The 56,444-nt window shown below is 67.3% G+C and carries 50 protein-coding genes and 1 riboswitch (1 of these 51 running past the window's edge); of the genes, 23 read left to right on the plus strand and 27 right to left on the minus strand.

Features of this window, described 5'->3' with window-relative positions; translation table 11 throughout:
* Positions 1-189: 189 nt before the first annotated feature.
* The 7 genes from ACVOMM_RS08035 to rlmD form a co-directional block, all read right to left on the minus strand.
* On the minus strand, positions 190-396 hold the full coding sequence (locus ACVOMM_RS08035; protein WP_005410590.1) for a cold-shock protein: 207 nt from the start codon (positions 394-396) through the stop codon (positions 190-192).
* Positions 397-484: 88 nt separating this feature from the next.
* Complete coding sequence (locus tag ACVOMM_RS08040; protein ID WP_053520226.1) at positions 485-1,231, minus strand: S-methyl-5'-thioinosine phosphorylase; 747 nt, start codon at positions 1,229-1,231, stop codon at positions 485-487.
* Positions 1,232-1,313: 82 nt separating this feature from the next.
* The gene (locus tag ACVOMM_RS08045; RefSeq protein ID WP_053520227.1) at positions 1,314-1,868 is read right to left on the minus strand and encodes a hypoxanthine-guanine phosphoribosyltransferase; all 555 of its coding nucleotides are present in this window, start codon (positions 1,866-1,868) and stop codon (positions 1,314-1,316) included.
* Complete coding sequence (gene nagZ / locus ACVOMM_RS08050) at positions 1,868-2,875, minus strand: beta-N-acetylhexosaminidase (RefSeq protein ID WP_111186713.1); 1,008 nt, start codon at positions 2,873-2,875, stop codon at positions 1,868-1,870. The genes ACVOMM_RS08045 and nagZ overlap by 1 nt, the downstream gene beginning before the upstream one ends.
* 103 nt (positions 2,876-2,978) lie before the next feature.
* Complete coding sequence (locus ACVOMM_RS08055) at positions 2,979-3,671, minus strand: DsbA family oxidoreductase (protein WP_253118649.1); 693 nt, start codon at positions 3,669-3,671, stop codon at positions 2,979-2,981.
* A gap of 49 nt (positions 3,672-3,720) precedes the next feature.
* Entirely contained in the window at positions 3,721-4,206 is a 486-nt protein-coding gene (locus ACVOMM_RS08060; RefSeq protein WP_197571814.1) for a CYTH domain-containing protein, read from the minus strand.
* 33 nt (positions 4,207-4,239) lie between these two features.
* Positions 4,240-5,574, minus strand: coding sequence for a 23S rRNA (uracil(1939)-C(5))-methyltransferase RlmD (gene rlmD, locus ACVOMM_RS08065; protein ID WP_481526107.1), 1,335 nt, complete (start codon positions 5,572-5,574; stop codon positions 4,240-4,242).
* Positions 5,575-5,703: 129 nt separating this feature from the next.
* Between rlmD and ACVOMM_RS08070 the strand changes: the two genes are divergently transcribed.
* Complete coding sequence (locus ACVOMM_RS08070) at positions 5,704-6,432, plus strand: response regulator (protein ID WP_053520232.1); 729 nt, start codon at positions 5,704-5,706, stop codon at positions 6,430-6,432.
* A gap of 99 nt (positions 6,433-6,531) precedes the next feature.
* Here the strand turns inward: ACVOMM_RS08070 and recO are convergent, their stop codons facing one another.
* From recO to rpoE, 9 genes are all read right to left on the minus strand, one after another.
* Positions 6,532-7,251 carry a DNA repair protein RecO gene (gene recO, locus ACVOMM_RS08075; RefSeq protein WP_053520233.1) on the minus strand — a complete coding sequence of 240 codons (720 nt, stop codon included), beginning with the start codon at positions 7,249-7,251 and terminating at the stop codon, positions 6,532-6,534.
* An 18-nt stretch (positions 7,252-7,269) separates the two neighbouring features.
* Positions 7,270-8,166 (minus strand): GTPase Era, encoded by an 897-nt coding sequence (era, locus tag ACVOMM_RS08080; RefSeq protein WP_053520234.1) that lies wholly within the window; start codon positions 8,164-8,166, stop codon positions 7,270-7,272.
* Positions 8,163-8,843 (minus strand): ribonuclease III, encoded by a 681-nt coding sequence (rnc, locus tag ACVOMM_RS08085; RefSeq protein WP_481526108.1) that lies wholly within the window; start codon positions 8,841-8,843, stop codon positions 8,163-8,165. The genes era and rnc overlap by 4 nt, the downstream gene beginning before the upstream one ends.
* A complete protein-coding gene (locus ACVOMM_RS08090; RefSeq protein WP_053520236.1) occupies positions 8,833-9,216 on the minus strand; it encodes a DUF4845 domain-containing protein in 384 nt (127 codons plus the stop codon). The genes rnc and ACVOMM_RS08090 overlap by 11 nt, the downstream gene beginning before the upstream one ends.
* A 37-nt stretch (positions 9,217-9,253) precedes the next feature.
* Positions 9,254-10,048, minus strand: coding sequence for a signal peptidase I (gene lepB, locus ACVOMM_RS08095; protein WP_053520237.1), 795 nt, complete (start codon positions 10,046-10,048; stop codon positions 9,254-9,256).
* 54 nt (positions 10,049-10,102) lie between these two features.
* Positions 10,103-11,896 (minus strand): translation elongation factor 4, encoded by a 1,794-nt coding sequence (gene lepA / locus ACVOMM_RS08100; protein ID WP_065174904.1) that lies wholly within the window; start codon positions 11,894-11,896, stop codon positions 10,103-10,105.
* A gap of 174 nt (positions 11,897-12,070) precedes the next feature.
* A complete protein-coding gene (locus ACVOMM_RS08105) occupies positions 12,071-13,603 on the minus strand; it encodes a DegQ family serine endoprotease (RefSeq protein ID WP_065174839.1) in 1,533 nt (510 codons plus the stop codon).
* A 74-nt stretch (positions 13,604-13,677) separates the two neighbouring features.
* Positions 13,678-14,565, minus strand: a complete 888-nt coding sequence (locus ACVOMM_RS08110; RefSeq protein ID WP_262100847.1) for a sigma-E factor negative regulatory protein — start codon at positions 14,563-14,565, stop codon at positions 13,678-13,680.
* Positions 14,562-15,182: an RNA polymerase sigma factor RpoE gene (rpoE, locus tag ACVOMM_RS08115; RefSeq protein WP_065174837.1), complete on the minus strand. Its 621-nt coding sequence runs from the start codon at positions 15,180-15,182 to the stop codon at positions 14,562-14,564. Before rpoE ends, ACVOMM_RS08110 begins: the two co-directional genes overlap by 4 nt.
* Before the next feature lie 235 nt (positions 15,183-15,417).
* Between rpoE and ACVOMM_RS08120 the strand changes: the two genes are divergently transcribed.
* The 4 genes from ACVOMM_RS08120 to ACVOMM_RS08135 all read left to right on the plus strand — a co-directional run bounded on the left by ACVOMM_RS08120 (position 15,418) and on the right by ACVOMM_RS08135 (position 20,198).
* Positions 15,418-17,481, plus strand: a complete 2,064-nt coding sequence (locus ACVOMM_RS08120; RefSeq protein WP_481526109.1) for a 3-hydroxyacyl-CoA dehydrogenase NAD-binding domain-containing protein — start codon at positions 15,418-15,420, stop codon at positions 17,479-17,481.
* Positions 17,482-17,837: 356 nt separating this feature from the next.
* Positions 17,838-18,701, plus strand: a complete 864-nt coding sequence (locus ACVOMM_RS08125) for a pirin family protein (protein ID WP_053518997.1) — start codon at positions 17,838-17,840, stop codon at positions 18,699-18,701.
* 121 nt (positions 18,702-18,822) lie between these two features.
* Positions 18,823-19,542 (plus strand): aquaporin Z, encoded by a 720-nt coding sequence (aqpZ, locus tag ACVOMM_RS08130; protein WP_080375317.1) that lies wholly within the window; start codon positions 18,823-18,825, stop codon positions 19,540-19,542.
* A gap of 197 nt (positions 19,543-19,739) precedes the next feature.
* Positions 19,740-20,198 (plus strand): hypothetical protein, encoded by a 459-nt coding sequence (locus ACVOMM_RS08135; protein ID WP_053518999.1) that lies wholly within the window; start codon positions 19,740-19,742, stop codon positions 20,196-20,198.
* Between the two features lie 161 nt (positions 20,199-20,359).
* On the opposite strand, the gene ACVOMM_RS08140 is transcribed toward ACVOMM_RS08135, so the two are convergent.
* Positions 20,360-21,211: a pirin family protein gene (locus ACVOMM_RS08140; protein ID WP_065182659.1), complete on the minus strand. Its 852-nt coding sequence runs from the start codon at positions 21,209-21,211 to the stop codon at positions 20,360-20,362.
* A gap of 269 nt (positions 21,212-21,480) precedes the next feature.
* Between ACVOMM_RS08140 and ACVOMM_RS08145 the strand changes: the two genes are divergently transcribed.
* On the plus strand, positions 21,481-23,562 hold the full coding sequence (locus ACVOMM_RS08145; protein ID WP_053519002.1) for a carbon starvation CstA family protein: 2,082 nt from the start codon (positions 21,481-21,483) through the stop codon (positions 23,560-23,562).
* Positions 23,562-23,786 carry a YbdD/YjiX family protein gene (locus tag ACVOMM_RS08150; protein WP_053519004.1) on the plus strand — a complete coding sequence of 75 codons (225 nt, stop codon included), beginning with the start codon at positions 23,562-23,564 and terminating at the stop codon, positions 23,784-23,786. The genes ACVOMM_RS08145 and ACVOMM_RS08150 overlap by 1 nt, the downstream gene beginning before the upstream one ends.
* Before the next feature lie 70 nt (positions 23,787-23,856).
* Here ACVOMM_RS08150 and ACVOMM_RS08155 read toward each other — a convergent pair whose 3' ends face one another.
* A complete protein-coding gene (locus tag ACVOMM_RS08155) occupies positions 23,857-25,107 on the minus strand; it encodes a DUF819 family protein (RefSeq protein WP_481526110.1) in 1,251 nt (416 codons plus the stop codon).
* A 131-nt stretch (positions 25,108-25,238) separates the two neighbouring features.
* On the opposite strand from ACVOMM_RS08155, the gene ACVOMM_RS08160 reads away from it, so the two are divergent.
* Positions 25,239-25,625 (plus strand): VOC family protein, encoded by a 387-nt coding sequence (locus tag ACVOMM_RS08160; protein ID WP_065182657.1) that lies wholly within the window; start codon positions 25,239-25,241, stop codon positions 25,623-25,625.
* A gap of 14 nt (positions 25,626-25,639) precedes the next feature.
* On the opposite strand, the gene ACVOMM_RS08165 is transcribed toward ACVOMM_RS08160, so the two are convergent.
* Positions 25,640-26,926, minus strand: coding sequence for a sensor histidine kinase (locus ACVOMM_RS08165; protein WP_065174832.1), 1,287 nt, complete (start codon positions 26,924-26,926; stop codon positions 25,640-25,642).
* Positions 26,913-27,626, minus strand: coding sequence for a response regulator transcription factor (locus ACVOMM_RS08170; protein WP_065174831.1), 714 nt, complete (start codon positions 27,624-27,626; stop codon positions 26,913-26,915). The genes ACVOMM_RS08165 and ACVOMM_RS08170 overlap by 14 nt, the downstream gene beginning before the upstream one ends.
* 131 nt (positions 27,627-27,757) lie before the next feature.
* Between ACVOMM_RS08170 and ACVOMM_RS08175 the strand changes: the two genes are divergently transcribed.
* The 4 genes from ACVOMM_RS08175 (at position 27,758) to ACVOMM_RS08190 (ending at position 34,400) form a co-directional block, all read left to right on the plus strand.
* Entirely contained in the window at positions 27,758-29,461 is a 1,704-nt protein-coding gene (locus tag ACVOMM_RS08175; RefSeq protein ID WP_065182656.1) for an ArnT family glycosyltransferase, read from the plus strand.
* A 111-nt stretch (positions 29,462-29,572) separates the two neighbouring features.
* On the plus strand, positions 29,573-30,325 hold the full coding sequence (locus tag ACVOMM_RS08180; RefSeq protein WP_193396925.1) for a phosphatase PAP2 family protein: 753 nt from the start codon (positions 29,573-29,575) through the stop codon (positions 30,323-30,325).
* A complete protein-coding gene (locus ACVOMM_RS08185) occupies positions 30,322-31,971 on the plus strand; it encodes a phosphoethanolamine transferase (RefSeq protein ID WP_065182654.1) in 1,650 nt (549 codons plus the stop codon). The genes ACVOMM_RS08180 and ACVOMM_RS08185 overlap by 4 nt, the downstream gene beginning before the upstream one ends.
* 461 nt (positions 31,972-32,432) lie before the next feature.
* Complete coding sequence (locus ACVOMM_RS08190; RefSeq protein WP_460255920.1) at positions 32,433-34,400, plus strand: M2 family metallopeptidase; 1,968 nt, start codon at positions 32,433-32,435, stop codon at positions 34,398-34,400.
* Positions 34,401-34,584: 184 nt separating this feature from the next.
* On the opposite strand, the gene ACVOMM_RS08195 is transcribed toward ACVOMM_RS08190, so the two are convergent.
* Entirely contained in the window at positions 34,585-34,974 is a 390-nt protein-coding gene (locus tag ACVOMM_RS08195; protein WP_128988008.1) for a hypothetical protein, read from the minus strand.
* A gap of 112 nt (positions 34,975-35,086) precedes the next feature.
* Positions 35,087-36,313: a multidrug effflux MFS transporter gene (locus ACVOMM_RS08200; protein WP_481526111.1), complete on the minus strand. Its 1,227-nt coding sequence runs from the start codon at positions 36,311-36,313 to the stop codon at positions 35,087-35,089.
* Between the two features lie 301 nt (positions 36,314-36,614).
* Positions 36,615-36,717, plus strand: a riboswitch (glycine riboswitch).
* A gap of 62 nt (positions 36,718-36,779) precedes the next feature.
* Here ACVOMM_RS08200 and gcvP point away from each other — a divergent pair.
* Positions 36,780-39,647: an aminomethyl-transferring glycine dehydrogenase gene (gene gcvP / locus ACVOMM_RS08205; RefSeq protein WP_065174824.1), complete on the plus strand. Its 2,868-nt coding sequence runs from the start codon at positions 36,780-36,782 to the stop codon at positions 39,645-39,647.
* Between the two features lie 83 nt (positions 39,648-39,730).
* Here the strand turns inward: gcvP and ACVOMM_RS08210 are convergent, their stop codons facing one another.
* The 3 genes from ACVOMM_RS08210 to ACVOMM_RS08220 form a co-directional block, all read right to left on the minus strand.
* Entirely contained in the window at positions 39,731-40,141 is a 411-nt protein-coding gene (locus ACVOMM_RS08210) for a VOC family protein (protein ID WP_053519027.1), read from the minus strand.
* Positions 40,142-40,241: 100 nt separating this feature from the next.
* Positions 40,242-41,612, minus strand: a complete 1,371-nt coding sequence (locus ACVOMM_RS08215; RefSeq protein ID WP_065174823.1) for an amino acid permease — start codon at positions 41,610-41,612, stop codon at positions 40,242-40,244.
* An 82-nt stretch (positions 41,613-41,694) separates the two neighbouring features.
* Entirely contained in the window at positions 41,695-42,405 is a 711-nt protein-coding gene (locus ACVOMM_RS08220) for an AraC family transcriptional regulator (protein WP_053519032.1), read from the minus strand.
* A 113-nt stretch (positions 42,406-42,518) separates the two neighbouring features.
* On the opposite strand from ACVOMM_RS08220, the gene ACVOMM_RS08225 reads away from it, so the two are divergent.
* The 3 genes from ACVOMM_RS08225 (at position 42,519) to ACVOMM_RS08235 (ending at position 46,223) form a co-directional block, all read left to right on the plus strand.
* Positions 42,519-44,609: a catalase gene (locus ACVOMM_RS08225; protein WP_193396772.1), complete on the plus strand. Its 2,091-nt coding sequence runs from the start codon at positions 42,519-42,521 to the stop codon at positions 44,607-44,609.
* Between the two features lie 35 nt (positions 44,610-44,644).
* The gene (locus tag ACVOMM_RS08230; RefSeq protein ID WP_481526112.1) at positions 44,645-45,025 is read left to right on the plus strand and encodes a hypothetical protein; all 381 of its coding nucleotides are present in this window, start codon (positions 44,645-44,647) and stop codon (positions 45,023-45,025) included.
* A gap of 301 nt (positions 45,026-45,326) precedes the next feature.
* Positions 45,327-46,223 carry a LysR family transcriptional regulator gene (locus ACVOMM_RS08235; protein WP_193395513.1) on the plus strand — a complete coding sequence of 299 codons (897 nt, stop codon included), beginning with the start codon at positions 45,327-45,329 and terminating at the stop codon, positions 46,221-46,223.
* 18 nt (positions 46,224-46,241) lie between these two features.
* On the opposite strand, the gene ACVOMM_RS08240 is transcribed toward ACVOMM_RS08235, so the two are convergent.
* Positions 46,242-47,273, minus strand: coding sequence for a LysR family transcriptional regulator (locus ACVOMM_RS08240; protein WP_065174970.1), 1,032 nt, complete (start codon positions 47,271-47,273; stop codon positions 46,242-46,244).
* Positions 47,274-47,420: 147 nt separating this feature from the next.
* On the opposite strand from ACVOMM_RS08240, the gene ACVOMM_RS08245 reads away from it, so the two are divergent.
* The 7 genes from ACVOMM_RS08245 (at position 47,421) to ACVOMM_RS08275 (ending at position 55,727) form a co-directional block, all read left to right on the plus strand.
* Entirely contained in the window at positions 47,421-47,648 is a 228-nt protein-coding gene (locus tag ACVOMM_RS08245) for a hypothetical protein (protein WP_053517540.1), read from the plus strand.
* Positions 47,645-48,415 carry an SDR family NAD(P)-dependent oxidoreductase gene (locus tag ACVOMM_RS08250; RefSeq protein WP_481526113.1) on the plus strand — a complete coding sequence of 257 codons (771 nt, stop codon included), beginning with the start codon at positions 47,645-47,647 and terminating at the stop codon, positions 48,413-48,415. The genes ACVOMM_RS08245 and ACVOMM_RS08250 overlap by 4 nt, the downstream gene beginning before the upstream one ends.
* A gap of 89 nt (positions 48,416-48,504) precedes the next feature.
* Positions 48,505-49,728, plus strand: coding sequence for an efflux RND transporter periplasmic adaptor subunit (locus tag ACVOMM_RS08255; protein WP_481526114.1), 1,224 nt, complete (start codon positions 48,505-48,507; stop codon positions 49,726-49,728).
* A gap of 127 nt (positions 49,729-49,855) precedes the next feature.
* A complete protein-coding gene (locus ACVOMM_RS08260) occupies positions 49,856-53,026 on the plus strand; it encodes an efflux RND transporter permease subunit (RefSeq protein ID WP_053517457.1) in 3,171 nt (1,056 codons plus the stop codon).
* 64 nt (positions 53,027-53,090) lie between these two features.
* The gene (locus ACVOMM_RS08265) at positions 53,091-53,828 is read left to right on the plus strand and encodes an SDR family oxidoreductase (RefSeq protein WP_481526115.1); all 738 of its coding nucleotides are present in this window, start codon (positions 53,091-53,093) and stop codon (positions 53,826-53,828) included.
* Positions 53,822-55,243, plus strand: coding sequence for an efflux transporter outer membrane subunit (locus ACVOMM_RS08270; protein ID WP_065174973.1), 1,422 nt, complete (start codon positions 53,822-53,824; stop codon positions 55,241-55,243). The genes ACVOMM_RS08265 and ACVOMM_RS08270 overlap by 7 nt, the downstream gene beginning before the upstream one ends.
* A 220-nt stretch (positions 55,244-55,463) precedes the next feature.
* A complete protein-coding gene (locus tag ACVOMM_RS08275) occupies positions 55,464-55,727 on the plus strand; it encodes a hypothetical protein (protein WP_053517461.1) in 264 nt (87 codons plus the stop codon).
* An 18-nt stretch (positions 55,728-55,745) separates the two neighbouring features.
* Here ACVOMM_RS08275 and ACVOMM_RS08280 read toward each other — a convergent pair whose 3' ends face one another.
* A protein-coding gene (locus tag ACVOMM_RS08280) for an endonuclease/exonuclease/phosphatase family protein (protein WP_065181299.1) crosses the window boundary here: on the minus strand, positions 55,746-56,444 show its 3' portion. It continues 156 nt past the right edge of the window; only the last 699 of its 855 coding nucleotides appear in the window; its start codon lies beyond the right edge, outside the window; the stop codon is at positions 55,746-55,748.

Consider the following 56,444-nt stretch of genomic DNA (forward strand, 5'->3'; position numbering starts at 1 on the left):
CCCCCCCCCCCCCCCCCCCCCCCCCCCCCCCCCCCCCCCCCCCCCCCCCCCCCCCCCCCCCCCCCCCCCCCCCCCCCCCCCCCCCCCCCCCCCCCCCCCCCCCCCCCCCGCGGCTTGGGTTCGGTCCCATGCGATGGGCGCAAAAAAAAACCCCGCCGGAGCGGGGTTCTCAACGCACTGTCGAGTGGATCACTCGGCCGGCGTGATGTTCGAAGCCTGGGCACCCTTCGGGCCCTGGGTCACGTCATAGGTGACACGCTGGCCTTCCTGCAGGCTGCGGAAGCCCTTGGAGTTGATGGCGGAGAAGTGCGCGAACACGTCGGCGCTGCCATCCTCCGGCGAGATGAAGCCAAATCCCTTGGCGTCGTTGAACCACTTGACGGTACCGTTCGGCATGGTGATGCGAGACCTTATGCAATGAATGGGTGGTGTACGCTGAACCCGCGTACCGGCTGAGTATGCAAAGCTTGCTCGGCGAAGACAATCACCCCCGTGCCAATTCGCCGATCAGTTCCGGAAGTCCATTGCTCGCCGCCTGCACATTGGCCAGCACTTCGGCCATCGTGATCTCCTCGCCATCACCACAGCCCGCGGCCCAGTTCGCCACGATCGCCAGGCACGCGTAATCCAGTCCCAACTCCCGCGCCAGCGCGGCTTCGGGCATTCCGGTCATGCCCACCAGATCGCAGCCATCGCGCCGCATGCGGGCGATTTCCGCGATGGTTTCCAGCCTCGGCCCCTGCGTCGCACCGTAGCAGCCACCGTCATGGACCGTGACACCCGTCACTTTGGCCGCGGCCAGAATCTTGCTCCGCAGCATCGGCGTGTACGGGTGGCCGAAGTCCACATGCAGCACTTCGGTACCCTCTTCTTCACAGATCGTGCTGATCCGGCCCCAGGTGTAGTCGATGATCTGGTCCGGGCAGGCCAGCACGCGCGGCCCGACCTGCTCGGTGATGCCCCCGACGGTGTTCAGCGCCAGCACGCGCTGGGCGCCGATCTGCTGCAGCGCAGCCAGATTGGCGCGGTAGTTGATCTTGTGCGGCGGCAGCGAGTGGCCCTCGCCATGGCGCGCAAGGAACGCCACGCGGTTGCCCAGCAGCGTGCCCACGCGCACCGGGCCGGAGGGACGGCCGAAGCGGGTCTCGACCTCGTGGGTCTGCACATCGTCGAGCTTGGCCAGGTTGTAGACACCGGTACCGCCGATCACGGCCAGGGCGATCTGTTGCATCGAAAGCACTCCAGAGAAAGACGAACGCCGGCACCCGAGGATGCCGGCGGCGGCAAAGGACGGCCGCGGACGGCCGTGCCTGTTATTCCTTCATCGCGTAGATGGCCGGCACGCAGCGCAGGGTCTCGTTGACGTCCATGCCGAAACCGAACACGTAGCGGTCGGGCAGTTCGATACCGGCGTAGTCAGCCGTCACATCCGGCAGCCCGCGATCGTGCTTCTTCACCGTCATCGCCGCGATGCGCACGTCGGTCGCGCCCTGTTCCAGGCACCAGGTGCGCACGCCCTGCAGGGTGTAGCCCTCATCGAGGATGTCATCGACCAGCAGCACACGGCGGCCGAACAGCGCGGTGGCCGGCTTGTGCTTCCACACCAGGTCGCCGCCGGTGGTTTCACCGCGATAGCGGGTGGCGTGCAGGTAATCGAACTGCACGTCCTGGCCGCGCGCACCCAGCTCCAGCGCCAGCTGGCCGGCGAACGGCAGCGCACCGTGCATGATCGACAGGAACAGTGGCACCTCGCCCTTGTAATCGCGCGCGATGGCGTCGGCGATACCGGCGATGGCCTTGTCGATGGTGGGGCGGTCAACCAGCAGGTCGGCCTGGGCCAGGGCCTGGGAAATGGTGAGGTTCGGCATCAGACGGTTCTTCCAAGGGTTTCAAGCAGACGGGATTGAGTGTCGCCATGGCGGGCATCGGCCAGCAGGCCATCCCAGCCAAGCGCGCCGCGGCCGAGCAGGCCAAGCAGCGCAGCGGTATTGAGGGAGCGTCCCTGCACCGCGTGCAGGGCTTCATCGACCAGCTCCGGATGGCAGACCAGCACGACGTCGCAGCCCGCATCCAGGTGCGCGTGCACGCGTGCCGCAACGCCACCGGCATGGTGCGAAGCGGCCATGCCGATGTCGTCGGAGAACACCACGCCGCGGAAGCCCAGCTCGCCACGCAGCACCTCCTGGATCCAGCGCGGCGAATAGCCGGCCGGTTCCGGCGCCACCTGCGGGTAGATCACGTGCGCCATCATCACGGCGTCGGCACCGGCGGCAACACCGGCCCGGAACGGCACCAGGTCCTGCGCGCGCAGTTCGTCCAGCGTCCGCGGATCGACCGCGGTATCGACATGGGTGTCTTCCAGCACGGTGCCATGGCCGGGAAAATGCTTGAGGGTGGCCGCCATGCCGGCCGCGTGCATGCCGCGTACGTAGGCCTCGGTGAACGCAGCCACGACCTGCGGGTCTTCACTGAAAGCGCGGTTGCCGATCGCAAGGTTGCCACGGCCCAGGTCGACCACCGGGGCAAAGCTCAGGTCCACGCCACTGGCGCGCACTTCGCTGGCCATCAGCCAGGCGTGCTGCTCGGCCAGCGCCAACGCGGCGCCGGGATCCTTCGCATAGCCGGCACCGATCTCCTGCAGCGGCGGCAGATCGCTGTAGCCCTTGCGGAAACGCTGCACGCGACCGCCTTCCTGGTCGACGCAGATCAGCTGCGGGCGCGGCGCGGCCTCGCGGATCGCGGCGCTGAGCTCGCTCACCTGCTGGCGGGAGGCGAAGTTGCGCGTGAACAGCACCACCCCGGCAACGGCATCGTGCTGCAGCCAGTCGCGTTCCTGGGGGGTCAGTTCAGTGCCGGCAACGCCGATCAGCAGCATGGTCGTTCTCCACAACGGGCGCCCGCATGGCGCAGTGCCGCATTGTCGCAGAACCGGCCGTTGGACGCAGGTGGGGGCGTCCATCGCGCGCCCCCTCGAAGGATCAGACCCTGCAGCCGTCCGCGCCACAGGCGTCGTCGCCACTGCGCCCGGTTGCCGTGCCCTGCTCCGCCGCGATCTGCCGCAGCGCCTGGGCGAAGGCTTCCGGAGGCTGGGCGCCGGAGATCGCCCAGCGGCCGTCGATGACGAAGGTCGGCACCGAGGAAACACCCAGCGCACGGGCCTGGTCCAGTCCCGCTTCGACCTCGGCCAGGCCGCGTGAGGAGGCCAGCATCTGGGCGATCTCTGCCGCATCCAGTCCGCCTGCCACACCGGCCCGGGTCAGCACCTCTGTGTCCGCCAGATTCTGGCCGTGCTCGAAATGGGCGCGGAACAGCGCCTCTCCGACCGCGTCCTGCACACCGTGCTGGCCGGCCAGCCACAGCAGCCGGTGCGCTGGCAGGGTGGTCACCCGCACCTGGCCCTGGCTGAAGTCCATGGGCAGGCCTTCGCCACGGGCGGTGGCCTGGGTCTGGCCGAGAATCTGCTCTGTGCGCTCGACACCGCCAAACTTGCGCGCATACGCCTCGCGCAGCGGCACCGGCGTGGTGCCCGCATCCGGGTCCAGCTGGAACGGCTGCCAGTGGATGTCGAGTGCTGGGGCATCGGCCCCCAGCAACTGCACCCCCTGCTGGAAACGGTGCTTGCCGATCCAGCACCAGGGACAGACCACGTCGGAGTAGATGTCGATTCTCATCCCACCGACATGGGGTCCGGGCGCCCCGAAAAAAGGGGGAACGCCCCTTTCACCAGCGTGAATAGGGATGACTGGCCAGTGCGACGTTGTAGTAGCGCGGGTCGTCGGTGACCTCCGCGCCGGCCCAGTCCGGCAGGGCGATGGCCTGCCCGGCGCTTTCCAGCTCGACTTCGGCCACCACCAGGCCGGCGTTGTCGCCCAGGAACTCATCCACTTCCCAGGTCAGGCCGGCATGCTCGACCAGGTGGCGACGCTTGTCGATCAGGCCCCCCACGCACAGCGCCAGCAGCGCGCGCGCATCCTCCACCGGAATCGGGTAATCAAACTCCTGGCGGGTATGGCCGATCGTGCGCGACTTCAGGTTCAGCGCGGCGTGCTCACCTTCGATGCGCACCCGCACGGACGCGTTCTGGCGGCCGCTGTCGAGCGCGCCCAGATCGTTGATGTAGCCCTGCGCCATCGGAATCACCCGGTGTGCGGCCGCACGCCAGCCGTCGCTGCTGACGAGGAATTTGCGTTCGATCTCGATGCCCATCGCGCCATTATGCGCGATGGGCATGACAGCGGGTCAGCGCTTTTCGAACACCGCGATGCTTTCCACGTGCGCGGTGTGCGGGAACATGTCCATGGCGCCGGCACTGACCAGGCTGAAGCCCTGCTCGTTCACCAGATAACCCGCGTCCCGGGCCAGCGATCCCGGATGGCAGCTGACGTACACGATGCGCTTGAACTGCTTCAACGGCAGCTGCTGCAGCACCTCGATCGCGCCCGAGCGCGGCGGGTCCAGCAACAGCTTGTCGAAGCCCTGGCGCATCCACGGCGTGGCGCGCTGGTCCTGGGTCAGGTCGGCGCTGTAGAACTGGGCGTTGCCCAGCCCGTTGCGCTCGGCGTTCTCACGTGCGCGGGCAACGAGGCCCGCGTCGCCTTCCACGCCCACCACCTCGCGCACGCGGCGCGCCAGCGGCAGGGTGAAGTTGCCCAGCCCGCAGAACAGGTCCAGCACGCGCTCGTCCTCACCCGGCTCCAGCAGATCCAGGGTGTGAGCGATCATCTTCTCGTTGAGCTTGGCATTGACCTGGATGAAATCCAGTGGCCGGAATGCCAGGTCGACATCCCACGGCGCCAGCCGGAACGACAGCGGCACGCCCTGCCCGTCCAGCGGATGGACGGTGTCCACGCCACCGGGTTGCAGGTAGATGGCGAATCCGTGCTGCTGGCCGAAGCTGGCCCATGCGGCGCGGTCGGCATCACTGAGCGGCTGCAGATGACGCACGGTCAGCGCGATGGCCTGGTCACCGCCGATGAACTCGATCTGCGGGATGTCGCGCTTGCCGTCGAGCGACTCGATGAAGGTCGACAGCGCCTGCACCTTGGTGCCCACTTCGGGGATCACGGTCAGGCACTGGCTGAGATCGGCGACGAAGCGCGGGTCCTGTTCACGGAAGCCGACCAGGGTCTTGTCCTTCTTCTCGACGCGGCGCACCGAGAAGCGCCCCTTGCGGCGGTAACCCCAGCTGTCGCCGACCAGCGGTGGCAGCACGCGGCCCGGCTTCACGTGACCGATGCGTTCCAGGTTGTCCATCAGCACGCGCTGCTTGGCAACGATCTGCTGGTCTTCATCCAGGTGCTGCAGCACGCAGCCGGCGCAGGTGCCGAAATGCGGGCACTTCGGCGTCACCCGCTGTGGCGAGGCCTGCAGCACTTCCACGGTGCGTGCTTCGTCGAAATGGCGGCTGCGGGCGGTCTGTTCAGCCATGACCACCTCGCCCGGCAGAGCGCCGCTGATGAAGGTGACCTTGCCACCTTCGCCTTCACGGCGGGCGACGCCGCGACCATCATGGCTGAGGTCGAGGATCTCGGTCTGGAACGGGGTACGGTCGATGCGGGAGCGGGATCGGGCCACGTGGCAACAGGCTGCGGGCGAAAATGGGCGCGTATTGTCGCAGATCCTGACCGGCGGGGCCTGCCGCCGCTTGCGCCAGCCGCCGCCGTGCTTGATGATGTCAGCCAGCTGACATGGAGGCAGCCCCTGATGCAGATGACCCCGCGGGCCGGTCGGCCCCGCTTCCTGCTTGTCGAGGACGACATCATCAGCCGCGGGTTTTTCAAGGCGGCGTTGGAAACCCTGCCGGCGGACGTCGATACCGCGGACTCCCTTGCCAGTGCCCTGGCAAGCGCCGAGCCCGGGGCCCACGACCTGTGGCTGATCGACGTCAACCTGCCTGACGGCAATGGCGCGCAGCTGCTGCGCGAACTGCGCCGTTCGCATCCGGACACGCCTGCGCTGGCGCATACCGCCGACGGCGACACGTCCATCCATGCGCGCCTGCGTGAGGCCGGTTTCAGCGACACCCTGGTCAAGCCGCTCGGCCGCGACCAGTTGCTGAAGGCGGTCCGCCGCGCCCTGGTCAACTCGCCGGCCGGCATCGCCGTCGCTCCGGCCCCCGCTGCGATCGAGCTGAACGGGCAGGACTGGGACGAGACCGCCGCTCTGGCCGCTCTCAATGGCCAGCGCAACCACCTGATCGCCCTGCGCGAGCTGTTCCTCGCGGAACTGCCGGGCGTCCGCGATGCGGTGGAGCAGGCCGTGGACCAGCATGACGAACGCCAGCTGCGCAGCCAGCTGCACCGGCTGCAGGCAAGCTGCGGCTTCGTCGGTGCCGCACGGCTGGGCCGCGCGGTGCGCCAGCTGCACCACATGCCGGAGTCGGACCTGGCACAAGCGGGCTTCCGCGCCGCGGTAGCGGCACTGCTGCACTGAGGGTTGCCCGGCACGGATGCGCCCTGCCCCGTCGGATATCGAAATCAATCCGGGGTCAGATCCCTTTCCCTGCGGAAGACGGATCTGCCCCCCGCCCGCCTACCGCCGGGGGGCCAACTGCTCCAGCAGCTCCCAGGACTTCAGCCCCCGTGGCCCCAGGTGGTGCGCCAGCACCCGCCGCATGGGCAGCCGCAGGCTCGCCAGATCAGCAGGCCCCGGCTCCTCGTCGGCCGCCAGCGCCAACAGCGCCGAACCGGTGGCCGCCGCACTGCGCTCTCCACCGCGCTCGCTGAGCAGCCGTTGCGGCCCTTCCTGCGGATCCAGCGCATAACGCGCTGCCGGATCGATCGGCTGACCATCGCTGGCGCTTTCCAGATCGAAACCGAGCCCCAGTGCGGCAAGCAGCTCGCGCTCGAAGCGGCGCAGCGTCCAGGCCAGTCCGGCGCCCACTGCCAGCCGCGCGCGTGCCTCGCCGTACGCCAGGTACACCTCCGGCAACGGATCCTGGCGTGGCGCCAGCCGCAGCGTCAGTTCACTCAGGTAGAAGCCGGCCAGCATGGCCTGGCCGACCAGCCGCGGCGCCGCGTCCAGCGCTTCGGCGGCACGCAGCTGCGCCAGTTCGCCGCGCTGCTGTGCGCTGAAGCGGATCCACTGCAGCGGCTGCAGGGCCGCGCGCAACACCTGGCCCTTGGCCGTGGACACGCCGCGCGCAAGCAGGCCGATCCGGCCATGTTCCGCGCTCAGCACCTCCACCAGCAGGCTGGTTTCGCGATAGGCCCGTGCATGCAGCACGAACCCCGTGTCGTCCTCGATGATCACCGAAGCGATCGCCGTGGCTTACTCGTAACCGAAGGCCTTCAGCGCGGCCTCGTCGTCGGACCAGCCTTCACGTACGCGCACCCAGGTTTCCAGGAACACCTTGGCACCGAACAGACGCTCCATCTGCAGGCGCGACTTGGCCCCGATCTCCTTCAGGCGCGCGCCCCCCTTGCCGATCACGATGGCCTTCTGGCCTTCCCGCTCGACCCAGATCACCGCGCCGATGCGCAGAAGATTGCCATCCTCGGTGAAGCGCTCGATCTCCACGGTGGTGGCATAGGGCAGCTCCTCGCCAAGCTGGCGCATCAGCTGCTCACGTACCAGTTCACCGGCAAGGAAACGTTGGCTGCGGTCGGTGATCTCGTCCTCGCCGAACATCGGCGGGGCTTCCGGCAGCAGCTCCAGCACGTCACGCACCAGGGCGTCCAGGCCGTTGCGCTTCTGCGCCGAGATCGGATGCACGGCGGCGAAATCACGGCCGGCGGTCACCTCCTGCAGGAACGGCAGCAGCGCGCCCTTGTCCTTCAGGCGATCGATCTTGTTGACCACCAGCACCACCGGGATGCCGGCATCGCGCAGCACGTTGAAGGCCAGGCTGTCTTCGTCATCCCAGCGCCCGGCCTCGATCACCAGCAGGCCTGCATCCACGCCTTCCAGCGAGCCGCGCGCGGCGCGGTTCATCACCCGGTTCATCGCCCGCTTCTGCACCTTGTGCAGGCCCGGGGTATCGACCAGCACCAGCTGGCCTTCCGGATAGGTGGCGATGCCGAGCAGGCGGTGGCGGGTGGTCTGCGGCCGGTTGGAGACGATGCTGACCTTGGCCCCGACCAGGGCATTGGTCAGGGTCGACTTGCCGACGTTCGGGCGGCCGATGACGGCCACGCTGCCGCAATGATGGGAAGTTTGTTCGCTCACTTGGAATCCAGTTGTTCTAGGACGGCTGCAGCCGCCTGTTGTTCGGCAAGCCGCCGCGAGGCGCCTTCGCCCTCGGTGCTGGCGGCCGGGTCGACCACGTTGCAGCGTACCCGGAAATGTTTGGCGTGGTCGTCACCGGATTCTGACACCAGTTCGTACTGGGGCAACGCCTTCTGCCGGGCCTGCAGCCATTCCTGCAGGCGGGTCTTGGGGTCCTTCTCGGGGCGGCCGGTGGCCGGCAGCGCCTCCATCGAGGCCGTGAACCAGGGCAGCACCGTCTCCCGGCACGCGTCAAAACCGGCGTCCAGGTAGATCGCGGCCACCACCGCCTCCAGTGCATCGGCCAGGATCGAGTCGCGGCGGTGCCCGCCCGACTTCATCTCGCCCGCGCCCAGGATCAGCCGTTCGCCCAGCTGCAGGGTACGGGCGATCACTGCCAGCGCCCCTTCACGCACCAGCTCGGCGCGGGCGCGGGTCAGTGCGCCCTCGTCGGCCTTGGGCCAGCGCTGGTACAGCGCCTCGGCGACCATCATGTTGACGATGCTGTCGCCGAGGAATTCCAGGCGCTCGTTATGCGGCACGCCGGCACTGCGATGGGTCAGCGCCTGCTTGAGCAGCGCCGGGTCGCGGAAGGCATGGCCGATCAGGTCGCCACGTTGGATGAATTTACTGGGCACCGCTTCGGGTCAGGTCCTGGGAAGAATCGAATTTGCCAACCACATCGAGGTTGCCGATCAACGGGCGACGCACTTCGTAGTTGACCTTGAGGGTCCAGCCATTGTCGCGGCGATCGAACTTGACGTTGCCCGGCTTCACGTTGTCCGAGTAGTTGATGTACAGCCGCTTGAAGAACAGATCCTGGATCCGCGCTGGCTCCATGCTGGCCACGCCCGGCTGGCTGGCCAGGCTCTTCATCGCCGAGCGTACCGCGTAATACTCCTGGTACATCGGGAACAGCTTCATGCCGATGTAGATGAAGAAGCCAACCACGACCAGGACCACCAGAAACGAGGTCAGGGTGATGCCGCGCTGCGTGTTCATCGTCTTCATTGCGTTCTCCCCAGATACGCGTTGGATGTGAAAATACTCAGTTGATGCCCGAGCCGATCCGCGACGGCTCGAAACCGTCCTTGCAGAACCAGCCCTGGCAGTTCAGCCAGATCAGGAATGCCTTGCCCCGCAGGTTCTCTTCCGGCAGCAGCCCCCAGAAGCGTCCATCATCGCTGTTGTCACGGTTGTCGCCCATCACCAGGTACTTGCCGGCCGGCACCGTCCACTGGCCCTGGCCACGCGGATAGTCGGTCTCCAGCACGGTATGGGTGCGGCCCGGGAGATGCTCGACCAGCAGGTTGGCGCCCTCGCCCTGGCCCTTGTGGCCGGCGTAGATGCCCTTGTTGTCGTACTTCACCGGCTCGCCGTTCAGCACCAGGCTGTCGCCCTCGAACACCACGGTGTCACCCGGCACGCCGATCACGCGCTTGATGAAGTTCTCGCCCTTGGCCGGGTCGTTGTCGCCGTGGCCCGGGAAGTGGAACACCACCACATCGCCGCGCGCGGGATCACCCACCGGCACGAAGCGGGTATTGGTGATCGGCAGGCGCAGGCCATAGGCAAACTTGTTGACCAGGATGAAATCACCGATCAGCAGGTTCGGCATCATCGAGCTGGACGGGATCTTGTACGGCTCGGCGATGAAGCTGCGCACGACCAGCACGATCGCCAGCACCGGGAAGAATGCACGCGAGTAATCCACCAGCACCGGCTCGGTGTCGAGCAGGCCTGCACGCTGGGCGCGGCGCCTGGCGAAGTACAGCTTGTCCGCAAGCAGGATCAGGCCCGAGGCCAGGGTCAGCACGACCAGGAGGATCTCAAACAGTTTCATTCAGGGTCCTTTGCAACGTCACCGGACGACCGGCCCCGGAGGGCCGGTGCGCGCTTACTTGTTGTCCATCTGCAGCACGGCCAGGAACGCTTCCTGCGGGATTTCCACGCGGCCGACCTGCTTCATGCGCTTCTTGCCTTCCTTCTGCTTTTCCAGAAGCTTCTTCTTGCGCGAAACGTCGCCACCATAGCACTTGGCCAGCACGTTCTTGCGCATGGCCTTGACCGTGGTACGGGCGATGATCTGCGAGCCGACAGCCGCCTGGATCGCCACGTCGAACATCTGCCGCGGGATCAGGTCCTTCATCTTCTCGCACAGCTCGCGGCCGCGGCGGTCGGCATGGCTGCGGTGGACGATCAGCGACAGCGCATCGACCTTGTCGCCATTGATCAGCACGTCCACGCGCACGAACGGGCCGGCATCGAAGCGCACGAAGTGATAGTCCAGCGACGCGTAGCCGCGGCTGACCGACTTCAGCTTGTCGAAGAAGTCCAGCACCACTTCGGCCATCGGCAGCTCGTAGCTGATCTGCACCTGGCTGCCCAGGTAGTTGATGCCGATCTGGCTGCCGCGCTTTTCCTCGCACAGCTTGATGATGTTGCCGATGTACTCCTCGGGGGTGAGTACGTTGGCACGGATGATCGGCTCGCGGATCTCCTGGACCTGGTTCACCGCCGGCAGCTTGGCCGGGTTGTCCATGTTGATGATCGAGCCATCGGTCTTCAGGACCTCGTACACCACCGTCGGCGCGGTGCTGATCAGGTCCAGGTTGTATTCGCGCTCCAGCCGTTCCTGCACGATCTCCATGTGCAGCATGCCGAGGAAGCCGCAGCGGAAACCGAAGCCCATCGCCTCCGAGCTTTCCGGCTCGAAGCGCAGCGCGGCATCGTTCAGGCGCAGCTTGTCCAGCGCCTCGCGCAGGTCCGGATAGTCCTCGGCGTCGACCGGGAACAGGCCGGCGAACACGCGCGGCTGCATTTCCTGGAAGCCCGGCAGCGGCTTCGGTGCCGGATCACCGGCCAGGGTCAGGGTGTCGCCCACCGGCGCACCATGCACGTCCTTGATGCTGGCCGTGACCCAACCCACCTCACCCGCGCGCAGCGCCGGCAACACCTTGCGCTTGGGGGTGAACACGCCGACGTTGTCGACCTGGTGGTTGCGGCCGGTGGACATCACCTGCAGCTTGTCGCCGGCCTTGATCTCGCCCTGCATGACGCGCACCAGCGAGACCACGCCGAGGTAGTTGTCGAACCAGGAATCGATGATCAGCGCCTGCAGCTTGTCGGTATCGCGTGGCTGCGGCGGCGGAATGCGATGGACGATGGCCTCCAGCACGTCCTGCACGTTCAGGCCGGTCTTGGCGCTGACCGGCACGGCGTCGCTGGCGTCGATGCCGATCACGGCCTCGATCTCGGCCTTGGCGCGCTCGATGTCGGCCGTAGGCAGGTCGATCTTGTTGATCACCGGCACCACTTCCAGACCCTGCTCCACCGCGGTGTAGCAGTTCGCCACCGACTGCGCTTCCACGCCCTGGGCAGCATCGACCACCAGCAGCGCACCTTCACAGGCGGCCAGCGAGCGGCTGACTTCATACGAGAAATCGACGTGGCCCGGGGTGTCGATGAAGTTCAGATGATAGGTCTGCCCGTCCTTGGCCAGGTACGGCAGCGATACCGACTGCGCCTTGATGGTGATGCCACGCTCGCGCTCGATCGGGTTGGAGTCGAGTACCTGCGCTTCCATCTCGCGGGCCTGCAGGCCACCACAAAGCTGGATGATGCGGTCGGCCAGCGTGGACTTGCCGTGGTCGACGTGGGCGATGATGGAGAAGTTGCGGATGTTCCGCATCGAATCAGATGACATAGGTGGCGGCGGCGCGCGGCGTCGTCAGGGTAACGGTGGATTATCGCACGCCCGGGGCCCGGCCGCGAAAGGCGCCTCGCCGGGCCAGGGCCGGAACGACCGCAGCCCCCCCAGAGCGGGGCTTCGGGGGGGCAGCGGCTGCCGGAGCAGCCCCGGTCCTTACTCGCCGGCCTTGACCGCCACGAAGGCGCTGTTGCCGTTGCCGGTGCGGACCAGCAGCATCACCACATCGCCCTTCTTGTAGCTGGACAGCGCGCGGTTCAGCGACTCCACGCCGCTCACCTGGGTGCTGGCTACCTGCAGGATCACCATGCCCGGGGACAGGCCTGCATCCCGGGCGCCCTGCCCCTTGACGCCGGTGATGCGCACGCCCTCGCCCGATTCCAGGCCCAGCTGCTTGCGCTGCGGCGCGGTCAGATCGCTGACGTCCAGGCCCAGCAGGGCATTGGCACCACTCTGCGGAGCAGCATCGGCCCTGGCGGTGGCGGGGCTGCGGGCGCTGGCCTGGTCATCCTCGGCCAGCGCGGTCAGGGTGGCGCTCAGGTCGCGCGCCTTGCCGTCACGGATCACGCCCAGGGTGACCCGGCTGCCCGGGGCCATGGCGCCGATCAGCGGCGGCAGATCGGACCAGCTGTTGACCGGTGCGCCGTTCACGGTGCGGATCACATCCCCCACCTTCACACCGGCGCGGGCGGCCGCCGAATCCGGCACGATCTGGTTGACCAGCGCACCCCGGCTGTCCGGCAGGCCCATGGCCTGCGCCTTCAGGCCGTCGATCTCCTGCACCACCGCGCCCAGCTGGCCGCGGGTGACCCGGCCGGTCTTCTTGATCTGTTCGACCGCGCTCATCGCCAGGTCGATCGGAATCGCGAAGCTGATGCCCATGTAGCCACCGGATGCAGAGAAGATCTGCGAGTTGATGCCGACCACTTCGCCCCGGGTGTTCAGCAGCGGACCGCCGGAGTTGCCCTGGTTGATCGCCACGTCGGTCTGGATGAACGGCACGTAGCGCTGGTCCGGGCCGCCGGTGCTGCGGCCGAGGGCGCTGACCACGCCGGCGGTGACCGAGTGGTCAAGGCCGAACGGCGAGCCGATCGCGACAACCCACTGGCCCGGCTTCAGGCTGTTGGAATCGCCGACACGGACGGTCGGCAGGTTCCTGCCTTCGATCTTCAGCAGGGCGACGTCGTACTGCTGGTCGCTGCCCACCACCTTGGCGGTGAACTCACGGCGATCGCCCAGCTTGACCTTCACCTCGCTGGCGTCGGCAACCACGTGGTAGTTGGTCAGCACGTAGCCGTCGGGCGAAATGATGAAGCCCGACCCCATGCCGCGGCCCTTGATGCTGGGACCGCCGTCGGGGCCGCCCGGCCCCTGCCCCGGCATCGGGAAGTCCGGGCCGAAGAAGCGACGGAAGAACTCCGGCATGTCGTCGTCCCCCATGGGCCCACGCGCCTGGCGGTTGCTGCGGACGATGGTGGTGTCGACGTTGACCACGCCCGGGCCGACCTGCTCGACGAGGTTGGTGAAATCGGGCAGGCCGGTGACCAGCGGCTGCGCAGGAGCGCGCGGCGCGGCAGCGGCCGCGGCCGGCGCGGTCTGGGCAGCCGGGGACGGCGCCTGGGCACAGGCCACCAGCGGCAGGGTCAGGGCCAGCAGGCCGATGGCCTGCGTGCGGAATCGGGGAGTCATCGGACGGCAACCTCCGGATCGGATGGAAGGGAGAAGAAGGGCCCCGCGATCGGCGGGGCGTGGCGGCACCCGGCTCAGTCGCGCGGGCGGGGCGGCGGCGGCAGGTCGTCCTGCAGGCGCGGCTCGAAGGGGTAGAACGTGGCGCTGTCGGCATGCGCCGGGAAGCTGGCGTTGAGCGCGCCCCCCGCGGCCGGAGCCAGGCTGGAGCGCGGCCACGGCCGGGCCTGCAGGCCGGCCACCTCGCCGAACGGCAGGTTGCGGCTGGCACCGGCCGGCACGGTCGGCACCAAGGGCGCCTGGGCGGCGGCCACGGCCCGCTGCGTCCCGTCGTCACGCTGGGCCACCCGCGCAGCCTGCTGGCCGCGGGTAGCACTGGCGCTGGCGCGGCGTGCGTCCTGGCGACGGCTGGCGGCCAATGCGGCCGCCGGAACACTGGCCACCGCCACCACCGCCGGATCGACCGAGGCTTCGGTCACCGTCGCGGGCGATACCGGTGCCGGCGGCAGCTCGGCCTGGCTGGCCACCACCTGCGGTGCCAGCGGCTCTCCGGGAGGGGTCTCCTTCAGCTTCTCGCCGCCGATCAACAGGGCCACCGCAGCGACCGAGGCAGCCAATGCGGCACCGCCTCCCCAGGTACGCCAGCCGCTGCGGCGCACCTGCCGGTCCTGAGGCCCGGACCGGGGCGTGGGTTCGGCGGCGATGGCAGAGGCAACCGCGGCGCTGAAGCCGGCGGGCGCAAGCACCGACGCCTGCCCGCGCATCACGTCGCCCAGCAGCTGCCAGCGCTCCTGGCAGCCGGCCAATTCCGGGTCATGCTCCATGCGGCGCAGCAGGAAGCGGGCCTCGTCGGCCCCCAGCTCGCCATCGACCAGGGCCGACAGCTGTTCCCGATGGCGCTGATCAAGCCGCAGCCCGGCCGGCGATTGATGATTCTGCGATTCGTTGAATGGATGACTGGTCATACGCGGCTCTTCTCGCGGGTGGCGCTGCCGATGTCCAGCAGCGGCCGGAGTTCGGTGTCGATCGCCTCGCGCGCCCGGAAGATCCGTGAACGCACGGTGCCGATCGGGCACCCCATCTTCTGCGCGATTTCCTCGTAGCTCAGGCCTTCCACCTCGCGCAGGGTGATCGCCGACCGGAGTTCTTCCGGCAGCGCGTTGACGGCCTTCATCACTGTCTGTTCCAGCTCCTGGCGCATCAACTCGCGTTCGGGCGTGTCGGTGTCGCGCAGGCGCGTGCCGCTGTCGAACTGTTCGGCATCGCCGATGTCGATGTCATCGGTCGGCGGGCGTCGATTGTGTGAAGCCAGGTAGTTTTTGGCAGTGTTCACGGCGATCCGATGCAACCAGGTTGAGAACTGGGCATCGCCACGGAAGCTTCCGATCGCGCGGTAGGCGCGTATGAAAGTGTCCTGGGCGACGTCCTGACATTCACTCCAGTCGGCGATGTAGCGACCGACCAGGGCCACGACCCGATGCTGATACTTGCGCACCAGTACATCGAAAGCCGCGCTCTCGCCGCGCTGCACGCGCCGGACCAGTTCCAGATCCAGCTCCTGTGGTGTTTCAACCTCGGCCATGGGGGGCCGCACTCCTGTCAGCCCAACCGACGTCGGGCAATGAGACTGCCAATCCCGGGAAAAGTTCAGTCGCCGATCACCCGGCGCCGCACCAGCTTTTAACCACTGTTCCGTTAGCGTTCTGTTCCACGGCCATGGATCCGGAACCGCCACTCCCCTGCTATAGGGATTTGACGCGGGGGAAACAACCTCTGGATCATAGCCGCTTCTCCATACACAACCGGATGGAACGTCCATGCTCTCAGGCTTCGATGGTCTCCGCTTCAGCCACTGGCACCCCGAGATCCGCGACGACGGCGTGGTGGTCCTGTCCCTGGATCGTCAGGACAGCAGTGTCAACGCGATGTCGCAGGACGTGCTGCTGGAGCTGGGCGATCTGCTTGAACGCATCGCGCTGGATCCGCCGAAGGGCGTGGTGATCCAGTCCCTGAAGAAGGCCGGCTTCATCGCCGGCGCCGATCTGAAGGAATTCCAGGAGTTCGACCGGCGCGGCACCGTCAACGATGCCATCCGTCGCGGCCAATCCACCTACCAGAAGCTGGCGGAGCTGCCCTGCCCGACCGTTGCAGCCATCCATGGCCACTGCCTGGGTGGCGGCACCGAGCTGGCCCTGGCCTGCCGTTACCGCGTGGCCTCCAACGACAGCAGCACCCGCCTCGGGCTGCCGGAAACCCAGTTGGGCATCTTCCCCGGTTGGGGTGGCAGCGCGCGCCTGCCGCAGCTGGTCGGCGCCCCGGCGGCGATGGACATGATGCTGACCGGCCGCACCCTCTCGGCCTCGGCCGCGCGTGGGATCGGCCTGGTCGACAAGGTGGTGGCACCGGCGGTGGTGCTCGACACCGCCGTCGCACTGGCGCTGGCCGGTACCACGCGGCCGTTCAAGCAGCGTGCGCTGGCATGGGCCAGCAACACCTGGCTGGCGCGCAAGGTGCTGGCACCGCAGATGATCAAGCAGGTCGCGCGCAAGGCGAAGAAGGACCAGTACCCGGCGCCCTATGCACTGATCAGCACCTGGCAGCGCAGCGCCGGCAAGCCGGTGCAGGCCCGCCTGGATGCCGAACGCCGCGCGGTGGTCAAACTGGCCAGCACGCCGACCGCGCGCAATCTGATCCGCATCTTCTTCCTGACCGAGCGCCTGAAGGGTCTGGGCGGCGGCGATTCCGGCATCCGCCACGTGCACGTGGTCGGCGCCGGCGTGATGGGCGGTGACATCGCCGCGTGGGCGGCCTACAAGGGCTTCGAGGTCACCCTGCAGGATCGCGAGCAGCGCTTCATCGATCCGGCGATGGAACGCGCGCAGGCACTGTTCGCCAGGAAGGTGAAGGACGAGAGCAAGCGTCCGGCGGTGGCGGCGCGGCTGCGGGCGGATCTGGAGGGCAAAGGCGTGGCCGCCGCTGATCTGGTGATCGAGGCGATCATCGAGAACCCGGAGGCCAAGCGCGCGCTGTACCAGACGCTGGAGCCGGGCATGAAGGCCGATGCGCTGCTGACCACCAATACCTCGTCGATTCCGCTGGTGGAACTGCGCGACCACATCCAGCGCCCGGCGCAGTTCGCCGGCCTGCACTACTTCAATCCGGTGGCACAGATGCCGCTGGTGGAAATCATCCATCACGACGGCATGGCGCCGGAGACCGAGCGCCGTCTGGCAGCGTTCTGCAAGGCGCTGGGCAAGTTCCCGGTACCGGTGGCGGGCAGCCCGGGCTTCCTGGTCAACCGCGTGCTGTTCCCGTACATGCTGGAGGCGGCCACCGCCTATGCCGAAGGTATCCCGGGCCCGGTGATCGACAAGGCAGCGGTGAAGTTCGGCATGCCGATGGGCCCCATCGAGTTGATCGACACGGTCGGCCTGGATGTCGCCGCCGGCGTGGGCCGCGAGCTGGCGCCGTTCCTCGGCCTGCAGATTCCGGCGGCACTGCAGACGGTGGAAGCCGACAAGCGCGGCAAGAAGGATGGCCAGGGCATCTACACCTGGGAGAACGGCAAGCCGAAGAAGCCGGATGTCGCCAGCGACTACCAGGCCCCTGCGGACCTGGAAGATCGCCTGATCCTGCCGCTGCTCAACGAGGCGGTGGCCTGCCTGCACGAAGGCGTGGTGGCCGATGCGGACCTGCTGGATGCGGGTGTGATTTTCGGCACCGGATTCGCGCCGTTCCGCGGGGGTCCGATCCAGCACATCCGCGCGGTGGGTGCCGATGTGATCGTCGAGCGCCTGAAGGCGCTGCAGCAGCGTCACGGTGACCGCTTTGCCCCGCGCCCGGGCTGGGACAAGCCTGCCCTGCGCGAACCGGTGGTGTGATGTGATCGGCCGGGCCTGCGGCCCGGCACCCGCAGAGGCAACGTCAAGTTCCACAGCAGAAGCCAGAGCCAAAGCGGCTCTGGCTTTTCTGTTTGTCGGGCGGGGGGGGGGGGGGGGGGGGGGGGGGGGGGGGGGGGGGGGGGGGGGGGGGCGGGGGGGGGGGGGGGGGGGGGGGGGGGGGGGGCCCCCCCCCCCCCCGCCCCCAAACACTGACTCGCATCCTGACCCGCATCCAGCAACCCAGCCACGAGGGGCTGCGCCGTTGGCTGGAACACCCTGTTACCCGCATGGGGCATGTGCCCGTCACGGCCGCATGCCATGCTGGCACTCTTGATCCCTGCCAGCGAGACGCCCGCATGACCACCATCATCGCCCCGCGCGTACACGACATCGGCGGCCTGGAAGTCCGCCGCGCCGTCCCCACCCTGCAGGCCCGCAGCATCGGTTCGTTCGTATTCGTCGACCAGATGGGCCCGGCCGTCCTTACCGCAGGTACCGGCATCGACGTGCGTCCCCATCCGCATATCGGCCTGGCCACCGTCACCTTCCTCTGGTCCGGCGCCATCGGCCACCGCGACACGCTCGGCTCGGACCAGGTGATCCGTCCCGGCGACGTCAACTGGATGACCGCCGGCCGCGGCATCGCGCACTCCGAACGCACGCCCCCGCCGGAGCGCGGTCACGACCATCCGATCCACGGGATGCAGACCTGGGTGGCATTGCCGAAGTCGCACGAGGAAGTGGAGCCGGCGTTCTATCACCACGCCGCCGCGACCCTCCCGGAGCAGCGCCGCAACGGTGCCTGGCTGCGCGTGATCGCAGGCCGCGCCTATGGCGAGGAGTCGCCGGTGAAGGTCTTCGCCGACACGCTCAATGTAGCCATCGACCTCGATCCCGACGCGGAGATCGACATCGATGACGGCCACCGCGAGCGGGCGCTGTACATCCTCGAAGGCCAGGCGCAGCTGGATGGCGTGGACATCCCGGCGCAGCACCTGGTGATTCCCGAGGCCGGCGCGCGCGGCCGGCTGCGCGCGAAGACCCCGCTCAAGGCCATGCTGTTCGGCGGCGAACCGCTGGATGGCCCGCGTCACCTGTGGTGGAACTTCGTTTCCAGCTCCAAGGAGCGCATCGAACAGGCGAAACAGGACTGGGAAGCCGGCCGGTTCGGCAGCATTCCCGGCGACGACAAGGAGTTCATCCCGCTGCCGCAGTACTGAGCATCGCGCGCTGCACACACCCTGAGGTGTATCCCTGCACCGGCCTTTGACGCTATCGTCACTCGCCGGTCACTGAAATGTGACCTGTTTCACATTTTAGTTCATCAAAGGAGTGCAGTTCATGAGCATGGGTAAACGCTTGGCCGCCGAGTTCCTCGGCACTTTCTGGCTGGTTCTGGGTGGCTGTGGCAGTGCGGTACTGGCTGCCAAGTTCGGCGGCGACGGCAATCCGCTGGGCATCGGCTTCCTGGGCGTGGCACTCGCGTTCGGCTTGACCGTGGTCACCGGCGCCTACGCGTTCGGTCACGTGTCCGGCGCGCACTTCAATCCGGCAGTCAGCGTGGGCCTGTGGGCCGGCGGCCGCTTCCCGGCCCGCGACCTGGTGCCGTACATCATCGCCCAGGTCGCGGGCGGCCTGCTGGCCGGCTTCATCCTGCTGCAGATCGCTTCCGGCGCCAGCGGCTTCGCCATCGACGGCAGCCAGGCCGGGGCCTTCGCCAGCAACGGCTACGGTGCGCTGTCGCCCGGCGGGTACAGCGTGGCGGCCGCCTTCCTGTGCGAAGTGGTGCTGACTGCGGTATTTCTGGTCGTGATCATGGGCGCCACCCATGGCAAGGCACCGGCAGGGTTCGCTCCGCTGGCGATCGGTCTGGCATTGACCCTGATCCATCTGATCAGCATCCCGGTCACCAACACGTCGGTGAACCCGGCTCGGTCCACCGCGGTGGCGTTCTTCGCAGGCAGCGGCGCGGTCGGCCAGCTCTGGCTGTTCTGGGTCGCCCCCCTGCTGGGCGGCATGATCGGCGGCATCATCTACAAGTGGGTCGGTAACGACCGTTGAGTGCTGCCCGGACCATTGCGGCCGACATTCGGTCGCAATGGTTACGGTTGTAACCGCAATTTGTGCGGGCACTCACGTTCCGTTAAGGTCTGTTTGACCGCCCGTGCACATGCCCGGCGGGGATGGCATCCGGGGATGGGATGCCACGGCCGCCAGCAGCATGGCGGCGTCACACGACACGCCACCTTGGGGGATGCATGAAGTTCGCGCCTGTTGTCCTGTCGAGCCTGTTGTTTGCTGCGGCCCAGGCCGCCGCGCAGGCACCCGCCGAATGTCCTTCGCTGCCGGCGAGCAGCGGCCTGAAATGGCAGCAGCAGGTGCAGTCGGACTTCCTGCTCTGCCGCGCCAGCACCGAGGATGGACGGGAAGTACTGAGCCTGATGCTGAGCGCACGCGATCCGGCGATTCCGCTCAGCCGCTCGCTGCGCCAGGAAAAAGGCAGTTTCGCCGGCGAGTCACTGTACTGGTATCAGCCCGATCTGGGTGGACAGCAGCCGCCGGGATACGCCGAACGACGCATCAGCGTGATCAAGCTGGACAAGGGCCGCTATGCGCAGATTGCCCTGTACCCGGGCAGCACGCAGGAACTGGGGTCGCTGCAGCAGCTGGCGCAGGGCATGAGCCTGACGCCTTCAGCCGTGGCCGCCGGACGTTGACGGTGACGGGGATGACTGCCTGGCAGCATCCCCGCCGGATCCGACGCGTTGGCGGCAACGCCGGGCATGGCCTGATGGATGTCCTTTACGCGTGCTGTGCCGGAGAGCCGCCGGGCATGGCCCGGCGCTACCGGCTTCCTCCTGGGGGGCGGCGTCGGCCCTCAGAACCTGCCTTCCTGGAAATCGACGAAGGCCTGCATCAGTTCCTGGCGCGTGTTCATCACGAACGGGCCATGCCGCATCACCGGCTCCCGCAGTGGCCGGCCGGCCACCAGAATCAGCCGCGCCCCTTCGCTGCCAGCCGAAACGTGCAGCTGTTCACCGCCACCGAGCACCGCCAGTTCCTGGCGCGCCACATCACGTGCGGCATCCTGCTCGCCGACCGTGATCGCGCCCTCGAAGACATAGGCAAACGCGTTGTGGCCTTCCGGAAGCGTGTAGGTCCAGGCACGATCGGCCTCGAGGCGGACGTCCAGATACAACGGATCGGTGGCCGGCTGCACGATCGGGCCGGTGGTGCCATCGACAGTACCGGCGATCACCTTCACCTCCACACCCGGCTCCGGCTGCACCACCGGGATGCGTTCCGGCGCGAACTCCTGGTACTTCGGGTCCGTCATCTTCTCGCGCGCGGGCAGGTTCACCCACAGCTGGAAACCGCGCATCTGCCCGCTTTCCTGTTCCGGCATCTCCGAATGCACCAGGCCCCGGCCTGCAGTCATCCACTGCACGCTGCCCGGGGTCAGCAGGCCCTCGTTGCCGTGGTTGTCGCGGTGGCGCATGCGTCCGTCCAGCATGTAGGTGACCGTCTCGAAACCGCGGTGCGGATGCTCCGGGAAACCGGCGATGTAGTCTTCGGCGCGGTCCGTACCGAATTCATCCAGCAGCAGGAACGGATCCAGATCCGGCAGCGTCGGGCCGCCGATGACACGGGTCAGGCGCACGCCGGCGCCGTCGGACGTGGGCATGCCACGGATGGTGCGCAGGACGCGGACCGGTTCGGGAAGGCTCATGGCGACTCCTGTTGGATGGATGCCACTGAAGATGGACGCCGCGGCGCCGTCCGCCAATGGATGACGCCGCAACCGATTGTTCCATCCCTGGTGTTCGCCGGGCGTCATGCCGGCGGTTCCGCGACACGGATGTCTGCCCGCAGCCCATGCCGCACACGCGGTCACCACCTTCGTACGACCAAAGTACTACCGCCGATGGGCCCCGCACGCATTGACCCTGAAAAGGGCACGCGGGACTCTTTGAATGTCTTTCCGGGAGAGAGCACCTCATGAAAGGGTTTGCCAAACTGGGTTGGGCGGCACTCGCCCTGCTCGGCGCGTTCTGTCTGGGCACCGTGGCCTTGCGCCGCGGCGAACATATCAACGCGCTGTGGATCGTCGTCGCCGCTGTTTCGATCTACCTGATCGCCTATCGCTTCTACAGCCTGTTCATCGCCAACAAGGTGATGCAGGTGGATCCGACCCGGGCTACGCCGGCGGTGATCAACAACGATGGCCTGGACTACGTGCCGACCAACAAGCACGTGCTGTTCGGCCACCACTTCGCGGCCATCGCCGGCGCCGGTCCACTGGTGGGCCCGGTGCTCGCGGCGCAGATGGGCTACCTGCCCGGACTGCTGTGGCTGGTGGTGGGCGTGGTGCTGGCCGGTGCGGTACAGGACTTCATGGTCCTGTTCCTGTCCAGCCGGCGCAACGGCCGCTCACTGGGCGATCTGGTCCGCGAGGAAATGGGACAGGTGCCCGGCACCATCGCGCTGTTCGGCGCGTTCCTGATCATGATCATCATCCTGGCGGTGCTGGCGATGGTGGTGGTCAAGGCGCTGGCGGAAAGCCCGTGGGGCATGTTCACGGTGATAGCCACGATGCCCATCGCGATCCTGATGGGCATCTACATGCGCTACATCCGACCGGGCAAGATCGGCGAGATCTCGGTGGTGGGCCTGGTGCTGCTGCTGGCCGCGATCTGGTACGGCGGCAAGGTTGCTGCAGATCCGGTGTGGGGCCCGGCCTTCACCTTCACCGGCACGCAGATCACCTGGATGCTGATCGGCTACGGCTTCGTCGCTTCGGTGCTGCCCGTGTGGCTGTTGCTGGCACCGCGCGACTACCTGTCGACCTTCCTCAAGATCGGCACCATCGTCGCTCTGGCCATCGGCATCCTGATCGTGATGCCCGAGCTGAAAATGCCCGCACTGACCCAGTTCGCCGCCAGTGGCGATGGCCCGGTGTGGAAGGGCGGCATGTTCCCATTCCTGTTCATCACCATTGCCTGCGGCGCGGTATCCGGTTTCCACGCGCTGATTTCCTCGGGCACCACGCCGAAGCTGCTGGCCAATGAATCGCACATGCGCTACATCGGCTATGGCGGCATGCTGATGGAATCGTTCGTGGCGGTGATGGCGCTGGTGGCTGCGTCGATCATCGATCCGGGCATCTACTTCGCGATGAACAGCCCGGCGGCGGTGATCGGTGCCGATGCGGCGTCTGCCGCGCACTACATCACCAACACCTGGGGCTTCACCATCACGCCGGAACAGCTGACCGCCACGGCCGCCGCGATCGGCGAGCCGACGATCCTGCACCGCGCCGGTGGTGCGCCGACGCTGGCGGTGGGCATCGCAATGATCCTGCATGAAGCCATTCCCAGCGGCAGCGACGCGATGATGGCGTTCTGGTACCACTTCGCCATCCTGTTCGAAGCGTTGTTCATCCTGACCGCCGTGGATGCGGGCACCCGCGCAGGCCGCTTCATGCTGCAGGATCTGCTGGGCAACTTCATTCCGGCGCTGAAGAAGACCGAGTCGTGGACGGCCAACATCATCGGCACGGCCGGCTGCGTGGCGCTGTGGGGCTACTTGCTCTACACCGGCGTGGTCGATCCGTTCGGCGGCATCCAGACCCTGTGGCCGCTGTTCGGCATCTCCAACCAGATGCTGGCCGGTATCGCGCTGATGCTGGGGACGGTGGTGCTGTTCAAGATGAAGCGTGACCGCTACGCGTGGGTGACCGCGGTACCGGCCACCTGGCTGCTGATCTGCACCACCTACGCCGGCTTCATCAAGATCTTCGACAGCAACCCGGCGCAGGGCTTCCTGGCGCAGGCGCACAAGTTCCAGGCCGCCATCGCCAGCGATACGATCACCGCACCGGCCAAGTCGGTGGCGCAGATGCAGCAGATCGTGGTCAATGCCTACGTCAACACCGGCCTGACCGCGCTGTTCCTGCTGGTGGTGGGGGCGGTGCTGACCTATTCGATCCGCACGATCTTGGCCGCACGCCGCAATCCGCAGCGCAGCGACCGCGAGACCCCGTACGTGGCGCTGAAGCCACATGAAATGGTGGATCTGTAATGAGCACGCAACTGGTTCCCGTAGGCCAGTACCAGGCGCACCGCCGCGTGTGGCGACGCCTGGTGCAGACGGCACGCCTGTGCTGTGGCATTCCTGATTACGACAACTACGTCCGGCACATGCTGGAGAAGCATCCGGACCAGGAGCCGATGGACTACAAGACGTTCTTCCGTGAACGTCAGGAAGCGCGGTACGGCGGACGCAACGGCGGACGCTGCTGCTGAAAGGCATGACGCGGGCGCCGGGCATGAAACCCGGCGCCCGTTGCAGGGAGGCGCAGAGCGCGACCCGCGCTCAGCCGTTGGCCATCCACTTCAGGATCAGGCCGGTGACATAGGCCAGCCCGGTGCCGGTGGCATAGCCCACCGTGCCGAGCAGCACGCCGACCGGTGCCAGTGTCGGATGGAAGGCCGCAGCCACCACCGGGGCCGATGCCGCCGCACCGATGTTGCCCTGCGAACCAATGGCGAAGAAGAACAGTGGTGCGCGGACCAGCTTGGCCACGGCCCACAGCACCAGCACGTGGGTTGCCATCCAGATCGCGCCGAGCAGGAACAGCCACGGCCGATCCAGCAGCGACAGCAGGTTCATCTGCATGCCGATGCAGGCGATCAGGAAGTACAGGAACACCGTGCCCAGGCGCGAGGCACCCGCCGCTTCCAGACGACGTGCGCGGGTGAAACTCAGGCTCAGGCCCATCGCGGTGGACAGCAGGATCACCCAGACGAACTGGCTGTCCAGGCTGAACTGGCTGGCCCAGCTCACGTTGGCCTTGAACCAGCCCGACAGCGGCGCGGCGATCGCGTGCGCCAGGCCGACACCGCCCAGGGCAACGCCGACGATCACCATCAGGTCGGTCATGCTGGGAATACGTGCGTTCTGCGCTTCATAGGCGCTGATGCGCGCCTTCATCTCGTCGATGGCACGGGTGTCGGCACCGTTGCGCGTGTCGATCTGCTGCGCGCGGTTGGCCAGGAACAGCAGGATCGCCATCCACAGGCTGGCGCAGGCCACATCGACCACGGCGAACTGCCCGAAGGTCGTGGCATCGGTACCGAAGATCTCGCGCATGGCGACCATGTTGGCGCCACCGCCGATCCAGCTGCCGGCCAGTGCGGCCATGCCGGCCCAGGTATCACCAGCCACGGTTTCCGGGTGGATCAGCTTCATCACCTGGAACGAGACGATGGCGCCGAGCATGATGCCGGCGGTACCGGCACAGAACACGAGCAGCAGCTTCGGGCCGAGCTTGATGACCCCTTTGAGGTCGATCGACAGGGTCAGCAGGACCAGCGCGGCAGGCAGCAGCACATCGCGTGCGACCGGGTTGTACAGCGACGTGTTGTGGCCATCGATGACACCGGCGGTGTTGTAGATGGCCGGGATGAAGTAACACAGCAGCAGGGCCGGCACCCAGGCGAAGATCTTCTTCAGCAGCGGGGTGGGACCACTGGCGGCCCAGAAGATCAGGGCCAGGGTGGCGGCAATCAGGCCCAGGCCAACGATGTCGTTGTTGATAAGGGCAGTAGCGGGTTCGGTCGGCATGGGATCCTCTGTCGATCGAAAGAGCGGAAAAAAAAGCGCCGCATAAGGCGGCGCGGGTCGAGATTAACACCCTCTTCACGGCGGGTCATGCTGCAGTGCCGGCCTCGCCTTTCCCGAAACGGAGCGTGTCCATGCAACTGGGTGCCTTCTCGGTCAGCCTTTCGGTCAAGGACCTGGCCGCCTCCCGCGCGTTCTATGAGGCGCTGGGCTTCTCGGTCACCGGCGGCGATGCGACGCAGAACTGGCTGGTACTGCGCAACAACGGTGTCGTCATCGGCCTGTTCCAGGGCATGTTTGAAGGCAACCTGCTGACCTTCAACCCGGGCTGGGACCAGCACAAGCAGGAACTGCCGCGTTTCCAGGACGTCCGCGAACTGCAGGCAGCGCTGGATGCGCAGGGTATCGCGCTGCAGGTCCGGGCCGATCCCGACAGTGAAGGCCCCGCCTTCCTGCAACTGATGGATCCGGACGGCAACGTGATCCTGGTCGACCAGCATGTGCCGCGGCCGAAGGTCTGACCCCGCGACTGCGATCATCCGCCGGGGCGCGAAGCACCGAAATCCAGCGTGGCTTGCGTCCCGCGCGGCTCGCAGGGCTGCAGCTGCAGGGTCCAGCCAAGGTGCTCGCACAGGCGCGCGATCAGGTCCAGGCCGATCCCGCCACGATCGACACGCTCTCCCCGAGCCATGCGTGCGTGGATCGCAGCGATCTCCTCCGGGCTCATGCCATGCCCCGGGTCCTGCAGGGTCAGCACCGCCGAAGCGCTCAGGCGCAGTTCGATGTGCCCGCGGCCGCTGTTCTCGATCGCGTTGCGCAACAGGTTGCCGATCGCCGCCTGCACCACCGCCAGCGGGGCAACGATGTCCACCGGCGCGGCCTGGATACCGATGCTCAGGTCCTTGTCGCCCAGCAGATGGCGATGATGCTCGACGATGTCCGGCAGCAGCTGGTCCAGTGCGATGCGCTCGGCACGCGCCGCCAGCCGCGCCGGATCGCGCGCAAGCACCAGCAGCAGTTCGATCAGCTGCTCCACGCCCTGCGCGGTGCGCAGCACGCGCTGGATCTGCTGCCGGGCACGGTCCGGCAGGCCCGGCTGCTCCAGGGCCAGCTCGGCGGCGCCGGTCATCACCGCAATCGGGGTGCGCAGCTCATGGCTGGCAGTGCTGATGAACACCCGCTCGCGTTCAACGAACTGCTCGTTGCGTTCGAGGTAGTCATTCAACGCATCGGCGATGGTGTGCAGCTCGGAACTGCCACGCGGGTCGACATCGATGCGCTGGCCCTGCGCGCCCGGCCGCAACGCGCCGATGCGCTGCGCCAGGAGGCTGAGCGGACGCACCATGCGCTCCATGCCGAAGGACGCCATCAGCACGGTGACGAAGATCATGATCACCCCGGCCAGCATCACCCACCGCGTGGCGAACTGCTCAAGGTCGTGGAAGTCGGAGATGTCCAGCACCAGCGCAACGCGCCCCATCGAGTCCGTATCACGCACCATGACCGCCGTTTCGCGGTCCTTCACCATCACCCCGTCATGCAGGCCGGGATGCAGGGTGCGCAGGCTGTCAGGCAGGTTCACCGCGTCGAAACGGTACAGGCTGAGCGTGTCCGAGTCCTGCCATCGATAGTGTGGCTCGTGCTCGACATGCTCGACGATGCTGTCCAGTTCGGAGTTGAGCAGCGCGCGCCAGGCGGCGTGTTCGGCGTGCTCGTGCACATAGTTGCCTACGCTGAACACCGCCAGCGAAAGCAGTGCCAGGTAGCCCAGCAGCCACCACAGCACGCGGCGGTACAGCGGGCCGGGTCTACGCACCTTCATCGTCATTCCTGCCGGCCTCGGCGGCGGTGGGCAGGGCCAACCGGTAGCCGACCCGCGGCAGCGTGTGGATCAGCTTGTCCACGAACGGTCCATCCACGCTGCGGCGCAGTTCGTAGACATGCGAGCGCAGCAGGTCGCCGTCCGGTGGCTCGTCGCCCCACAGGGCGAATTCGAGCTGCTGGCGGGTGACCGCGCCGGGGCTGGCGCGCATCAGCACTTCCAGCAGCTTGCGGCAGGCCGGATACAGATGCAGGACCTGTCCGGCGCGCTGCGCCTCCAGGGTCGCCAGGTCCAGCACCAGATCACCCACCTGCAGCCGCTTGCGGGGGTTGCGCCCCTGTGCCCGCAGCAGCAGGGCCTCCAGCCGCACTTCCAGCTCCGGCAACGCGAACGGCTTGGTCAGGTAGTCATCGGCGCCGGCACGGAAGCCGGCAATCTTGTCCGGCAGTTCGTCGCGTGCGGTCAGCATGATCACCGGCACCTCCGAGCCATGCTCGGCACGCAGGCGGCGCAGCACTTCCGGCCCCTCCATCCGGGGCAGCATCCAGTCCAGGATCACCGCGTCATAGGGATGGCTGCCCGCCAGATGCAGGCCGGTGATGCCATCGGGAGCCACATCCAGCACATGACCGCGCGACTCGAAGTAGTCGAACAGATTGGCCACCAGCTGCCGGTTGTCCTCGATCACCAACAGGCGCATGCATGAAAGTTCCACGGAAGTTCGTACCATGGTAGCGCCACGCATGTCGGAATGAGGTCGCCCCGGCGATACTCCGACGCTTTTCCCACCCCCGCCGCCTCAAAATGGCCGTTTTGCTCCCGGAGCCTGCCGTGCCCGTAGCCCTGCCCCGCCGTTGGCGCCTGCCCCTGCTCTGGCTGTTGATCATCGCGGCGCTGGCTGCCGGCATCGGCATGCGCCAACCGCAGCCACCGGACGAACCCCGCTTCGTACTGGCCGCCAGGACCATGGTGGAAAGCGGGGAGTGGCTGCTGCCGCACCGTGGCAGCGAGCTGTATGCGGAGAAGCCGCCGGTGTTCATGTGGCTGCAGGCGGCGGCCTACGAAGTGGTAGGCAGCTGGCAGTGGTCGTTCCTGCTGCCTTCGCTGCTGGGGGCCCTGCTCAGTCTGTGGTTGGTGTCGGATCTGGCACGCCGACTGTGGTCGCCGCGCCACTCCCTCTATGCCATCGGCGCCCTGTTCTGCACCCTGCAGTTCGGCCTGATGGCCAAGCGTGCGCAGATCGATATGGTGCTGGTCGGGATGACGACGCTGGCCCTGTGGGGCCTGCTGCGGCATCTGTGCGAGCGACGCAACGTGCCGGCGCTGTGGCTGGCCGGCTTTGCCGCCGGCCTGGGCACGGTGACCAAAGGCGTAGGTTTCCTGCCGCTGCTGATGGTGCTGCCCTGGTTCGGCTGGTGGCTGTACCAGCATCGCCGCGGCCGTCGGATCGAGGGTCCGCACCCGGCGACCCTGCTGTGGCTGATCCCTGCATTCCTGCTCGGCGTGGCCGTCTGGCTCGCCCCGCTGGGCTGGGCCCTGCTGCACGAACCCAGTGCCTCGCTGCAGTCCTATGCGCATGAACTGCTGTTCAAGCAGACCGGCACCCGCTATGCCAACGCCTGGCACCACCGGCAGCCGGTCTGGTACTACCTGCAGGTGATCCTGACACTGTGGCTGCCGGGTGCCCTGTTGCTGCCGGTGCTGGCCCGCCCGTGGTGGCGGCGCCTGCGCCGTGGCGACCGCCGGCAGTGGCTGCTGCTGGGGTGGGCGCTGCTGGTGCTGGTGTTCTTCAGCGCCAGCCCCGGCAAGCGCGAGGTCTACCTGCTGCCGATGCTGCCTGCCGTGGCCCTTGCCGCCGCGCCCCTGCTGCCCGGCCTGCTGCGCAGGCTGTGCGTGCGCCGGTATCTGTTCGGTTACAGCCTGGTGCTGATGCTGGCAACCGCCGTGCTGGGCGTGATGCTGCTCACCGAAAGTCACTGGGCGCAGGCGCAGCTGCAGCGGCGTGCGATGCCCGACACCCTGCTGCCGGTGCTGGGCGACGGCCTGCTGACGTTCGCGATCGCCGTGGCTACCCTGGCCGTGTGGTTGCGCGTGCGGCGCGCCGCCACCCTGGTACTGCTCACCCACGGCCTGCTGTGGATGCTGTACGGCCTGGTGCTGATTCCGGCGCTCGACCCCTACGCCTCGTCGTCGGCGCTGATGCGCCGGGTCGGCGCGAGGATCGGCCCCGATGCCGAACTGGCACTGGTGGCCTGGCGCGAACAGAACCTGCTGCAGGCCGACCGCGCCGTGCGCGAGTTCGGCTTCAAGCGGCCCTGGCCTGAACAGTGGCACGACGCCGGCCCCTGGCTGGCCGAAGCACCCGACCGGCGCTGGCTGCTGGTACTCGACAAGGCCATGAGTCCCTGCGTGGATGCCGCCCAGGTGATCGACATCGGCGTCGCCAACCGCAACCGCTGGCAGCTGGTGCCCGGCACTGCCTGGGATGCCGGCTGCCACGCCGAGCGGGCCGGCGCCAACGAAGAAGAAGACTGAATCATCCCCCACGCGGGCCGGCGGTTAACCCGGCCCGAACGCAGGTCCGACCCTTCTCCGACATCAACCTGACGAGCATGGCGCCGGTTCATCGTCACGGTGTTTTCCTGCATGTCCGTCCGTCCTCCCGTCTCCGGGGTTGCTTCGGCCTACTCCACGCTGGCATCGCGGTTCGCCGTGACCCACCTGTGGCTTCCACTGCTCATCGTGCTGCCCCTGTTCGCCGTGTTCATGGAGGGGGGAGCCGATCAGTGGCTGGCTGACCACCTGTTCCGGTTGGAGGGCGGCCGCTGGGCACTGCAGGACGCGTGGTTCACCCGCTCGCTGGTGCACCGGGGCGGCAAGTGGTTCAGCACCGCCGCGGCGCTGGTGGTGATACTGCTGAGCTTTCACCACTGGCGCCGCGGACGTGATCGCACCCTGCGATGGGCGCTGCTTTATGTCGTAATTGCCCTGGCGCTGGGAACCGGCGGCGTGTCGCTGCTGAAGTCGCTGGTGCCGATGGACTGCCCGTGGGATCTGCTGCGCTACGGCGGCCACCAGCCTTATATCGGGCTTTTCAGCCATCGTCCGGCCGACATGCCGATGACCGCGTGCTTTCCCGCCGGCCATGCCAGTGCCGGCTATGCCTGGCTGAGCCTGTACTTTTTCGCCCTGCTGTGGCGTCCTGCCTGGCGCTGGACCGGCCTGGCACTGGGCTTGGGCAGCGGGCTGCTGTTCGGCATCAGCCAGCAGCTGCGGGGTGCACATTTTCTGTCGCATGACCTTGCCACAGCCCTGCTGTGCTGGCTGCTGTCACTGGGGCTGTACGTTCTGGTCCGCCATCACCTGGACCGCACCAACCGCCTGGAGGCGAACGCATGAATGCTTCGGTTCAACGCTCGCTCCGTGTGCCATCGCTGGCCGGACTGCGCAGCTGGCGGCCACAGCTGTCCACCGAGGCGTTGATCGCGCTGACCAGCCTGTTCTTCGCCCTGGCCGGCAACGGCCTGTTCTGGCGCAGCGCGATGGCCAGCCACCCGGAGAGCCTGCGCTACGCGGTGTCGCTGCTGCTGTTGCTGCTCGGCACGCATGGCCTGCTGCTGGGCCTGCTGGTCTGGCGCTGGAACGCCAAGGTGGTGATCAGCGCGCTGCTGCTGGTAACGGCCTTCGCCGCCCACTACATGAGCCGTTACCACATCTATCTGGATGCGGACATGCTGCGCAACGTGCTGGCGACCGATCCGAAGGAAAGCCGCGAACTGATGACGGTCTCGCTGCTGTGGCCGGTACTGCTGCTGGCGGCACTGCCGATGGTGCTGGTGTGGCGGGTGCAGCTGCAGCGGCGCAGCTGGGGGCGCAGCCTGCTGTGGCGCCTGGGCTTCCTGGCGGTGGCTGCGGTGACCGCTGTTGGCGGTGCACTGATCTCGTTCCAGGACGTCTCCGCACTGATGCGCAACCAGCGTGAAGTGCGTTACCTCGCCACCCCGGCCAACGTGCTGCTGGGTCTTCCACGTGCACTGCGCGGCGACAACCCGGTGCAGCGCGCGCCGAAACTGCCGATCGGCACCGACGCCAAGGCCACCCCACGCGCTCCGGCGAGCAAACCGCGGCTGCTGGTAATCGTGATGGGCGAGACCGTGCGTGCACAGAACTGGGGCCTCAACGGCGGCCGCAATACCACGCCGGAACTGGCCCAGGCACCGGTGATCAACTTCCCCGACATGCACTCCTGCGGCACCAGCACCGAAGTTTCGCTGCCCTGCCTGTTCTCGCCATGGGGACGCCACGACTACGACGAGAAGAAGATCCGCGCGCACCAGTCGCTGCTGCACGTACTGAACCGTGCCGGCATCGCACCGCTGTGGCGTGACAACCAGTCCGGCTGCAAAGGCGTGTGCGAAGGACTGGACTTCCAGTCGCTGTCCGATGCGACCACCCCGGGCCTGTGCGCCGACGGCCGCTGCATGGACGAGATCCTGCTGCAGGACCTGGCCACCCAGGTGCGTGCCAGGCCCGGCGACCGCGTGGTCGTGCTGCACCAGCTGGGCAACCATGGCCCGGCGTATTTCGAGCGCTATCCGGCCGCCTTTGCCCGCTTCAAGCCAACCTGCGACACCCGTGACATCGGCCGGTGCTCACGTGAAGAGATCACCAACAGCTATGACAATGCCGTGCTGTACACCGATCATTTCCTGAGCAAGACCATCGGCACGCTGCAGGGCATGCAGGACTACGACACGGCGATGATCTACCTGTCCGACCATGGCGAATCGCTGGGTGAGAAGGGCCTGTACCTGCACGGCGTGCCCTATGCGATCGCCCCGGCCGAGCAGACCCGCGTACCGATGACGATGTGGTTCTCGCCGGGCTTCGCCAGCAGTCGCGGGCTGGACCTGCAATGCGTGCGCAAGCGTTCGGCAGCGTATACCGACCACGACAACCTGTTCCCGTCGGTGCTGGGCCTGATGCAGGTGAGGACGGCGCTGTACGAGCGCGATCGCGACGTGTTTGCCGGCTGCGAGAGCTGAGGGGCGGGGCGGAAGGGCTTGCAGCCCTGCACTCGCAGAAGCCAAGGCAACGTCAACGTCAAAAGCCGAAGCGGCATTCCGTGGGATGGCGGGTTCACTCCGCTGTTGGTAGGTGAAATTCCGGGGTCAGATCCGTTTCCCTGCGGAAAACGGATCCGACCCCGAGAGTATTTCCGACAGATCGCGGCCAACTGTCGAAGGCGGGGTGGGTCCGGTTGCGGGGGCGTGAGCGCCATGGATGGCGCGACCGAGCCTACAGGGACGTATTTACGGCGTCCCCCGCAACCGGCCCCACCCCGCCAACTCACAGGAAACCCGCTTTTGCTCCGGCCGTTGCCGTCGCAGTTGCTTCTGCGGGTGCAGGGCTGCAAGCCCTGCCGAACCCCACCAACCTTCCACACTTGCGGTGGGCACGCGCGCCCACTAGCCTTCGGCCGTCGTTCACCACCCAAGGACCGCCCGTGAAACACCGTCATCTCCTGCTGGCCGCTGCTGTCGCCGCCGCCACGCTGGCCCTGGCTGCCTGCAAGAAGGAAGCGTCCCCCGGCGCCGAGACCGCCGGCAGCAGCGCACCGGCCGGCGAGACCGCCGACCAGTTCGTTGCCCGCATCAATGCCGAATACAAGGCTGCCTATCCGGAGATGACCTCGGCGCAGTGGCTGTCTTCCACCTACATCAACAGCGATTCGGAGCGCATCGCGGCCAAGGCCAACGAGCGTTCACTGACCCAGCTCAACAGCTGGATCGAGCAGGCCGCGAAGTTCGAGGGCCAGCCGATGAGCGCAGACAGCAAGCGTGCGATCCATCTGCTGAAGCTGATGTCCTCGATGCCGGCACCGCGCGACCCGGTCAAGCTGGCCGAGCTGACCCAGATCGCCACCCGCATGGAGGGCAGCTACGGTGCCGGCAAGTACTGCACCGATGCCAACGACCCGGCCTCCTGCCGCCAGCTGGGGGAACTGGAACAGGTGCTGGCACGCAGCCGCGACTACGACGCGCAGCTTGACGCCTGGCAGGGCTGGCACAGCACCACGCGGAACATGCGTGGCGACTACCAGAAGTTCGTCAGCCTGGTGAACGAAGGTGCCAAGGGCATGGGCTTCACCGATGCCGGGCAGATGTGGCGCAGCGGCTATGACATGCCGCCGGAGCAGATCGGGCCGGAAACCGACCGCCTGTGGGAGCAGGTCAAGCCGATGTACGAGCAGCTGCACTGCTACGCGCGCGGCAAGCTGGACAAGACCTACGGCAAGGACAAGGCCGAGGTGGGCAATGGCCTGATCGCCGCGCACCTGCTGGGCAACATGTGGCAGCAGGACTGGTCCAACCTGTGGGACCAGCTGGAGCCCTATCCCGGTGCCGGAAGCCTGGACATCACCGCCGCACTGGAAAAGCAGTACCAGACCAACCTGAGTGCTGCGCTGGCCAAGGCTGGCAGGGATGCCAGCGTCGCGGGCCAGTACAGGGCACAGCGCGAAGCCGAACTGCGTACCGCGAAACAGATGACCGAGCGCGCACAGGATTTCTACGTGTCGCTGGGCATGCCCTCGCTGCCGCAGTCGTACTGGGACAAGACCCAGTTCATCAAGCCTGACGACCGTGACGTGGTCTGCCACGCCAGCGCCTGGGACATGAACATGGAAGGCGATGTGCGCACCAAGATGTGCATCAAGCCGAACGAAGAGAACTTCACCACCATCTATCACGAGCTGGGCCACATCTACTACGACCTGGCCTACAACCCGTTGCCGCCCCTGTTCCAGGGCGGCGCCAACGATGGCTTCCACGAAGCAATCGGCGACACGATCGTGCTGGCGATGACGCCCAAGTACCTGAACTCGATCGGCCTGGTTGACGCACCGCAGGAAAGCCGCGAGGCCGTGATCAACGCGCAGATGCGCATGGCACTGTCGGGCGTTTCATTCCTGCCCTTCGGCCTGATGATCGACCGCTGGCGCTGGGGCGTGTTTGACGGATCGATCACCGCCGACAACTACAACAAGGCATGGTGGGATCTGAAGGCCAAATACCAGGGCGTTGCCCCGGCCAGCACCCGCGGCGAGGAGTTCTTCGATCCGGGCGCGAAGTACCACGTGCCGGGCAATACGCCGTACACCCGCTACTTCCTCGCCCGCATCCTGCAGTTCCAGTTCTACAAGGGCCTGTGCGATGCATCGGGTTACAAGGGCCCGCTGCACGAGTGCACCTTCTACGGCAACAAGGAAGCCGGCCAGAAGTACTGGGCGATGCTCAGCAAGGGCGCCAGCCAGCCGTGGCAGGCCACGCTGAAGGAGCTGACCGGCACCGACAAGCTGGATGCCGGCCCGATGATCGAGTACTTCAGCCCGGTCAATGAGTGGCTCAAGCAGCAGAACGAAGGCCAGATGTGCGGCTGGCAGGCCAGCGCTGCGGCCCCGGTGGCGAAATGAGAAAAGGGGGGGGTGCGCGCGGGTCCGCCCCCTTGGTTGCGGGGGGGGGGGGGGGGGGGGGGGGGGGGGGGGGGGGGCCCGGGGGGGGGCGCCGCGCCCCCCCCCCGCTGTTGGGCGGGGGGGGGCGGGGCCCCGGGGGGGGGTTTTTCCCCCCCCCGCCGCGCCGGGGGGGCGGGCCCGGCCGCTACCCCTTCTTCGCGGCCAGCTGCGCGGCCAGCGCGGATTTGAATTCCTCGAACGTCTGCCCTTGTGCCTGCGCTTCGGCCTGCGCGGCGTCGCGCAGCGCGTCGGAATACATCAGTCGCACCGGGGTGCCGCTGCGCTCATGCAGCTCGCCCGCCTGCATGATCATCGCCAGCACGTGTGCCGCGCTGTGGGTCTGCCCGGCAATGCGGCCATCCATGCCCAGTACCCACTCGCCGTCGCGCCGGACGATACCGGCCAGCAGGGTGCGCTGCGGGTCGCGCAGCTCGGCGTGCGGCTCCACGGGCGAAGCCTGCGCAGCGGCGCGGCTGGCGGCCTGCGCTTCCTTGCGGCGGCGCTGGTCGCGGCGGATCTTGGAGGAGATGGACATGGGCGCTACCGCTGCGTGGGGGGCGCAAGGATAGCGCACCCCGGCCGTTGCGCCGCTTCACGTCGCCTGGCGCGCGCCGCGACGCAGCCCGCGAGCCGTCGCCGCCGTGGGCTCACGCCTCCGTGCAGGCCGCCTGGGCGGTGCGCTCGCGCAGATGCTCCCAGTACCAGAACACAAACCCGGCGGCGAAGAAGCCGGCCTGGCCCAGCGCCAGATGCAGCGGGCTGGCACTGAGCAGGGGCGACACGACGCCGGCCACCACGGTGCTGACCATCAGCTGCGCGAAGGCCTGCAGCGACGAGGCCAGGCCGCGCTGGTGCGGATACATGTCGAGCACGGCCAGCGCCAGGATCGGGAAGATCAGCGCCATGCCCATGCCGCCCAGGAAAATGGGCAGTACCGCCCACGGCAGCGCGAACTGCGGCGCCAGCACCACGTAGCCGACGTTGAGCAGTGTCGACAGCGCGCACAGGGAGAAGCCGATGGTCACCTGCCGGGTCGGCGTGGTGTGCCCGGCCATGCGCCCGGACAGGAACGCGCCGGCCGTCATGCCACCGATGGTGGGAATGAACAGCCAGGCGAAGTCGCCTTCGCCCAGATGCAGGTGCTGCATCACGAACACCGGCGCGGACGCGATGTACAGGAAAATGCCGCCGAAGCCGATGCTGCCGGCCAGTGCCAGGCGCAGGAAACGCGGGTTGAAGCCGATGCGCACATAGTCACGCAGCAGTGCGCGCGGCGACAGCGGTACCCGCGCCTCCGGCGGATGCGTTTCCGGCAGGAAGCGCGCGGTGGCCACCAGCAGCACCAGCGAGAACACCACGAGGAACCAGAAGATCAGCGGCCAGCCGGCACCGCTGAGCAGAATCCAGCCACCGATGATCGGGGCGATGGCCGGCGCGATGCCGAACAGCATCGAGACCTGGCTCATCAACCGCTGGGCGTCATGGCCGTGGTACAGGTCACGGATCACCGCGCGGCCGACGATCATGCCCACGCCCGCCGACAGGCCCTGCAGCGCGCGGAACGCCAGCAGGGTCGGCAGGTCAGTGGACAGCGCGCAGCCGACCGAGGCCCCGGCAAATACCACCAGGCCACCGAGGATCACCCGCTTGCGGCCCCAGGCATCGGACAGCGGCCCGTGCGCCAGGCTCATCAGGCCATAGAACAGCAGGTAGACGCTGATGGTCTGCTGGACGGCCACCTCATCCACCGCCAGGCGCTGGGCCAGCTGCGGGAAGGCCGGGAAAATGGTGTCGATGGAGAACGGGCCGAACATGGCCAGGCCCGCGAGCAGCAGGGCCATGCGACGGGTGGACGGAGCAACAGCGGCGGTCATGTGAACGGTGTCCGGCAAGGCCATGCGCGGCACGCACGGCGGGCGCCGGTCCCGCTGCAGCAGGGACGGCGCCAGATGAATTCGGGTATCCGCCCATGATAGGCGGGGAATGCGCCCGATGCCATGCAGCACCGCACAAAACGCACGCCCCGGGCCATCGGCCATTCAGGCGCCGGCCCTGCCCGGGCGGCCCCGGCAGCAGGCCATAACCGGCTATAATCGGCGGGCAACACGGTGGGAGAAGCGGAACACCGCTGCCGAAGGCGCAACGCCCGTAATCGCTCAGGCCCGATACCACCCGCAACACAACTCTGGAGAGACCGGTTCGATCCGGCGCCGAAGGGGCACGAAGCTGCGGCCAGCCGCGCTTCCAAACTCTCAGGCAAAAGGACAGAGGGGCGCCCCGCAGCCCGCCATCCGGCGGCTTGTGCCCGTGCGTGTGCCCTTTCCTGACGGATCCTTCGCCATGTCCCAGAACACCCCTTCCCTGCGTGAGCTCGAGCACCACAGTGCGTTCGTCGAGCGCCATATCGGCCCCAATGACGCCGAGATCGCGCAGATGCTCGACGTCGTCGGCCACGCGTCGCTGGATGCGATGACCGATGCCATTGTGCCGGCCAAGATCAAGTCGCCGGCAGCGCTGGCGCTGCCGGAGTCGATCACCGAAGTGGAGGCGCTGGCGAAGATCCGCGCGATCGCCGACAAGAACACCGTGCTGCGCAGCTTCATCGGCCAGGGGTATTACGGCACCCACACGCCGAACGTGATCCTGCGCAACATCCTGGAAAACCCGGCCTGGTACACCGCCTACACCCCGTACCAGGCAGAGATCTCGCAGGGCCGCATGGAAGCGCTGATCAACTTCCAGACCTTGTGCGCCGACCTGACCGGCATGGAGATCGCCAACGCCTCGCTGCTGGACGAAGCCACCGCAGCGGCCGAAGCGATGACCCTGGCCAAGCGTTCCGCCAAGTCGAAGTCGGACACCTTCTTCGTGCACGATGCCGTGCACCCGCAGACCCTGGAGCTGCTGCGCACCCGCGCCGAGCCCATGGGCATCGTGCTGCGCGTCGGCACCCCGGCCGAAGCGCTGGAAGCGGACAGCTTCGGCGTGCTGCTGCAGTACCCGGATACGTTCGGCCAGGTGGCCGACTACCGGGCACTGGTCGAGGCCGTGCATGCACGCGGCGGCCTGGTCGCCGTGGCCACCGATCTGCTGGCGCTGACCCTGCTCGCCGCACCGGGCGAATGGGGCGCGGACATCGTGGTCGGCAACAGCCAGCGTTTCGGCGTGCCGTTCGGCTTCGGTGGCCCGCACGCGGCGTTCATGGCCTGCCGCGATGCCTACAAGCGCTCGATGCCCGGCCGCCTGATCGGCGTCTCGATCGATGCGCAGGGCAACCCGGCCTACCGCCTGACCCTGCAGACCCGCGAGCAGCATATCCGCCGCGAGAAGGCCACCTCCAACATCTGTACCGCACAGGTCCTGCTGGCGGTGATGGCCTCGATGTACGCCGTCTACCACGGTCCGGAAGGCCTGACCCGCATCGCCCGCCGCACGCACCGCCTGGCCGCGATCCTGGCCGCCGCACTGCGCAAGGCCGGCGTGCAGGTTGCTGGCGACTTCTTCGACACCCTGCACGTCACCGGTGTGCACGCCGATGAGATCCACGCCAAGGCGCGCGCCGCCGGCTACAACCTGCGCGCGATCGACAGCGACTCGGTCGGCATCAGCCTGGACGAGACCGCCACCCGCGCCGATGTGGTTGCGCTGGCCGCCGTCTTCGGTGCCCAAGCCGATGTGGATGCGCTGGATGCCAGCACCGCCGACGCGCTGCCGGCCGGGCTGCTGCGCCAGTCCGCGTTCCTGACCCATCCGGTGTTCAACACGCACCACAGCGAGCACGAACTGCTGCGCTACCTGCGCTCACTGGCCGACAAGGACCTGGCGATGGACCGCACGATGATCCCGCTGGGCTCGTGCACCATGAAGCTCAACGCCACCGCCGAGATGATCCCGGTGACCTGGCCGGAGTTCTCGCAGATCCATCCGCTGGTGCCGGCCGACCAGGCGCTGGGCTACAAGGAACTGATCGAGTCGCTGGAAGCGATGCTGGTCGAATGCACCGGCTACGATGCGGTCAGCCTGCAGCCGAACTCGGGTGCACAGGGCGAGTACGCCGGCCTGCTGGCGATCCGCGCCTACCACCGCTCGCGTGGTGAGGAGCATCGCGACATCTGCCTGATTCCGGATTCGGCCCACGGTACCAACCCGGCCTCGGCACAGATGTGCGGCATGAAGGTGGTGGTCACCAAGACCGATGCCAACGGCAACGTCGATGTCGAGGACATCCGCCTCAACGCCGAGAAGTACAGCGACCGCCTGGCCGCGATCATGATGACCTACCCGTCCACGCACGGCGTGTTCGAGGAGGAGGTGGTAGAGATCTGCGAGATCATCCACAAGCACGGCGGCCAGGTGTACACCGACGGTGCCAACATGAACGCCCTGGTCGGCGTGGCCAAGCCGGGCAAGTGGGGTTCGGACGTTTCCCACCTGAACCTGCACAAGACCTTCTGCATCCCGCACGGCGGCGGCGGCCCGGGCGTCGGCCCGTGCGCGGTCAAGGCGCACCTGGCCCCGTTCCTGCCGGGTAAGCTGGGTGACAACGGCCCCGTCGGCATGGTCAGCGCCGCCAGCTTCGGCAGCGCCTCGATCCTGCCGATCAGCTGGATGTACATCGCGATGATGGGCCGCGAGGGCCTGCGCAAGGCGACCCAGGTCGCGCAGCTCAATGCCAACTACATCGCCAAGCGCCTGGCGCCGCACTTCAGGACGCTGTACACCGGCCGCAACGGCCTGGTGGCGCATGAGTGCATCCTCGATGTGCGCCCGCTGGAGAAGAGCAGCGGCATCGGCGCCGAGGACGTGGCCAAGCGCCTGATCGACTTCGGCTTCCACGCGCCGACGCTGAGCTTCCCGGTAGCCGGCACGCTGATGGTCGAGCCCACCGAAAGCGAGTCGCTGCATGAGCTGGACCGCTTCATCGATGCCATGATCCAGATCCGCGAGGAAATCCGTGCGATCGAGGATGGACGCCTGGACCGCGAGGACAATCCGCTGAAGAACGCGCCGCACACCGCCACCGCGGTGACGGCCAGCGAGTGGACCCACGCCTACCCGCGCGAGCTGGCCGCCTTCCCGCTGCCCAGCCTGAAGCTGCAGAAGTACTGGCCGCCGGTGGCCCGCGTCGACAACGTCTACGGCGACAAGAACGTGATGTGCGCCTGCATCCCGGTCGACGCCTACAAGGACGATGAAGTCGAAGCGTGATTGACGGAACGGCCCGCGCAAGCGGGCCGTTTTCGTTTACGGTAGCGCCGGGCCATGCCCGGCGAGCGCAGCGGCTGAACCGATCACGGATCCGGCATCTGCCCCAGGCTCAACTGCCAGGACACACCGAACCGGTCCTGCACCCAGCCGTAGCGGTTGCTGAAATCGTAGTCGCCCACCGGCATCAGCCAGTGCCCGCCCTCGCCCAGCACGCGCGCCGCGCGCTCGAACTGTTCGGCGCCACCGCACTCGACGAACAGCGAGATCGACGGACTGAAGGTGAAGTCGTGCACATCCAGGCTGTCGAAGCACAGATAGTTGGTGCCGCCGAGCATGAAGGTCGCCTGCCGCACCTGGCCGGGCACTCCCGCCCCTGCGCCGTCGGGATGGCGTTGCAGGGCAAGCAGCCGGAAATCGGCGAACGCCTCGGCGTACAGGGCCAGGGCCGCCTCGGCCTGGCCGGTGAACATCAGGAACGGACGACTGCGCAGCATGGGGTGCTCCAGTTCAGCGGGCCGATGACGGCCCCGCGAACAGGATGGCACGCAGAATGTATGCCCGCTGTAGAGCCAAGCCCACGCTCGGCTGTACGGATCAGGCCTCGCGCATGCGGCGCGCGATCGCACTGCCGGCCGCGATCGTGGCGGTCAGGGCCACCATCGACAGGAACTGCAGGCGCGTATGCGCCTCGCTCAGCAGCAGGCCGAAGATCAGTGCCAGGATCGCCAGGGCGCAGCAGGTCAGCCACGGGAAACCGGCCATGCGGAACGGCAGGCGCGAGCCGAGGCGGTCCGCACGGCGGCGCAGCACCAGTTGAGAAAGCAGCGACAGGGTCCACACCAGCAGGCAGGTCGAGCCGACGATGTTCAGCAGTACCGGCAGCACCTTGTCCGGGAACAGCAGTTCCATCACCGTCGCGGCAAACCCGAACAGCACGCTGGCCAGAACGGCGATCACCGGCACCTGCCGCGGGTCGGTCCAGCCCAGCACGGCCGGTGCCTCGCGGCGCTGCGCCAGCGAATACATCATCCGCGACGCGCCGTAGAGGTTGGCGTTGAGGGCCGACAGCAGGGCGATCACTGCGATCAGCGTGATGGCCGTGCCCGCCCCCGGAATGCGGGCCGCATCCAGCACCGCGGCGAACGGCGACTTCAGCGCTTCGCTGGTCCACGGCACCACGGCGATGATCACGCTCAGCGAGCCGATGTAGAACACCAGGATGCGCCAGGCCACGGTGCGGATGGCGCGGGCGATGCTGCGCTCGGGATCCTCGGTCTCGGCCGCGGCAACGGCCACGATCTCGGTGCCGCCGAAGGCGAACACCACCACCAGCAGGGCTGCGCCGATACCGGCCAGGCCCTGCGGTGCAAAACCGCCGTGTGCGGTGAAGTTGCTCAGTCCCGGAGAGGTCACCTGCGGCAGCCAGCCCATCAGCAGCGCGAAACCGATGGCGATGAACGCCAGGATCGCCACCACCTTGAGAATGGCGAACCAGAACTCGAACTCACCGAAATTCCTGACCCCCAGCAGGTTGATCGCGGTGAAGAACAGCATGAACGCCAGGGCGGCCATCGGCACCGGAATGGCAGGCCAGACCGTGGCCAGCAGGCCCGCCGCTCCCACGGCCTCGGCGGCGATCACGATCACCAGCTGTACCCACCAGAGCCAGCCGACAGTCGCCCCTGCCGTGGCGCCCATGGCGTCGGCGGCATAGACCGAGAACGCGCCGCTGGTCGGCTTGGCCGCCGCCATTTCGCCCAGTGCGTTCATCACGATGATCACCAGTGCGCCGGCCACCAGGTACGACACCAGCACCGCCGGGCCGGCCGCCTGTACGCCCACACCGGACCCCAGGAACAGGCCCGCGCCGATGGCGCTGCCCAACCCCATCATGATCAGCTGGCGTGGCTTGAGCGAATGGCCCAGGCGGGAGGGCGAGGCAGGCGTAACGGGGCTGGCGGGCATCGGCAGGAGTGGGCGGCGGCTACAGGGGCGTCACCTTACCCTGTCCCGCGCCTGTGGGGATAGGCACAGTGCAGCAGGCCGCTCAGGCCAGCGCCGGCTCGCCGATGCGGGCGCGGTAGGCGCGCGGCGAGAAACCGGTTTCGGCCTTGAACTTACGGGTGAACGCGCTCTGGTCACTGAACCCGCAGGCCTGGCCGATGCAGGCGATGCTGTCGTCGCCATGCAGCAGATGCATGGCCATCTGGATCCGCAGCCGCGTCAGCACCTGCTGCGGGGTCATCTGGAACACCTTGCGGAAGCTGCGCTCCAGCTTGGACAGCGAGAACCCGGTGATGTCCAGCAATGTCTGCATGCGCACGTTCTCGGCGTAATGCGCGTTGAGATGGGCCAGGGCCAGCCGCAGCTGCTCGTACTGGGTTCCCAGGCTGTCTTTCTGGCCCAGGTCGCGCGAGATGCCGATCAGGCCCTCGATGCTGCCGTCGACCACCAGCGGCCGCTTGCAGGTCAGGCACCAGCCCGGCTCGCGGTTGGCGAACAGGTGCAGCTCCATCAGGTTCTCGATCACCTCGCCGGACAGCACGCGTGCGTCCTGGTCGACATAGTCCGCACTGAGGCCGGTCGGGTAGATCTCGGCCGCGGTACGCCCGATCACGTCCTTGCGCGCGCGCAGGCCCAGCCGCCGCAGCATGGTCTGGTTGACGTGGGTGTAACGGCCCTGGCGGTCCTTTATGAAGAACAGCACGTCCGGGATGGCGTCGAACAGGGCTTCGATGTCGGCAGGCTCGACTCGCATGCGCCAAGCATAGCCGAGGCGCCCTTGTCCGCGCGATCACCTGCGCGGGACCGGGGCTTAACGTCTGGCGCGCGAGGGTAGAGGTTGACTTCCCCGCTACAGGACCTGGACCCATGGCCGCCAGCAAGCCCTCCGGCAAGCGCGCACCCGCCCCCTCCCCCGACCATCGCCGTGGCGACGGCGACGAACTGCACCTGCACGCCGGCGGCACGCACCCCCCGATGACCACGGCCCAGGGCATTCCCGTCGCCGACAACCAGAACTCGCTGCGCCAGGGCCCACGAGGCCCCACCCTGCTGGAGGACTTCATCCTCCGCGAGAAGATCACCCACTTCGACCATGAGCGCATCCCGGAGCGCATCGTGCATGCCCGCGGCAGCGCCGCCCACGGCTATTTCGAACTCACCCACTCGCTGGCCAAGTACACCCGTGCGCGCATCCTTGGCGAAGTCGGAAAGAAGACTCCGGTGTTCACCCGCTTTTCCACCGTGGCCGGCGGTGCCGGGTCGGTCGACACCCCCCGCGACGTGCGGGGTTTCGCGGTGAAGTTCTACACCCCTGAAGGCAACTGGGACCTGGTGGGCAACAACATCCCGGTGTTCTTCATCCAGGACGCAATGAAGTTTCCCGACCTGGTGCATGCGGTGAAGATGGAACCGGACCGCGCGTTCCCGCAGGCAGCGAGCGCGCACGACACGTTCTGGGACTTCATTTCGTTGATGCCCGAATCGATGCACATGATCATGTGGGCGATGAGCGACCGCGCCATTCCACGCTCGCTGCGCATGATCGAAGGCTTCGGCGTGCACAGCTTCCGCCTGTTGAACGAGGCCGGCGACTCCACCTTCGTCAAATTCCACTGGCGGCCGAAGCTGGGCATCCAGTCCACGGTGTGGGACGAGGCGTTGAAGCTGCAGGCCGCGGACAACGATTTCCATCGGCGCGACCTGTTCGAGGCGATCGAGCGTGGCGACTTCCCCGAATGGGAACTGGCCGTGCAGCTGTTCACGGAAGAGGAGGCCGACGCATTTCCGTTCGATCACCTGGACCCGACCAAGATCATTCCCGAATCGCTGGTGCCGCTGAAGGTGATCGGGCGCATGGTGCTGGATCGCTGGCCGGACAACTTCTTCGCCGAAACCGAGCAGGTGGCCTTCTGCCCGGCCAACGTGCCGCCCGGCATCGACTTCAGCAACGACCCGCTGCTGCAGGGCCGGTTGTTCTCCTACCTGGATACCCAGCTGATCCGCCTGGGCGGGCCCAACTTCCACCAGATCCCGGTGAATGCGCCAAAGTGCCCGTTTGCCAACCACCAGCGCGATGGGCATATGCAGATGCAGGTGCCCAAGGGCCGCGTGGCCTACGACCCCAGTTCGCTGGAGGACGACAGCCCGCGCGAGACACCGGCCGGATTCCGCAGCCATGCCAGCGCGGATGACGGCCGCAAGGGGCGCACGCGTGCCGAGAGCTTCGCCGACCATTACAGCCAGGCACGGATGTTCTTCCGCAGCCTGGAAGCACCCGAGCAGGCACATCTGGCCTCGGCACTGGTATTCGAGCTGTCCAAGGTGGAAACGCCCAAAGTGCGCGTGCGTACCGTCAGCCACCTGCGCAACATCGACGAAACCCTCGCGCAGCGGGTGGCGGAAGGACTGGCGCTGCCCACCCTGCCCGACCCGGCACCCACTGCTACGCCGGCACAGGACATGCCCCCCGCACCGGAAGTCCGCGTGATCGGTCGCAACAAACCCACCCTGCAAGGGCGCTGCATCGGCATCCTGTTTGATGAAGGCTCCGATGCCGGTGTCATCAGCAGCCTGCGCAAGGCCGCAGAGAAGGCCGGTGCCGCGGTGAAGCTGGTGGCTCCCAAGGTGGGCGGCGCCACCCTGAGCAACGGCAAGCTGCAAGCGGCCGACGGGCAACTGGCGGGGACTCCATCGGCGGTGTTCGATGCGGTCGCGATCGTGCTCAGCGAGGAGGCCGGCAAGCGGCTGTCCAGCGACAGCGCGGGGCTGGAATTTGCCAGCACCGCGTGGGCACACCTGAAGGCCATCGGCAGCGATGAAGGAGGCCGGGTGCTGCTCAAGGCGGCGCGCGTGGGCAAGGATGCGGGCATCGTCGACGCGGGCGATGCCGGCGCTTTCCTCGCCGTCGCCGCCACCCGCCAGTGGGCCCGCGAACCGAAGCTGCGGCAACTGGCCTGACCGCCTCACCCCCATCGCCTGCAAGGAGACGTGTCATGCCCCGTGGAGACAAATCCGCCTATACCGACAAGCAGAAGCGCCAGGCCGAACACATCGAGGAAAGCGAGCGCGAGCGTGGTGCCAGTGAGAGCACCGCCGAGCGCATCGCGTGGGCCACCGTGAACAAGCAGGATGGCGGAGGCAAGCGCAGTGGCAGTGCCCGCAAGGGCGCCAAGAAGACTGCGAAGAAGGCGGCGAAGAAAGCACCGGCGAAGAAGGCCGCAAAGAAGACTGTCGCGAAGAAAGGGCCCGCGAAGAAGTCCACCGCCAGCACGCGCAGTGCGGCCGCGAAGAAGGCAGCGGCAACCCGGGCGGCAAAGAAGGCGGCACGCTCGACCGCCGCGAAGAAGGCCGCGCGGACCCGCGCAGGCGGTTGAGATGCACCCGGCAGCGCAGCGGGCACACGATGCCTGCGGCCCTGCACGGTGACGTGGGGGCCCCCCCGCCGCCGCCCCCCCCCCCCCCGCCCCCCCCCGGGCTGCGCCAGCGAGCGGGCGATGCCGGCGCCGATGCCGCTGGAGGCACCGGTGATCAGGATGGTTCGGGAATGGCTCATGGCAGGTCTCCGGAAGGGCTAGGGGGAAATGCCGGGTCGTGCCCGGTGCAGTCACGGTAGACGGCCTGCTTCGTCGCGATAAGATGGCGACTGCTGACTACCTTGTATAGATCCGCTAACCAATGTCCGTCGATCTCAATGCCCTCGCGGTGTTCCAGCGGGTAGCCGACTGCAGTAGCTTCACCGCGGCGGCCCAGCAACTGGGCGTGACCCGGTCGGCCGTCAGCCAGACCATCGCCCGGTTGGAACAGTCGCTCGGTGTCGCTCTGGTGCTGCGCACCACCCGCAGCGTCAACCTCACCGATGCCGGCCAGGCGCTGCTTGCGGCGGTCAGACCCGCCCTGGCTGAACTGGACAGCGCCGTGGAGTCCACGCTACGTCGCGGCAGCACCCTCAAGGGCCAGCTGCGCTTGGCCGTGTCCTCCATTGCCGAGCATTTCCTGGCCGGTCCCCTGCTGGCCAGCTTCGCCGCCCGGCACCCGGAGCTGCAGCTGGACATCACGGTGACCGATGAGGAGTTCGACATTGTCGAGGCGGGTTTCGACGCGGGCGTGCGTCTGGGCGAGGTGATCGCCCAGGACATGGTGGCGATTCCGGTGTCCGGCCGGCAGCGGCAGGTGGTGGTGTGCACTCCGCGGTATGGGCAGCAGCACGGCATGCCCAGGCACCCGCGCGAGCTGCCCGGGCACCGTTGCATCGGCTGGCGCGCCGCACCACGCAAGGCGCCCTATCGCTGGGAATTCGAAGAGCGCGGACGCGAGTTCAGCGTCGATGTACAGCCGGAGATCACCAGCAATGACATGGCCACGATGACCCGCCTGGCATTGGCGGGCGCCGGGCTGGCCTTCGGCATGGAGGACACATGGCGCCCGTGGCTGCAGCGTGGGGAACTGGTCAGCGTGCTGGAGCCGTACTGTCCGTGGTTCGCAGGGTTCTTCCTGTATTACCCCAGCCGGCGCCAGGCCGAGCCGAAGCTGCGGGCACTGATCGAGCATCTGCTGGAACAGCGCGCCGCATGACGCCGGGCAGGCCCCGCTTCACGCCGCCGGCGCGGCCACCTTCTCCAGGATCCGCTTGCCGCTGATCTCAAGCGCGGCATCTTCCTGCTCCTGCTGCTGCCGCGCCAGCTTCGCGCCAGGGCACTGCGCCAGCATGTAATTGGCGTCGAAGTTGAGCTTCTCCACCAGGAAGTCGACGAATGCGCGCACCTTCGGCGAGACCAGGCGGCCGCCGGCAAAGACCGCGTTGAAATCCACCTCCGGACCTGTCCACCCGGCAAGCACGCGACGGACCATGCCTGACTCGACGAACGGTTTGGCCATCACATCGCCGGTCAGCAGCAGGCCTTCACCGCACACCAGGGCGCCGTTGAGCGCGGACATGTCGTTGGCCGTCATCAGCGGCGTCACCGGGAAGTCACGCAGTTCCCCTCCGTTCTCGCCCAGCTGCCAGGTAAAGCGCGGTGAATTGCCAGTGTGGTAGGGCTTGCGCATGGCCAGGATGCGATGGAACTGAAGCTCTTCCGGGTGCAGTGGTTCGCCGTAGCGCTCGATGTAGGCTGGGCTGGCGAACACCTGCGTGCGCAGGCTGCCGAGCTTGCGTGCGACCAGGTTGGAATCGGGCAGGGCGCCGACGCGCAGGGCCAGATCGGCTTCACCGGCGATCAGGTCGAGCTTCTCGTTGCCCATGTGCATGTCCAGGCGGATTTCCGGGTACTGCGCATGGAACTGCCCCAGCAACGGCGCGATCCAGGTGATGCCGATGGAGTAAGGCACAGTGAAACGCAGCCAGCCGCGCGGGCCGGACTGCAACTGGCTGACCGCGCTCTCGGCTTCTTCCAGCTCGCGCGCGATGCGCTGGCAGTGCTCGTGGTAGATCGAGCCCGCCTCGGTCAGGCCAAGACGGCGCGTGGTCCGGTGCAGCAGGCGCGCGCCCAGCCGTGTCTCCAGCTCCTGCACCTTGCGGCTGACAGTGGTCTTGGGCAGGCCGAGCGCTTTGGCAGCTGCGATGAAGCTGCCCTGCTCGACCACTTTGACGAAGATCAGCGTTTCATTGAGATCGTGGGACATGGTCGGGAGTCCTGGACGTCGGGGGTGGGACAATCGTGACAGATCGATTGGACCGGGAACGGGATGATTATTCCCCTTAATCAGGACTAATCAAGTAAAGGTTTGAGGTCTATCGTGGCGCCATTCGTGAAATGGAGTCCCCCCGCCATGAGCCTGCGCAACATTCTTGCCCGTTTCCGGCATGCCGGCCAGAACGCCCTGGATCTGGCGATGACCGTTGAGATCCGCCCGAGTTCCTTGGTGCACAAGGATTTCCGTGAGTTTACCGCGCCCATGCGGCAGCAGCGTGGCGGTGCCATCCGCTTGGCGCCGCAGAAGAGCGATCGACTGCGCCGAATCGGGACTATCCCGGATTTGGGAGGAAATGTCCCGTGAATGGGATTCTGATGCCCGAAGTCCTGGTCCTCGGCGGAACCGGTGCGGTCGGCCAGGGCGTGGTCGGTGCGCTGCTGGAAGCCGGCAGCCCGGTGCTGGTGGTCGGCCGCGATCCAGGACGGTTGGCGTCGCTGGAAGCGCAGTTCGCCGATGAGCCCGGCCTGCAGACCATGCTGGGTTCACTGGCAGACGACGGTTCGGCGCAGGTCCTGGCCGAGCGCGTCGCGCAACGCCCTCGGCCGTTGGCGGCGGTGATCGCGGCCATGGGCGGTCCTTACAACCGTGGCCGGGTGATGGACCGCAAGGGCGACGAACTGCTCGGCGCACTGCAGGCCGACCTGATGCCCCATGTGCATGCGGTACGCCACCTGCTGCCGCTGCTGCGTGACAACGTGCATGCGCGGCGCTACGTGATGATCGGCAGCCCTGCCGGTCTCAAGCCCTGGGCCGGCTACGGCGAGACCTCGATCACCACCGCCGCCCTGCGCATGTACGCGCAGGTGGTGCACCAGGAAGCACAGGCGGTCGGTGTCCGTGCGCAGATGCTGGAGGTGTGCAGCCCGGTGTGTACACCGGCCAACGCCGCCAACGCCTGCATCGAGTGGCCGAGCTCGCTGCTGGTCGGCCGGCGCGTGGTGTCGCTGCTTGATGGCTGCCGCGACAACCGCGCCATCGTTCGCTGCGACAGCAGCGATGCGGAACTGCCGCGGGGCCTGCTGCGACTGGAAGTTCCACCACCGTGGCGCGACGCCCTCGGTGTCGCTTGACCTTGACCTTGGTTGAGGTTGCAGCATACGCCGCACTTTCTGATAGCCATTCTCATTAGCTGTACCACCCCTCCGTACGGATGCATGCCATGACTTCCCCCAAAACCACCCCACATCGTTTCGGCCATCGCATTGCGATGGTCGGCGTGTCGATCCTCGCCGCGGCGGTGCTCGCTGCCTGCAGTGGCGGCCATGCCGAAGAAGCCGGCGCACCGCCCCCGCCGCAGGTCAGCGCAGCCCCGGTGCTGGTCAAGCAGATCAGCCAATGGGACGAGTTCAGCGGCCGCATCGAGGCGGTGCAGAGCGTTGAACTGCGTCCACGCGTGTCCGGCTACATCGACAAGGTCAACTACGTCGAAGGCCAGGAAGTGAAGAAGGGCGATGTGCTCTTCACCATCGACGCGCGCAGCTACCAGGCCGAGTACGATCGCGCCGCCGCTGAACTGGCCCGCGCCCGCACCCAGGCAACCCTGGCCCGCAGTGAATCGGAGCGGGCCAAGCGCCTGGCCGAGCAGCAGGCGATCTCCACCGAGACCGCCGAGCAGCGTCGCGCTGCGGCAGACCAGTCCGGCGCAGCCGTGCAGGCCGCGCAGGCGGCACTGGATGCTGCCCGGCTCAACCTGGAGTTCACCAAGGTGCGTGCGCCGATCGACGGCCGTGCCGGCCGCGCGATGGTCACCGCGGGCAACCTGGTCACCGCCGGCGACAGCGCCAGCGTGCTGACCACGCTGGTCTCGCTGGACACCGTGTTCGTCTACTTCGATGCCGACGAAAGCACTTTCCTGCGTTACGCGCAGATGGCACGCAAGGGCGAGCGCCCGAGCGAGCGCGACAGCCACCTGCCGGTGAAGGTTGGCCTGTCGGGTGAAGAAGGCTACCCGCACGCGGGCAAGGTCGACTTCCTCGACAACCAGGTTGCACGCAGCACCGGCACCATCCGCGTGCGTGCGCTGCTGGACAATGCCGACCGGCAGTTCACCCCGGGGCTGTTCGCCCGTGTGCAGCTGCTGGGCAGTGGCCAGTTCCAGGCGATGCTGATCGACGACAAGGCTGTGCTGACCGACCAGGACCGCAAGTACGTGTACGTGGTCGACAAGGATGGCAAGGCCCAGCGCCGCGACATCCGCCTTGGCCGCACGGCGGAAGGCCTGCGCATCGTCGAGCAGGGCCTGTCCGCAGGCGACAAGGTCATCATCGATGGCGTGCAGAAGGTCTTCATGCCGGGCATGCCGGTGCAGGCCAAGGCGGTGGCGATGCAGCCGGCTGCGGCCGCCGCACCAGGCCGTGATGCCACTGCTGCGCTGAACCGCTGATCCGCCGTCTCCTGATCCGAGTTTCCGCTTAGCTGCCGGCGCCAGCGGCGGCCTTCCCTGCCTTCGTCATATCGGCGAGGGGCAGGGTGGCTGTTGCCCGCCGGCGGCATTTCCCAGGAATTCCTCCATGGACTTTTCCCGTTTCTTCATCGACAGGCCGATCTTCGCGGCGGTACTGTCGATCGTGATCTTCGCCGCAGGCCTGATCACGATTCCGATTCTGCCCATCAGCGAGTACCCGGAAGTGGTGCCGCCGTCGGTGGTCGTGCGCACGGTCTATCCGGGCGCCAATCCCAAGGTCATCGCCGAAACCGTCGCCACGCCGCTTGAAGAGGCGATCAACGGCGTCGAGGGCATGATGTACCTCAAGTCGGTCGCCGGTTCCGACGGCGTGCTGCAGATGACCGTCACCTTCCGCCCCGGCACTGATCCGGACGCGGCGGCGGTGAAGGTGCAGAACCGTGTGGCGCAGGCGCAGGCACGCCTGCCCGAGGACGTACGCCGGCAGGGCGTGACCACGCAGAAGCAGTCGCCCACCTTCCTGATGGTCGTGCATCTGACGTCGCCCAATGGCAAGTACGACACCCTGTACCTGCGCAACTACGCCCGCCTGCACGTCAAGGACGCGCTGGCACGCATTCCCGGCGTGGGCGACGCGCAGATCTTCGGTGGTGGTGACTACGCCATGCGCGCATGGCTGGACCCGGACAAGGTTGCTTCGCGCGGCCTGACGGCCAGCGACGTGGTGCGTGCCATGCGTGAGCAGAACGTGCAGGTCTCTGCGGGTCAGCTCGGCGCCGAGCCGCTGCCGAACAGCCAGTTCCTGACCCTGATCAATGCCCAGGGCCGCCTGCGCAGCGAGCAGGAGTTCGGCGACATCGTGCTCAAGAGCGGTGTCGACGGCGAGATCGTGCGCCTGTCCGACGTTGCCCGCCTGGAACTGGGCGCTGGCGACTACACCCTGCGCTCGCAGCTCGACGGCAAGAATGCGGTGGGTATCGGCATCTTCCAGTCGCCCGGTGCGAATGCACTGGAGATTCGCGACAAGGTCATCGCCACGATGGACGAGATGCAGAAGACCATGCCCGCCGACGTGAAGTACGAAGCGGTGTATGACACCACCATCTTCGTGCGTGATTCGATCAAGGCGGTGGTCTCGACCCTGCTTGAAGCGATCGCCCTGGTGGTGCTGGTGGTGATCCTGTTCCTGCAGACCTGGCGCGCGTCGATCATTCCGCTGATCGCGGTTCCGGTGTCGGTGGTCGGTACCTTCGCAGCGCTGTACGTACTGGGCTTCTCGATCAACACGCTGAGCCTGTTCGGCCTGGTGCTGGCGATCGGCATCGTGGTCGACGACGCGATCGTGGTGGTGGAGAACGTTGAACGCAACATCGAAGAAGGTCTGTCGCCGACCGCAGCCGCCCACCAGGCCATGCGTGAGGTGTCCGGCCCGATCGTTGCGATCGCACTGGTGCTGTGCGCGGTGTTCGTGCCGATGGCGTTCCTGTCGGGCGTCACCGGTCAGTTCTACAAGCAGTTCGCTGTCACCATCGCCATTTCCACGGTGATCTCGGCGATCAACTCGCTGACCCTGTCGCCGGCCCTGGCCGCCCGCCTGCTGAAGGCCCATGGCGCTCCGAAGGATGGCCCGAGCCGTCTGATCGATCGCCTGTTCGGCTGGGTGTTCCGCCCGTTCAACCGCTTCTTCAAGTCCAGCTCGGAGAAGTACGAGCGCGGCGTGGCGCGCATCCTCGGCCGTCGCGGCGCCGTGTTCGTGGTCTACGCGATCCTGCTGGTCGGTACCGGTGTGATCTTCAAGCTGGTGCCGCCGGGCTTCATCCCGACCCAGGACAAGCTGTACCTGATCGCGGGCGTGAAGCTGCCGGAAGGTTCGTCGATCGCACGTACCGATGAAATGCTGCGCAAGGTCGCCAAGATCGCCCAGGAAACCGACGGCGTGGCGCATACCATCTCGTTCCCGGGCCTGAACGCGCTGCAGTTCACCAACACCCCGAATACCGGTGTGGCGTTCATTCCGCTCAAGCCGTTCAACGAGCGTCATGGCCGGACCGCGGCGGAGATCAACGCCGAGATCAACCAGAAGATCGCAGGCCTGCAGGAGGGCTTCGCGTTCGCGATGATGCCGCCGCCGATCCTGGGCCTGGGCAACGGCAATGGCTACCAGATGTTCATCGAGGACCGCGGCAACCTGGGCTACGGCGCGCTGCAGAATGCCGTGCAGGCGATGCAGGGGACCGTTGCACAGACTCCGGGCATGGCCTTCCCGATCAGCAGCTACCAGGCCAACGTGCCGCAGCTGGATGCGGAAGTGGACCGTGTGAAAGCGAAGGCGCAGGGCGTGCAGCTGACCGAGCTGTTCGACACGCTGCAGACCTACCTGGGTTCGGCGTACGTCAACGACTTCAACCAGTTCGGCCGCACCTGGCAGGTGATCGCCCAGGCGGACGGCCCGTTCCGTGAGAGCGTCGAGGACATCGCCAAGCTGCGCACCCGCAACGACCGCGGCGAGATGGTGCCGATCGGTTCGATGGTGACCATCAAGCAGACGTTCGGCCCGGACCCGGTGCTGCGTTTCAACGGCTACCCGGCAGCGGACCTGGCCGGCGAAGCCGACCCGCGCCTGCTGTCCTCGGCGGAAGCGATGAACAAGCTGACCGAGATCGCCGGGCAGGTGCTGCCGGTCGGCATGGCCACCGAATGGACCGACCTGAGCTACCAGCAGGCCACCCAGGGCAAGGCCGCGTTCATCGTGTTCCCGGTGGCGATCATGCTGGCCTTCCTCGTGCTGGCCGCGCTGTACGAGAGCTGGTCGCTGCCGCTGGCGGTGATCCTGATCGTGCCGATGACCCTGCTGTCGGCTCTGTTCGGCGTATGGCTGACCGGCGGCGACAACAACGTGTTCGTGCAGGTGGGCCTGGTGGTGCTGATGGGCCTGGCATGCAAGAACGCGATCCTGATCGTCGAGTTCGCCCGTGAGCTGGAGATGGGCGGCAAGGGCATCGTCGAGGCCGCGCTGGAAGCCTGCCGCCTGCGCCTGCGCCCGATCGTGATGACCTCCATCGCGTTCATCGCCGGCACCGTGCCGCTGGTGCTTTCGCATGGTGCGGGTGCCGAGGTGCGCTCGGTGACCGGTATCACGGTGTTCGCTGGCATGCTGGGCGTCACCCTGTTCGGCCTGTTCCTGACCCCGGTGTTCTACGTCGCCCTGCGCAAGTTCGTCACCCGCAACGGCGGTGGCCAGCTGGTGCAGCACGGCGAGCCCACCATTCATCACTGATACGGAACCCCGTCGCCGCCGGTCGATGATCGGCGGCGGCTTCTCCCTCCAAAGGCATGAATCCATGAACACCCATCAGAACAAGATCGCGCTGGTTACCGGCGCTACCCGTGGCATCGGTGCCGAGACCGTGCGTCAGCTGGCGAAGGAAGGCGTGCACACGCTGCTGGCCGGCCGCAAGCGTGAGACGGCGGTGGAGCAGGCACTGAAGCTGCAGGCGGAAGGCCTGCCGGTGGAAGCGCTGCAGCTGGACGTTACCGATGCTGCGAGCATCGCCGACGCGGTCGAGCAGGTGCGCCAGCGTCACGGCCGGCTGGACATCCTGGTCAACAACGCCGGCATCATGATCGAGAACCCGGCACAGGCACCGTCGGAGCAGTCGCTGGATACGTGGCGTCGCACCTTCGACACCAATGTGTATGCACTGGTGGCGGTGACCCAGGCGTTCCTGCCGCTGCTGAAGCAGGCCAAGGCCGGGCGCATCGTCAACGTGTCCAGCATCCTCGGCTCGCAGACCCTGCACGCCGACCCGGGTTCGGGCATCTATGACTTCAAGATTCCGGCCTACAACGCCTCCAAGGCGGCGGTGAACAGCTGGACGCTGGCCCTGGCATACGAGCTCCGCAGCTCGCCGATCAAGGTGAACACCGTGCACCCGGGCTACGTCAAGACCGACATGAATGGTGGCAACGGCGAGATCGAGATCGCCGAAGGTGCGCGTTCCAGCGTGCAGATGGCGCTGATCGGCCCTGAAGGCCCGAGTGGCAGCTTCACCTATCTGGGCGAGGTGCTGCCATGGTGATCCGCACCCTGGCGGTGGCCGTTTCCAGCCTCGTGCTGGCCGGCTGTGTCACCGTCGGTCCCAATTACAAGGCGCCCCAGCAGGAGCCTGTCGTCCTGCAGGGCGCGGAGCAGCCGGTGTTCAGCACCACATCGCCCGTTGCCAGCTGGTGGGCGCAGTTCGATGACCCGGTGCTGGAAGAGCTGGTGCACGGCGCACTGTCGAGCAATCTTGACCTGCGCGTGGCCGTGGCGCGTGTCAGCCAGGCGCGGGCGGTGTTCGTCGAAAGCCGCTTCGACCAGGCACCGCACGTGACCGCAGGCGGCAGTTACGACCGCCGCAAGCAACCCGATCCGCAGCTGGGTGGGCAGCGGGTGTTCAGTGAAAGCTACCAGCTCGGGTTCGATGCGGGCTGGGAGCTGGATCTGTTCGGCCGCAAGCGCCGTGCTGCCGAAGCGGCACGCGCCGATCTGGGGGCCGAGCAGGCCAACCTGGCCGATGCGCAGGTACTGGTTGCCGCCGAAGTGGCACGCAACTACTTCGAGCTGCGCGGCACGCAGAAGCGCATCGCCGTGGCCCAGCACACACTGGTCAATCTGCGTGATACGCAGAAGCTGACCGAGGCGCGCTGGGAACTGGGTGCCGGCAGCGAGCTGGATGTGCAGAGCAGCCGTGCCCGGCTGAAGGCGATCGAGGCCGATATTCCCCTGCTGGAAGTGGCCGAGACGCAGTCCCGCAATCGCCTGGCGGTGCTGCTGGGCCAGCGCCCGGAAGTACTGGCCGACATGCTCGCGCCGCATGAGGTGCCGGCGTTCGCCAAGCCGTTGCCGCTGGGCGATACCCGCGAGCTGCTGCGCCAGCGTGCCGACGTGCGTGCGGCCGAGCGGCGGCTGGCAGCCGCCACGGCACGGGTGGGGGTGGCAACGGCCGATCTGTTCCCGCGGTTGTCGCTTTCCGGTTTCGTCGGCTTCCTCGGCGGCGACGCCAATGGCCTGGTCAACGGTAGCAACAAGGCCTGGTCGCTGACGCCGTCGTTGAGCTGGGCAGCCTTCGATTTCGGAACCGTGCGCGCACGTCTGCGTGCCAGCAAGGCCGAGGCCGAGGGCGTTGCCGCGCAGTACGAGCAGACGGTGCTGCTGGCACTGGAAGACACCGAGAACGCGCTGACACGCTACTCCAAGCAGCAGGCACGGCTGGCGATCGTGGTGGAGCAGGCGCAGGCCGCACGACGAGCCGAGTCGCTGGCGCAGATCCGCTATCGCGAGGGCTCGGAAGACTTCCTGACCCTGCTCGACGCGCAGCGCACCCAGCTGGCCGCCGATGATGCACTGGCGGCCGCCGAGGCGGAGGTCAACGTCAGCGTAGTCGGCGTATACAAGGCGCTGGGTGGTTGGGGCCAGTCCCCGCAGGCGCCGAGCGTGGCACAGGTGAATTGACCGGACGGGGACGGAGGCAGTGGCCTCCGTCCTCGTTTCCGGTCAGGGCCACCGATGGGCGGGCGCCTGCCGCCCTGCCATGCCGTCCTCCACACTTTGCGAACTCAGGCAGGGCAGCGCGGCGTGAGCCGTGGACACCGTCACATTCATGACGCTTCTGACTCTCCCGGAAGCGCCTTCTGCCGTGTAACAAGTGGGGCGGGCCATCAGAGGACAGGCGATGACGGACGGCAAGCGGGATACCCAACGAATGTTGTTCGGCGATCCGGGACCACCCGGTGCAGGACTGTCCGTCGCGGTGGTCGTTCTGCTGGTGCTGGCGATGCTGGCCGCGGCCATCGGCTTCGTACGGCTGCCGGACTCCATGCTGGGCCTGGGCCTGATCGGCGTGGCCGTGCTGCTGGCCATCGGCGCTCGCATCTGCCAGGCGCGCGATCAGCACCAGGCGCTGTATCGCCTGTTGGCGCGGCAGCCGCCGCGGTGAACGCGGCGGCAACCCGACTCAGGGCCGGGGCCAGTCCAGCTCGACCACCAGCGGGAAGTGATCCGAGGGCAGCACGCCGTCGATGCGACGGTCATCGGTCAGGAAGCTGCGCGCACGGAAGCCTCTCACCAATACCCAGTCCAGCTGCGTGGTGGCCTTGCCGGTGAAATCATGGAAGGTCAGGCGCGGCCCCTGGGGAGACGCCACCTGGGTGCGTGCGTCCTGCAGAACGCGGGTGAGCGTCGCGTAGGTTCCGCCCCCGGGTTCACTGTTGAAGTCGCCCGTCAGCACCACCGGCAGATCCGGCGGCAGCGTCGCCACCCGCCTGCCGATCAGCTCGGCTCCCTTGACCCGGCGCGGTTCGTCTTCGTCGCGATAGGGCAGGTGGGTGTCCATGAAGTAGAAGCGGCGGCCATCGTCAAGGCGACGGAACAGGGCCCAGGTCACCATGCGCGGGTACAGGTTGCCCCAGGTGATGCTGCCGGCGACCTCCGGTGTATCGGACAGCCAGAAGTTGCCCGATTCCTCCACGGCCAGCACCCGCGTGTCGTAGAACACGCCCATGTGCTCATCGCCGCTGCCACCGCGCCGTCCTTCACCGAACCACGCGTAGCCGGGCAGGTGGCCGGCGAGATAGTCGGCCTGTTCCTGTACCAGCTCCTGGGTGCCGATGACGGCCGGGCGGGCATCCAGGATGACCTTGACCATCGCATCGCG

This window comes from Stenotrophomonas sp. STEN009 (genome assembly GCF_056760395.1).

What these genes read in the sequence shown, in the direction of transcription:
- ACVOMM_RS08035 (WP_005410590.1), bottom strand. Translation starts at nt 396, where the DNA reads ATGCCGAACGGTACCGTCAAGTGGTTCAACGACGCCAAGGGATTTGGC.
- ACVOMM_RS08040 (WP_053520226.1), bottom strand. Translation starts at nt 1,231, where the DNA reads ATGCAACAGATCGCCCTGGCCGTGATCGGCGGTACCGGTGTCTACAAC.
- ACVOMM_RS08045 (WP_053520227.1), bottom strand. Translation starts at nt 1,868, where the DNA reads ATGCCGAACCTCACCATTTCCCAGGCCCTGGCCCAGGCCGACCTGCTG.
- nagZ (WP_111186713.1), bottom strand. Translation starts at nt 2,875, where the DNA reads ATGCTGCTGATCGGCGTTGCCGGCACTGAACTGACCCCCCAGGAACGC.
- ACVOMM_RS08055 (WP_253118649.1), bottom strand. Translation starts at nt 3,671, where the DNA reads ATGAGAATCGACATCTACTCCGACGTGGTCTGTCCCTGGTGCTGGATC.
- ACVOMM_RS08060 (WP_197571814.1), bottom strand. Translation starts at nt 4,206, where the DNA reads ATGGGCATCGAGATCGAACGCAAATTCCTCGTCAGCAGCGACGGCTGG.
- ACVOMM_RS08070 (WP_053520232.1), top strand. Translation starts at nt 5,704, where the DNA reads ATGCAGATGACCCCGCGGGCCGGTCGGCCCCGCTTCCTGCTTGTCGAG.
- ACVOMM_RS08090 (WP_053520236.1), bottom strand. Translation starts at nt 9,216, where the DNA reads ATGAAGACGATGAACACGCAGCGCGGCATCACCCTGACCTCGTTTCTG.
- lepB (WP_053520237.1), bottom strand. Translation starts at nt 10,048, where the DNA reads ATGAAACTGTTTGAGATCCTCCTGGTCGTGCTGACCCTGGCCTCGGGC.
- lepA (WP_065174904.1), bottom strand. Translation starts at nt 11,896, where the DNA reads ATGCGGAACATCCGCAACTTCTCCATCATCGCCCACGTCGACCACGGC.
- ACVOMM_RS08105 (WP_065174839.1), bottom strand. Translation starts at nt 13,603, where the DNA reads ATGACTCCCCGATTCCGCACGCAGGCCATCGGCCTGCTGGCCCTGACC.
- ACVOMM_RS08110 (WP_262100847.1), bottom strand. Translation starts at nt 14,565, where the DNA reads ATGACCAGTCATCCATTCAACGAATCGCAGAATCATCAATCGCCGGCC.
- rpoE (WP_065174837.1), bottom strand. Translation starts at nt 15,182, where the DNA reads ATGGCCGAGGTTGAAACACCACAGGAGCTGGATCTGGAACTGGTCCGG.
- ACVOMM_RS08120 (WP_481526109.1), top strand. Translation starts at nt 15,418, where the DNA reads ATGCTCTCAGGCTTCGATGGTCTCCGCTTCAGCCACTGGCACCCCGAG.
- ACVOMM_RS08125 (WP_053518997.1), top strand. Translation starts at nt 17,838, where the DNA reads ATGACCACCATCATCGCCCCGCGCGTACACGACATCGGCGGCCTGGAA.
- aqpZ (WP_080375317.1), top strand. Translation starts at nt 18,823, where the DNA reads ATGAGCATGGGTAAACGCTTGGCCGCCGAGTTCCTCGGCACTTTCTGG.
- ACVOMM_RS08135 (WP_053518999.1), top strand. Translation starts at nt 19,740, where the DNA reads ATGAAGTTCGCGCCTGTTGTCCTGTCGAGCCTGTTGTTTGCTGCGGCC.
- ACVOMM_RS08140 (WP_065182659.1), bottom strand. Translation starts at nt 21,211, where the DNA reads ATGAGCCTTCCCGAACCGGTCCGCGTCCTGCGCACCATCCGTGGCATG.
- ACVOMM_RS08145 (WP_053519002.1), top strand. Translation starts at nt 21,481, where the DNA reads ATGAAAGGGTTTGCCAAACTGGGTTGGGCGGCACTCGCCCTGCTCGGC.
- ACVOMM_RS08150 (WP_053519004.1), top strand. Translation starts at nt 23,562, where the DNA reads ATGAGCACGCAACTGGTTCCCGTAGGCCAGTACCAGGCGCACCGCCGC.
- ACVOMM_RS08155 (WP_481526110.1), bottom strand. Translation starts at nt 25,107, where the DNA reads ATGCCGACCGAACCCGCTACTGCCCTTATCAACAACGACATCGTTGGC.
- ACVOMM_RS08160 (WP_065182657.1), top strand. Translation starts at nt 25,239, where the DNA reads ATGCAACTGGGTGCCTTCTCGGTCAGCCTTTCGGTCAAGGACCTGGCC.
- ACVOMM_RS08165 (WP_065174832.1), bottom strand. Translation starts at nt 26,926, where the DNA reads ATGAAGGTGCGTAGACCCGGCCCGCTGTACCGCCGCGTGCTGTGGTGG.
- ACVOMM_RS08170 (WP_065174831.1), bottom strand. Translation starts at nt 27,626, where the DNA reads ATGCGCCTGTTGGTGATCGAGGACAACCGGCAGCTGGTGGCCAATCTG.
- ACVOMM_RS08180 (WP_193396925.1), top strand. Translation starts at nt 29,573, where the DNA reads ATGTCCGTCCGTCCTCCCGTCTCCGGGGTTGCTTCGGCCTACTCCACG.
- ACVOMM_RS08185 (WP_065182654.1), top strand. Translation starts at nt 30,322, where the DNA reads ATGAATGCTTCGGTTCAACGCTCGCTCCGTGTGCCATCGCTGGCCGGA.
- ACVOMM_RS08195 (WP_128988008.1), bottom strand. Translation starts at nt 34,974, where the DNA reads ATGTCCATCTCCTCCAAGATCCGCCGCGACCAGCGCCGCCGCAAGGAA.
- ACVOMM_RS08200 (WP_481526111.1), bottom strand. Translation starts at nt 36,313, where the DNA reads ATGACCGCCGCTGTTGCTCCGTCCACCCGTCGCATGGCCCTGCTGCTC.
- gcvP (WP_065174824.1), top strand. Translation starts at nt 36,780, where the DNA reads ATGTCCCAGAACACCCCTTCCCTGCGTGAGCTCGAGCACCACAGTGCG.
- ACVOMM_RS08210 (WP_053519027.1), bottom strand. Translation starts at nt 40,141, where the DNA reads ATGCTGCGCAGTCGTCCGTTCCTGATGTTCACCGGCCAGGCCGAGGCG.
- ACVOMM_RS08215 (WP_065174823.1), bottom strand. Translation starts at nt 41,612, where the DNA reads ATGCCCGCCAGCCCCGTTACGCCTGCCTCGCCCTCCCGCCTGGGCCAT.
- ACVOMM_RS08220 (WP_053519032.1), bottom strand. Translation starts at nt 42,405, where the DNA reads ATGCGAGTCGAGCCTGCCGACATCGAAGCCCTGTTCGACGCCATCCCG.
- ACVOMM_RS08225 (WP_193396772.1), top strand. Translation starts at nt 42,519, where the DNA reads ATGGCCGCCAGCAAGCCCTCCGGCAAGCGCGCACCCGCCCCCTCCCCC.
- ACVOMM_RS08230 (WP_481526112.1), top strand. Translation starts at nt 44,645, where the DNA reads ATGCCCCGTGGAGACAAATCCGCCTATACCGACAAGCAGAAGCGCCAG.
- ACVOMM_RS08235 (WP_193395513.1), top strand. Translation starts at nt 45,327, where the DNA reads ATGTCCGTCGATCTCAATGCCCTCGCGGTGTTCCAGCGGGTAGCCGAC.
- ACVOMM_RS08240 (WP_065174970.1), bottom strand. Translation starts at nt 47,273, where the DNA reads ATGTCCCACGATCTCAATGAAACGCTGATCTTCGTCAAAGTGGTCGAG.
- ACVOMM_RS08245 (WP_053517540.1), top strand. Translation starts at nt 47,421, where the DNA reads ATGAGCCTGCGCAACATTCTTGCCCGTTTCCGGCATGCCGGCCAGAAC.
- ACVOMM_RS08255 (WP_481526114.1), top strand. Translation starts at nt 48,505, where the DNA reads ATGACTTCCCCCAAAACCACCCCACATCGTTTCGGCCATCGCATTGCG.
- ACVOMM_RS08260 (WP_053517457.1), top strand. Translation starts at nt 49,856, where the DNA reads ATGGACTTTTCCCGTTTCTTCATCGACAGGCCGATCTTCGCGGCGGTA.
- ACVOMM_RS08265 (WP_481526115.1), top strand. Translation starts at nt 53,091, where the DNA reads ATGAACACCCATCAGAACAAGATCGCGCTGGTTACCGGCGCTACCCGT.
- ACVOMM_RS08270 (WP_065174973.1), top strand. Translation starts at nt 53,822, where the DNA reads ATGGTGATCCGCACCCTGGCGGTGGCCGTTTCCAGCCTCGTGCTGGCC.
- ACVOMM_RS08275 (WP_053517461.1), top strand. Translation starts at nt 55,464, where the DNA reads ATGACGGACGGCAAGCGGGATACCCAACGAATGTTGTTCGGCGATCCG.